At 56.8% G+C, this 56,663-nt stretch carries 57 protein-coding genes, 1 riboswitch and 1 other annotated feature; of the genes, 52 read left to right on the forward strand and 5 right to left on the reverse strand.

What is annotated here, in order from left to right; all coding sequences use genetic code 11:
• The first annotated feature begins 354 nt into the window (after positions 1-354).
• The 23 genes from BR83_RS0109330 (at position 355) to BR83_RS0109445 (ending at position 14,230) form a co-directional block, all read left to right on the forward strand.
• The gene (locus BR83_RS0109330; RefSeq protein ID WP_051618089.1) at positions 355-606 is read left to right on the forward strand and encodes a type II toxin-antitoxin system HicA family toxin; all 252 of its coding nucleotides are present in this window, start codon (positions 355-357) and stop codon (positions 604-606) included.
• A gap of 21 nt (positions 607-627) precedes the next feature.
• Positions 628-1,122, forward strand: coding sequence for a hypothetical protein (locus tag BR83_RS0109335; RefSeq protein WP_242839660.1), 495 nt, complete (start codon positions 628-630; stop codon positions 1,120-1,122).
• Positions 1,104-1,457: a hypothetical protein gene (locus BR83_RS0109340; RefSeq protein WP_027356859.1), complete on the forward strand. Its 354-nt coding sequence runs from the start codon at positions 1,104-1,106 to the stop codon at positions 1,455-1,457. Before BR83_RS0109335 ends, BR83_RS0109340 begins: the two co-directional genes overlap by 19 nt.
• A 600-nt stretch (positions 1,458-2,057) precedes the next feature.
• Positions 2,058-2,210, forward strand: a complete 153-nt coding sequence (locus BR83_RS15570) for a hypothetical protein (protein ID WP_157832994.1) — start codon at positions 2,058-2,060, stop codon at positions 2,208-2,210.
• Positions 2,211-2,394: 184 nt separating this feature from the next.
• On the forward strand, positions 2,395-2,859 hold the full coding sequence (locus tag BR83_RS0109355; protein ID WP_157832995.1) for a hypothetical protein: 465 nt from the start codon (positions 2,395-2,397) through the stop codon (positions 2,857-2,859).
• Between the two features lie 205 nt (positions 2,860-3,064).
• The gene (locus BR83_RS0109360) at positions 3,065-3,616 is read left to right on the forward strand and encodes a hypothetical protein (protein WP_157832996.1); all 552 of its coding nucleotides are present in this window, start codon (positions 3,065-3,067) and stop codon (positions 3,614-3,616) included.
• A 67-nt stretch (positions 3,617-3,683) separates the two neighbouring features.
• Positions 3,684-4,346, forward strand: a complete 663-nt coding sequence (locus tag BR83_RS0109365) for a hypothetical protein (RefSeq protein ID WP_027356862.1) — start codon at positions 3,684-3,686, stop codon at positions 4,344-4,346.
• 386 nt (positions 4,347-4,732) lie between these two features.
• Positions 4,733-5,053, forward strand: a complete 321-nt coding sequence (locus BR83_RS0109370; RefSeq protein WP_027356863.1) for a hypothetical protein — start codon at positions 4,733-4,735, stop codon at positions 5,051-5,053.
• A gap of 119 nt (positions 5,054-5,172) precedes the next feature.
• Complete coding sequence (locus BR83_RS15580; protein WP_051618091.1) at positions 5,173-5,724, forward strand: DUF6927 domain-containing protein; 552 nt, start codon at positions 5,173-5,175, stop codon at positions 5,722-5,724.
• 94 nt (positions 5,725-5,818) lie between these two features.
• The gene (locus tag BR83_RS17195) at positions 5,819-6,022 is read left to right on the forward strand and encodes a hypothetical protein (RefSeq protein WP_157832997.1); all 204 of its coding nucleotides are present in this window, start codon (positions 5,819-5,821) and stop codon (positions 6,020-6,022) included.
• Between the two features lie 56 nt (positions 6,023-6,078).
• Positions 6,079-6,333: a hypothetical protein gene (locus BR83_RS0109385; RefSeq protein ID WP_027356865.1), complete on the forward strand. Its 255-nt coding sequence runs from the start codon at positions 6,079-6,081 to the stop codon at positions 6,331-6,333.
• Complete coding sequence (locus tag BR83_RS0109390; protein WP_027356866.1) at positions 6,326-6,520, forward strand: hypothetical protein; 195 nt, start codon at positions 6,326-6,328, stop codon at positions 6,518-6,520. The genes BR83_RS0109385 and BR83_RS0109390 overlap by 8 nt, the downstream gene beginning before the upstream one ends.
• 50 nt (positions 6,521-6,570) lie before the next feature.
• Entirely contained in the window at positions 6,571-6,942 is a 372-nt protein-coding gene (locus BR83_RS0109395) for a hypothetical protein (RefSeq protein ID WP_027356867.1), read from the forward strand.
• Positions 6,939-7,868 carry an ArdC family protein gene (locus BR83_RS0109400; RefSeq protein WP_322786314.1) on the forward strand — a complete coding sequence of 310 codons (930 nt, stop codon included), beginning with the start codon at positions 6,939-6,941 and terminating at the stop codon, positions 7,866-7,868. The genes BR83_RS0109395 and BR83_RS0109400 overlap by 4 nt, the downstream gene beginning before the upstream one ends.
• Positions 7,865-8,266, forward strand: a complete 402-nt coding sequence (locus BR83_RS0109405; RefSeq protein WP_027356869.1) for a ribonuclease H family protein — start codon at positions 7,865-7,867, stop codon at positions 8,264-8,266. The genes BR83_RS0109400 and BR83_RS0109405 overlap by 4 nt, the downstream gene beginning before the upstream one ends.
• A 101-nt stretch (positions 8,267-8,367) precedes the next feature.
• Complete coding sequence (locus BR83_RS0109410) at positions 8,368-8,643, forward strand: BrnT family toxin (RefSeq protein ID WP_242839659.1); 276 nt, start codon at positions 8,368-8,370, stop codon at positions 8,641-8,643.
• 2 nt (positions 8,644-8,645) lie between these two features.
• Positions 8,646-8,939 (forward strand): CopG family antitoxin, encoded by a 294-nt coding sequence (locus tag BR83_RS0109415; RefSeq protein ID WP_027356871.1) that lies wholly within the window; start codon positions 8,646-8,648, stop codon positions 8,937-8,939.
• 123 nt (positions 8,940-9,062) lie between these two features.
• Complete coding sequence (locus BR83_RS0109420; RefSeq protein WP_027356872.1) at positions 9,063-9,245, forward strand: hypothetical protein; 183 nt, start codon at positions 9,063-9,065, stop codon at positions 9,243-9,245.
• Between the two features lie 42 nt (positions 9,246-9,287).
• A complete protein-coding gene (locus tag BR83_RS0109425; RefSeq protein WP_027356873.1) occupies positions 9,288-11,726 on the forward strand; it encodes a hypothetical protein in 2,439 nt (812 codons plus the stop codon).
• A 171-nt stretch (positions 11,727-11,897) separates the two neighbouring features.
• Positions 11,898-12,104, forward strand: a complete 207-nt coding sequence (locus tag BR83_RS0109430; RefSeq protein WP_027356874.1) for a hypothetical protein — start codon at positions 11,898-11,900, stop codon at positions 12,102-12,104.
• Between the two features lie 156 nt (positions 12,105-12,260).
• Positions 12,261-12,599 (forward strand): hypothetical protein, encoded by a 339-nt coding sequence (locus tag BR83_RS0109435; RefSeq protein ID WP_027356875.1) that lies wholly within the window; start codon positions 12,261-12,263, stop codon positions 12,597-12,599.
• 258 nt (positions 12,600-12,857) lie between these two features.
• Entirely contained in the window at positions 12,858-13,301 is a 444-nt protein-coding gene (locus BR83_RS0109440) for a hypothetical protein (protein WP_027356876.1), read from the forward strand.
• 137 nt (positions 13,302-13,438) lie between these two features.
• A complete protein-coding gene (locus BR83_RS0109445) occupies positions 13,439-14,230 on the forward strand; it encodes a hypothetical protein (RefSeq protein ID WP_027356877.1) in 792 nt (263 codons plus the stop codon).
• Between the two features lie 428 nt (positions 14,231-14,658).
• Here the strand turns inward: BR83_RS0109445 and BR83_RS0109450 are convergent, their stop codons facing one another.
• Positions 14,659-15,267, reverse strand: a complete 609-nt coding sequence (locus BR83_RS0109450) for a copper amine oxidase N-terminal domain-containing protein (RefSeq protein ID WP_027356878.1) — start codon at positions 15,265-15,267, stop codon at positions 14,659-14,661.
• 552 nt (positions 15,268-15,819) lie between these two features.
• On the opposite strand from BR83_RS0109450, the gene BR83_RS0109455 reads away from it, so the two are divergent.
• The 7 genes from BR83_RS0109455 (at position 15,820) to argH (ending at position 22,321) form a co-directional block, all read left to right on the forward strand.
• Positions 15,820-16,674, forward strand: coding sequence for a tyrosine-type recombinase/integrase (locus BR83_RS0109455; RefSeq protein ID WP_027356879.1), 855 nt, complete (start codon positions 15,820-15,822; stop codon positions 16,672-16,674).
• 118 nt (positions 16,675-16,792) lie between these two features.
• The gene (locus tag BR83_RS0109460) at positions 16,793-17,656 is read left to right on the forward strand and encodes a DNA-methyltransferase (RefSeq protein ID WP_407637333.1); all 864 of its coding nucleotides are present in this window, start codon (positions 16,793-16,795) and stop codon (positions 17,654-17,656) included.
• 3 nt (positions 17,657-17,659) lie between these two features.
• Positions 17,660-18,616, forward strand: a complete 957-nt coding sequence (locus tag BR83_RS0109465; protein ID WP_027356881.1) for an XcyI family restriction endonuclease — start codon at positions 17,660-17,662, stop codon at positions 18,614-18,616.
• 214 nt (positions 18,617-18,830) lie between these two features.
• Positions 18,831-19,127, forward strand: a complete 297-nt coding sequence (locus BR83_RS0109470; protein WP_027356882.1) for an FmdB family zinc ribbon protein — start codon at positions 18,831-18,833, stop codon at positions 19,125-19,127.
• A gap of 201 nt (positions 19,128-19,328) precedes the next feature.
• Positions 19,329-19,511 (forward strand): helix-turn-helix domain-containing protein, encoded by a 183-nt coding sequence (locus tag BR83_RS0109475; RefSeq protein WP_027356883.1) that lies wholly within the window; start codon positions 19,329-19,331, stop codon positions 19,509-19,511.
• A 46-nt stretch (positions 19,512-19,557) separates the two neighbouring features.
• Positions 19,558-20,676, forward strand: coding sequence for a tyrosine-type recombinase/integrase (locus tag BR83_RS0109480; protein ID WP_027356884.1), 1,119 nt, complete (start codon positions 19,558-19,560; stop codon positions 20,674-20,676).
• 268 nt (positions 20,677-20,944) lie between these two features.
• Positions 20,945-22,321, forward strand: a complete 1,377-nt coding sequence (gene argH / locus BR83_RS0109490; RefSeq protein ID WP_027356885.1) for an argininosuccinate lyase — start codon at positions 20,945-20,947, stop codon at positions 22,319-22,321.
• 61 nt (positions 22,322-22,382) lie between these two features.
• Here the strand turns inward: argH and BR83_RS15585 are convergent, their stop codons facing one another.
• Complete coding sequence (locus tag BR83_RS15585) at positions 22,383-23,051, reverse strand: HAD family hydrolase (RefSeq protein ID WP_051618093.1); 669 nt, start codon at positions 23,049-23,051, stop codon at positions 22,383-22,385.
• A 204-nt stretch (positions 23,052-23,255) separates the two neighbouring features.
• Positions 23,256-23,518, forward strand: a binding site (T-box leader).
• Positions 23,519-23,593: 75 nt separating this feature from the next.
• Positions 23,594-23,705, forward strand: a riboswitch (guanidine-I (ykkC/yxkD leader).
• A gap of 162 nt (positions 23,706-23,867) precedes the next feature.
• Between BR83_RS15585 and ilvE the strand changes: the two genes are divergently transcribed.
• The 20 genes from ilvE (at position 23,868) to BR83_RS17875 (ending at position 53,497) form a co-directional block, all read left to right on the forward strand.
• Positions 23,868-24,776, forward strand: a complete 909-nt coding sequence (ilvE, locus tag BR83_RS0109505) for a branched-chain-amino-acid transaminase (RefSeq protein ID WP_027356886.1) — start codon at positions 23,868-23,870, stop codon at positions 24,774-24,776.
• A 52-nt stretch (positions 24,777-24,828) separates the two neighbouring features.
• A complete protein-coding gene (ilvD, locus tag BR83_RS0109510) occupies positions 24,829-26,487 on the forward strand; it encodes a dihydroxy-acid dehydratase (protein ID WP_027356887.1) in 1,659 nt (552 codons plus the stop codon).
• A gap of 15 nt (positions 26,488-26,502) precedes the next feature.
• On the forward strand, positions 26,503-28,161 hold the full coding sequence (gene ilvB / locus BR83_RS0109515) for a biosynthetic-type acetolactate synthase large subunit (RefSeq protein ID WP_027356888.1): 1,659 nt from the start codon (positions 26,503-26,505) through the stop codon (positions 28,159-28,161).
• A gap of 17 nt (positions 28,162-28,178) precedes the next feature.
• Positions 28,179-28,697 carry an acetolactate synthase small subunit gene (gene ilvN, locus BR83_RS0109520; RefSeq protein WP_027356889.1) on the forward strand — a complete coding sequence of 173 codons (519 nt, stop codon included), beginning with the start codon at positions 28,179-28,181 and terminating at the stop codon, positions 28,695-28,697.
• A 3-nt stretch (positions 28,698-28,700) separates the two neighbouring features.
• Positions 28,701-29,696 (forward strand): ketol-acid reductoisomerase, encoded by a 996-nt coding sequence (gene ilvC / locus BR83_RS0109525; protein ID WP_027356890.1) that lies wholly within the window; start codon positions 28,701-28,703, stop codon positions 29,694-29,696.
• A gap of 81 nt (positions 29,697-29,777) precedes the next feature.
• Positions 29,778-31,442: a biosynthetic-type acetolactate synthase large subunit gene (gene ilvB / locus BR83_RS0109530; RefSeq protein ID WP_027356891.1), complete on the forward strand. Its 1,665-nt coding sequence runs from the start codon at positions 29,778-29,780 to the stop codon at positions 31,440-31,442.
• Between the two features lie 26 nt (positions 31,443-31,468).
• Positions 31,469-32,995 (forward strand): 2-isopropylmalate synthase, encoded by a 1,527-nt coding sequence (locus BR83_RS0109535; RefSeq protein WP_027356892.1) that lies wholly within the window; start codon positions 31,469-31,471, stop codon positions 32,993-32,995.
• A gap of 25 nt (positions 32,996-33,020) precedes the next feature.
• On the forward strand, positions 33,021-34,283 hold the full coding sequence (gene leuC / locus BR83_RS0109540) for a 3-isopropylmalate dehydratase large subunit (protein ID WP_027356893.1): 1,263 nt from the start codon (positions 33,021-33,023) through the stop codon (positions 34,281-34,283).
• On the forward strand, positions 34,284-34,781 hold the full coding sequence (gene leuD / locus BR83_RS0109545; RefSeq protein ID WP_027356894.1) for a 3-isopropylmalate dehydratase small subunit: 498 nt from the start codon (positions 34,284-34,286) through the stop codon (positions 34,779-34,781). It begins immediately after the preceding gene.
• On the forward strand, positions 34,778-35,863 hold the full coding sequence (gene leuB, locus BR83_RS0109550) for a 3-isopropylmalate dehydrogenase (protein ID WP_027356895.1): 1,086 nt from the start codon (positions 34,778-34,780) through the stop codon (positions 35,861-35,863). Before leuD ends, leuB begins: the two co-directional genes overlap by 4 nt.
• A 15-nt stretch (positions 35,864-35,878) precedes the next feature.
• Positions 35,879-37,447: a citramalate synthase gene (gene cimA / locus BR83_RS0109555; RefSeq protein ID WP_027356896.1), complete on the forward strand. Its 1,569-nt coding sequence runs from the start codon at positions 35,879-35,881 to the stop codon at positions 37,445-37,447.
• Positions 37,448-37,556: 109 nt separating this feature from the next.
• Positions 37,557-38,378: a diadenylate cyclase CdaA gene (gene cdaA, locus BR83_RS0109560; protein WP_027356897.1), complete on the forward strand. Its 822-nt coding sequence runs from the start codon at positions 37,557-37,559 to the stop codon at positions 38,376-38,378.
• Positions 38,379-38,399: 21 nt separating this feature from the next.
• Positions 38,400-39,347, forward strand: a complete 948-nt coding sequence (locus BR83_RS0109565; RefSeq protein WP_027356898.1) for a CdaR family protein — start codon at positions 38,400-38,402, stop codon at positions 39,345-39,347.
• Positions 39,348-39,529: 182 nt separating this feature from the next.
• A complete protein-coding gene (gene glmM, locus BR83_RS0109570) occupies positions 39,530-40,867 on the forward strand; it encodes a phosphoglucosamine mutase (protein ID WP_027356899.1) in 1,338 nt (445 codons plus the stop codon).
• 374 nt (positions 40,868-41,241) lie between these two features.
• A complete protein-coding gene (gene glmS / locus BR83_RS0109580) occupies positions 41,242-43,071 on the forward strand; it encodes a glutamine--fructose-6-phosphate transaminase (isomerizing) (protein ID WP_027356900.1) in 1,830 nt (609 codons plus the stop codon).
• Between the two features lie 495 nt (positions 43,072-43,566).
• Positions 43,567-43,833: a hypothetical protein gene (locus BR83_RS0109590; RefSeq protein WP_027356902.1), complete on the forward strand. Its 267-nt coding sequence runs from the start codon at positions 43,567-43,569 to the stop codon at positions 43,831-43,833.
• A 380-nt stretch (positions 43,834-44,213) separates the two neighbouring features.
• Positions 44,214-47,528 carry a helicase-related protein gene (locus BR83_RS0109595; RefSeq protein ID WP_027356903.1) on the forward strand — a complete coding sequence of 1,105 codons (3,315 nt, stop codon included), beginning with the start codon at positions 44,214-44,216 and terminating at the stop codon, positions 47,526-47,528.
• Positions 47,529-47,566: 38 nt separating this feature from the next.
• A complete protein-coding gene (locus BR83_RS0109600) occupies positions 47,567-50,251 on the forward strand; it encodes a DUF1156 domain-containing protein (protein WP_027356904.1) in 2,685 nt (894 codons plus the stop codon).
• Between the two features lie 36 nt (positions 50,252-50,287).
• Positions 50,288-52,978, forward strand: coding sequence for an ATP-binding protein (locus tag BR83_RS0109605; RefSeq protein ID WP_027356905.1), 2,691 nt, complete (start codon positions 50,288-50,290; stop codon positions 52,976-52,978).
• 201 nt (positions 52,979-53,179) lie between these two features.
• Positions 53,180-53,497, forward strand: coding sequence for an ATP-binding protein (locus BR83_RS17875; RefSeq protein WP_027356906.1), 318 nt, complete (start codon positions 53,180-53,182; stop codon positions 53,495-53,497).
• A gap of 143 nt (positions 53,498-53,640) precedes the next feature.
• Here BR83_RS17875 and BR83_RS0109620 read toward each other — a convergent pair whose 3' ends face one another.
• The 3 genes from BR83_RS0109620 to BR83_RS15590 all read right to left on the reverse strand — a co-directional run bounded on the left by BR83_RS0109620 (position 53,641) and on the right by BR83_RS15590 (position 55,213).
• Positions 53,641-54,426 (reverse strand): nucleotidyltransferase domain-containing protein, encoded by a 786-nt coding sequence (locus BR83_RS0109620; RefSeq protein ID WP_027356907.1) that lies wholly within the window; start codon positions 54,424-54,426, stop codon positions 53,641-53,643.
• Positions 54,427-54,524: 98 nt separating this feature from the next.
• Positions 54,525-54,938: a putative toxin-antitoxin system toxin component, PIN family gene (locus BR83_RS0109625; RefSeq protein WP_027356908.1), complete on the reverse strand. Its 414-nt coding sequence runs from the start codon at positions 54,936-54,938 to the stop codon at positions 54,525-54,527.
• Positions 54,935-55,213, reverse strand: coding sequence for a type II toxin-antitoxin system Phd/YefM family antitoxin (locus BR83_RS15590; protein ID WP_034635053.1), 279 nt, complete (start codon positions 55,211-55,213; stop codon positions 54,935-54,937). Before BR83_RS15590 ends, BR83_RS0109625 begins: the two co-directional genes overlap by 4 nt.
• A 171-nt stretch (positions 55,214-55,384) precedes the next feature.
• Between BR83_RS15590 and BR83_RS15595 the strand changes: the two genes are divergently transcribed.
• Together BR83_RS15595 and BR83_RS0109640 are read left to right on the forward strand one after the other, a co-directional pair.
• Complete coding sequence (locus tag BR83_RS15595; protein ID WP_051618095.1) at positions 55,385-55,921, forward strand: YkgJ family cysteine cluster protein; 537 nt, start codon at positions 55,385-55,387, stop codon at positions 55,919-55,921.
• A gap of 314 nt (positions 55,922-56,235) precedes the next feature.
• The coding region (locus BR83_RS0109640) for a helix-turn-helix domain-containing protein (RefSeq protein WP_034635065.1) at positions 56,236-56,663 on the forward strand (428 nt) is incomplete at its 3' end.

A 56,663-nucleotide genomic window follows, 5' to 3' on the forward strand; every position in this document is an offset into this window, starting at 1 on the left:
CCGTGTTTTTGAGGGGGTGCCTTGACCAGACAACCGGGGTTGGGGCATGAGAGTGGTTGGGGAAAGGGAAAATCTTTGCCCAGGCGGGCGTATTCTTCCGGCGGTACAGGCGTGTAAAATATCTGCTGCATGGCGGTCACTTCCAGCAAATATTCTACCTGTTCCACAGCCGGAAGAAAAGGGGTCAGTCACTGGTTGTCATATTCTGGTGAATAGACGGACTGACTGACCTGAAATACCAGCACAATTTGCGAAGCAGTTGCAGATTATTCTGGTATCGGAAATAGTTGCAGATTGTTCAATCTGCGAAAATGGGCAGGGGTTGGGCTAAATCAAAGTGAGAATTGACACTGAATGAAGCTGCCCTCCCTGACGTTTCGAGAATGGCAGGCCCTGGTGAAAGCCTTTGGCTCCAGCCTGCGGGGCCTGGGGTCTCCCGTGGTGGTGGGCAGGAACCGGGAAGGTAAAACCTTCACTATCCACTACCACCCGGGGCGAAGATTGGACCGGCGGGAAGTGTCGGTCATGCTCAAGCGGCTGGGGATAAAGCCGGAAGAGTTTCTCCGGTGGTACAGGGGGAGGAAACATGCTAGTACAAAACACTAGTGTCAGGAGGTGGGGAGGTTGGTGTTGTGCGACCCGAAGAAAACTGAACCGGGGATAATCTCTTCTAACAAGGCCCTGGCCGTGCTGGAGTTTCTGGAAAGCTGCGGAGGTGCGCCGGAACCCACCGTGGCACTGCTGTTCCCCCGCCACTACCGGAAGTCCCTGCGTGTCTTACGCGGCAGTGGCTACGCCCGGCGGTGCTGGACGCCGGGGCAGGACCCTTTCTGGTGCCCGGCCTCCACCCGCCCCCCGAAGGACAGGGAAGAGTATATTGTCCGGTGCGCCCTGGGCTGGCTGGCGGCGAGGCTGGTGGAAGCGGGCGGGAGGCTGGAAGGGAGGCAGGCGGTGCTCCCGACCGGCAGGACGTACAGGGTATGCGTCTGGCCGGGAAGGATACCGGATGGCCCGGCGCTGGTGGTGTCAATGACCGGGGAGAAGCCGGGATCCGGAGACCTGTGGGCGGAATACGAATGCCTGAAGGAGAGGGGGTTAAGGGAATGTCTGAAAAGGATTTAAGGCGGTGGTTGGTGGGGGTGCTGTGGTTCCTGGGCAGGGTGTACTGCCGTTTTGCCCTGGCGGTGGTGTACGCGGTGGCGGCGGCTGCCCTGGGCGGCATTATAGCGGCATTGGCCCGCAGGGAAGCAGTGGAGACGGCATTCCACCTGGCGTTCTGGCTGTCGTGGGCGGCGCTTTGCCTGAGAGGCCCCTGCCCGGAAAGAGGTGAACGGGAGAGTTACCTGTTCCGGTTCGCGCTCCCGTGGCTGGTAGGGACCGGCCTGGCGGCGTGGGCGGTGGTGCGCTGTGTTTTGCCTTACGCGGAGAAGATAATAAAAGCGTGGGGGCTGGCGTAACATAAAATCGAGTAAAATTGCGGTTTTTCAAGTTTTTTGTATTTGATTTTTAAGCTAAAGGGTTTTATAATCAAAGTACACTGGCCCTCCAGAAATGGAGGGAGGGGGTTTTTATTGCCCCCGGGAGGCTAAAAAGATGTCACAATTATGACCACTACCCCGGAATAACGCCCGCGCAAGCTGCAGTGGGCGTTAAAATTCCCTGTTGACGGCTTTGGTGAGCGGTGCTATAATAATTCCTGTCAGAACAATCCAATCCCTTTTACGCCCGAGTGCGGCGTATGCCCTCATCAGGGCTTCCCGTTTACCGCTTACAGCGGTCAATGCGCTGGGGTTTTCCCTGGCGAGGCTTCGGCCCGGTAGTGGCGGCTACCGTAACAATACCCGCCTGTTGCAGGTGATGACAGCCGGAACAAGCCACCTGTAACAAGTGTTCCCCGGCGGCTGTACGGGGAACGGAAGTTAACCAGGCGAGTTGAAGAGACGCCAGCAGAGGCGTCTTTTGTTTTTGTCCGGCGGCATTTCCGGCCATCAAGGCCGGTGAACATACAAGCAGGCTTTCTCCCTCAGCCTGCGCCCTTTAAATCTCCCGGAAAGGAGGTGAACGGGGCGCAGGGGAGGGAGCCTGCGCCGGAAGCGGTGGAAAAGACGCTGTTTCAGACCGCGGCCCTCGTCCTGGCTGGCTGGCACGCCCGTATGGCGCTGTGGCTGGCAGTGATCAGGAGGGCCGCAGGGAAGATTGCCGGGGCGTAAGCCCCAATGATGAAGGCAATGACGGTCCAAACACGTGAGATCTCTACGGCGCGCGGTAGAGAGTTCCGGCCTCACGTGTTTTGGGCCGTTTTTGCGTTTATATACACCGGGGCGGCGGCCCCAGATCATCTCATTCAAGGAGGTGATTTTACGGGGACGCCAGCCGGAAGGCGGCCCCGGTGTCATGGAAGCGATTCTAAACCTGGTGTGGGACTACCAGAAAGGAGTCTACGTCAGCGAGCGTCACGCCCCCCTGCGCTACCGGGCGCGGCGCTTTCTGGAAAAGCGGGTTATTCCCGCTGCCAGGAAGGTAGCTGCCACCGTAAGGACCGTGGCCGGTATATTGGCCGTGGCCGCCCTGCTCCTACTAACCGCACTGGGCAACCTGGGCCAGTGGGGGGTAAAAAGATTGGCCCGCTACCCGCACCACCGCTGCCTCAGCGCCATAGAGCGCGAGGTTTTGCGCGGGTGTGAGGGCATGGAGAAAATCTTTTTCTCCTTCCTGTTTGTTTTACCTATTACGGCGGCATATATGGCTGCCGTGGCGGGGCTGTTCCTGCTGGCGGGGTTTTTCCTGCTGGCAGGAAAGGGCGCGAGGAAAGTCCTGGCCCGGTTCGGGCTGGACTTTGATGAAGTAACCCGGCCGTAACAGACGCGCCAGTAGTTATACTGCCCGGCGACACCGGCCCTGACCGGGGCACCGCCGGGCCACGGAGTAATACCCCGCCTGACCGGGCGACACCGGCTTAGACCGGGGCACCGCCCGGCGGCGGGGTCCAGGCCGGGGGAATCAAATTGTGAGAAGGGCTATTTAATGGCCTAAAAAAAAACAAAAAAAGGGAGGAATGCCTAAAATGTTGGACGGAGTTGTGTGCAGAATGTGTGGAGATGAAGCTCACCCTAATTTTATACTCAAGAGTGGTGAAGCATATTGCATTAACTGCGCAAAAGAGGAAGGACTTGTCTGCATGATGGAGGATTGTGAAAATCGCGCCTTTTTAACAGTTGCGGAAGAAGGGCCGATGTGCCGTGATTGTTTTATTGAAATGTGCAAGACTTGCTATGTTGATGCTTTCATGGATACCATCGGGGGAGAACTGGATGAAGAAGAGAAAGAAATCGAGTTAGAGAAAGATTATCGGGTGGTCAGTATATATTTTGCCTATGCACACCACCACCTGATTGTACCATCCCGAATGCCAGACGACACAGTAGAAGAGACGGTCGATGAACTGCGTGATATGTTACGTATAGCCCCCGGCCTGACGCGCGGTAGAGTGAAGCTGGAAACATGGCAAGGGCTTGAACTGTTAGAAGAGTGGGCTACCTATTATGAAGCCAGCAGTCCGGTAAGGAAAGTGTTTGGTGTGTTGTATGAGGGGATTGAAGAGGATTATAAAGAGTAACTAAAGAAAGGTCGCCGCTGGCGAATAAACCGCCCGGCGGCCTTAAAGTTTACCAGGAGGGAGAATTATGCAAAAACTTGCAGAGGCTTTGCTCTGCGTCAACGGGATAGAGACCGCCGCCCACCGCGCTTTCGCTTCCAGGTGCCGCATCTACGACCTGGACGCCCGGATCAAGGCCCTGGAGGCGGCCATTCCCCCAAACCAGCGTACCAGCTCCCCGGAGCTGACTAAACTCCACCAGGAGCTGAACGCCGCCCGGGCCGAGTACACCGCCAGCGAAGCGAAGCTGGAGGCGCTGAAGGCCCGCCACGCCGGGGCCGTTGCGCTGGCAAACCTGCTGGCCGCCTGCGTGCAGGCCAGGAAGGACACTCGGGCGCTGGAGGCGTCAATAGAGGCGGCGCTGAACGGGCAGGCCGCGCAAGCGCAAAAGCCCGCCCAGAAAGCCCCAGCCCAGAACACCCAGGCGCAGGTTGCCGGGGACGGCACGGAAACCGGCACCTTCAAGGTGCTGGAGTGTCGTGAAAGTAAGCCGGGCGTTGTCCGGGCCTACTGCGAAGGCCCGGAGGGGAAGGTTGCCGTTTACGCCAAAAACGGCAACGCCCAGACCCTGGCCGGGGCGGTGGGGAAGCAGGTGCAGGTGAAATACCGGAAGGGCGAAAAAGGGCTGATCGCCCTTTCGGTTCAGTTAATCCAAACTAAGGGTCTGCCGGATGACCGGCGGATAAGATAGGTTTCAGGCGGTCCGGCCCGCCAAACTCCAAAATCTCTTCAAGGAGGTGATTGGGGGCGGCAGGCCGGAGGCCGCCCCGCAAGTTATGACAATAAGGTATATAAAGCAAAAATACCCTATAGGCACGGTCCTGAATGTGTGGGTCTCAGTTTCGGGCTTTCCGGTCAATCTGGGGCTGTTCACTGTAGGAAAAAAGACTTTGTATAGTAGCACGGGGCAAACCTGGGGAGATTGCAAGAAAGAAATCGAAAGACTTTACTCGGGGACGGTACAGCGGATTATTAAAGCGTCCTCAGTAAAATAGAAATACCAAAGGGGCGGCCCGGCCCGCCTTCAACCTTCCGAAAGGAGGTGCGAAGGGGACGGGCCGGGCCGTCCCCTGGCGCATGAAACCGGTGGGAAGCCTGAAAGGAGACAGAATATCTCCTATAGGCAGAAATATAGCCGACGGGGTATTCCATATTGCAGTACCGGACAGGCCGGTGAAATTTTTCAGGGAGTGGCCCACGAGAAAGCTGAAAGAGTTTTACTATCTCATGGGTCAGGTGGCGGACGAGCTGCGCTGGGACGCCGATTTGGTAGTTACCGAACAAGAGCGGATGATGCTGCTGGATTCGGCGGAAACAGCGCAGAAGATTCTTATTTACATCGCCACGGAGCTTGCAGCCCGTGGCGTGAAAGTCGGTAAGAGCGGACTGTTGCAGTAGTTTCCCAGGCGGCCCGGCCCGCCTCAAACTCACTCCACTCAGGGAGGTGAGATGGGGCGGGCCGCCGGGGGCCTGCCCTTGAGATTATGGGATGGATATACACTAATAAACCCAAAGGAATGAGCATTAGACAGTTTTTTGAGGAAAGGTTTAACTATACCGAGGACAACGGAAAGTACGGCAAAATACTCGATTGTGCCGTGGTAAACATGCACACAGCATACATTGCCTATGAGACCGGTGACACACAGGGGAAACGGGATGTAATTGCCGTCGTTTGCGTTCTGGATTATAAACCCAACGATTATTACAACTTTGGGTACAAGGACATGGACGAGACGATGGGACCCTACCTGTACGACTGCCCGGAGCGCATACTGAAACTGCTCACTCCCACCGAGCACGAGTGGGCCAAAAAGTGGCGTGAAAAGTGCTGGGAGCGCATTCGGGCGAAAAAGGTCCGTCCGAAGCTGAAAAAAGGAATGGTAATTAAGTTTGCCGATTCAATTGTATTCAGCAGCGGACGGCAGGAAGACACGTTCAGAGTGGAAGACCCCCGGCGGTTGATATTCTCCGACAGGTGGGGGAGACGGTACAAACTCCGCCGGTACATCCTGGACTGGGGGTTCCAGGTGCTTGAGGACTTTCCTCCTGAACGGGAAACGGCTTAATCGGAAAAACACCCGGCGGCCCGGCCCGCCTTCACCCAAAAATCTTTTCAAGGGGGTGAAAAAGGGCGGGCCGCCGGGGGCTTGCCCTGCGAATATGTGCTACGAAGTGAGCTACTACGCGGAAAGTTATGAAAAAATGCTGATAGAAGCACTCACGCCAGAAGAGGCCGTCCTGAAGGCGTATGGGTACACAAAATCCCCATACGTTTTGGTGTACGGCCACGGCGATTACCGCGTCATAAGGAGCCTGAACGGGCTGAAGGTAATCCGCCAGCGCGAGTGGGTGCGTGCGGGCTAATACCGGGTCTTTTCCGGCCCAAACCATTCTCAAGAAAGGAGGAATGGGGCGGGCTGGTGAGGCCCGTCCCGGAAAGAATGAAATTTGAGAGGATCAAGCCGGGGGTGCTGTTCCGCACCCCGTGGCACAAGGAACACCTGTTTTATAAAGTCCCGGACCCCCAGCCGTGGCCGGAACTCGGTCCCTGTAGCGCGTGCGGCACCATTGCCGTATGGAACGCAAGAGCAGTGGAGACCGACCGCCTGGTGCACTTTTGCCGGAATGAGGAAGTCGTCCCGGTGAAGGTGGAAGGGGGAAGGGAAAATGGCTAAAACCGAGTACCTGCAGGGCGACGACGCACAGCGGTTTCTTAAAGAGGGGTACTGCGAAGCCTGCCTGCGCCCGGCAGGGGAATGGGCCAGACCAGACCGTTTCGGGGGCTGTCTGGTTCACGGTGATTACGACAGCCGGGGCAACCTGACAGGCTTCCTTTGCCCGCATTGCGCGGGAGCGAGTTAACCGGATAACCGGGCCACCCGGCCCGCCAAAATTCCCACGGAAAGGAGGGAATGGGGCGGGCCGGATGGGTCCGCCCCAGAACTATGTCAGTTAACCGGCTAATTAGCGAGACCGCCCGGTACGCGCAAAAGGCCGGTATGGACATTACCGAAGCCGACGTGCGGAACCGGTACGAAGATTACGTCCGCAGGCACGGGGAAGAGAAAGCCCTGATTGCCCTGCGGAATACGTTAGAATCGTTCAGGGAGCAGGCCAGGAAGGAAGAAACCAGGCTGTTCTGTCTGGTCAAGGCCGAGTGCCTGCGGAAATTCGGGGTTGCCCCGGCCAACCGGCGCACCTTCAAGGCCGAACTCCGGGAGAACCCCGGCCTGTATGAGAGTGTGCCGTCGGTAAAGGAATACATGAGGCGGTTTTGCGGTTGACCAGGGCCTACCGGCCCGCAAACCATTTCCACGGAAAGGAGGGAATGGGGCGGGCCGGATGGTCCGCCCCGCAATTCATGACGATTACCGAGAAAGCGCAAGAGGTTTTAAACCGGCTCTTAGAGATGTTCAGGACAGGCAATTTACCCGCCGCCGTAGCCCGGACGGTCATCCGGGCGAAGGCCGGGTATGAGAGGCCGTCCGACAGATGGAGCCTGGGCAACCGGCTGCTGATGTACCTGGCCGGGACGGAGGACGCCAGGGGCTACAGGCAGTGGGAAGAAGTAGGCAGGCACGTCAAGAAGGGTGCCAAAGCATTCTACATCCTGGCACCCATGACTAAAAAGAAAACTGTCAGGGAGCGGGAAGTGGACCCCGATACCGGCGAAGAGCGGGAAGTGGAGCGGGAGCGGGTAGTCATCACCGGCTTCCGGTGCGTGCCGGTCTTTCGGTATGAAGACACCGAAGGTAAACCCCTGCCGGAAGCGGACTATAACCCGCCGGAGCCGCCGCCCCTGTTCGACGTGGCCAGGCGATTCGTGGGTGACGTGAAATACAAGCCCTTCGTAGGAAGGTACTACGGTTATTTCAGCCCCGCCAGGGGTGAGATAGTCCTGAGTACCCATGACGCGCACACCTTTTTCCACGAGCTGGCCCACGCCGTCCACCACCAGGTGAAACCGGGCGGGTTAAAGCCTGGTCAGCATGCGGACCAGGAGATTGTCGCTGAGACGGTAGCTTGCGCTTTATGCGAGATGTACGGGTTTTCCGGGTACATCTGGCACGGGTGGGAGTATATCAGGCACTACGCCGGGCAGGACGACCGGAAGGCCCTGAAGGCCGTGATGGGCGTCCTGGCCGACGTGGAAAAGGTGCTGGACGTTATCCTGGGCGCGGCGGAAGAAGAGGCGGTGCGGGCGGCATGAAAAGGGCCTACGTGGAGATTCACTGCGACGGTTCCCACCTGCCCCGGAACGGTGCCGCCTATGGGGGCTACGAGGCCAGGGTTGACGGCCAGCTTACCCGCCGGTGGAAGGGCCGGGTAGAGGCAGCCGATTCCCTGGAAGCGGAGTTTCAGGCGGTCATAAGGGCCTTGAGGTGGGCAGTCAAGAAGGGGTACCAGCACGTGGTGGTCTTTACCGACTGCATGGCGCTGGTCAGGATGGTCCGCGCTGGTGCCCGGCCGGGCGGGAAATATGCCCGGTTTATCCGGCGGGTGGCGGCACTGGCAAGACTGATCGGCAGCGTTTGGTTTCAGTGGGTGCCGAGAGAAAGAAACCGGCAGGCCGACATGCTCTGCCGGGCGGCAAGGAAGTACGCTTGAAATTTGGGCCGGGAGGACTTACAGCCCGGCCCTTTCACTAATCAGGGCTATTGTATTGACAATAGCAATATGCGGACTTAGAATGGAAGTGGGTGTTGTCGGTGAAAATAAGCCGGTTTGAGTGGGACAGGTGGAATGCCGGGCACATTGAAGAAAGACACGGGCTTACCCCTGAAGAGGTTGAAGGAGTCTTTTCCGGCCGCCCGGTGGTCCGCAGGGTCCGGGGTGGAAGGTTCGCCGCCTACGGACAGACGGAGGGAGGCCGTTACCTGACGGTGATTTTCCAGCTCAAGCCCGACGGTGTTATCCGCGTTGTCACTGCGAGGGACATGAACAGGTGGGAGCGCCGGTACTACCTGCAAAGGAGGCGATATTAACAATGGCAAAAACCCTTCCGGAGTTTAAAAGCGAAAAAGAAGAGGCTGAATTCTGGGATACACACAATTCCCTGGACTACATTGAAAGCGATGAACCCGTTGAAATGGAGCTTGACCCCGAACTGGCCGCAAAAATCCGCGAGCGGGCACGGACCAAACAGGTGACCCTGCGCCTGCGGGTGTCCCAGATAGAGGCGGTAAAAGAGATAGCCAGGAGGAAGGACATCCCCTACCAGACCCTGATCCGGTCGTGGATCGCGGAAGCCATACGCCGGGAGCAGGGCAGCGGGGCATAACATAAACCAAAGACCAGAGGGAGACCACTGGCCGGGTGTTTTTACCCGGCCTTATCTCTCTGCGAAGAGATGCCGGGAGTTTACAAAACCCCGGCCTTTCTTTTTTGGGAGGTGACGTAGCGGATGGGGAGAGACCTGGAAGAGATTGTCGCTGAACTCATGTCCCGCCTGTCCCACTACCGGGACGACCCGTACTGCCGTGGGGTGTGGGACGGGGCCATGATGGCGATCGCTCACTACGCCCCGGAGCTGTTTTACAGGTTGCTCCGGGTGAAAGCTGAAACAAAGGGAGAGTTAGGCCGGTAGAAAAACTTCCGGCCTTTTTAATTTTACAGGGAGGGATGTTTTATGATTTACACATTTCCGCGCACAAAAGAGTTTTTTGAGCCTGCTGAACTGGTCCTGGCGACCGGTGTAAGCAAAGAAAGGTTCGGGGAAGCGATATTAAAGGAGCTGGTAGACAACGCGCTGGACGAGGCGGAAAAAGCAAACAAAGCGCCGGTGATTGAAATCGCTGCCGAGCCTTTCCTTTCCATCAGAGACAACGGTCCCGGTGCGGACATCCAGGATCTGCTGAACAAAATCCTGGACTTCAGCGTGCGGGCAAGCAGTAAGCTGGCCTGGAAGCGGCCCACGCGGGGCTACTTAGGAAACGCCCTGAAGACCGTTTTCGGCATGGCTCACGTGCTTGCCCCGGAAAAGCCGCTTGTCCTGGAGAGCGGGGGCCAGCGGGCAACGGTCACGGTACGGCCCCTGTCCACGGGGGAGATAAGAGTAAACCCGGTGCTGGAAACGGTACCCATAAAGCCGGGGTTCTCGGTAACCGTGCCGGTACCCGTGAGCCTGAACTGCAGCACTTTTGCGGCAGCCGTCTTATTTAACCCCCACGCCACCTTTGATCTGGCAGGAGAGCGTGTCCAGAGGGTGGGAGATGTGGAGAAATACCCGGCGGACGCCCCCGTTTCGCCTCACTGGTTCGACGCTGAATCCCTGTTCAACCTGGCGGTTATGGTGGCCGGGCAGGAGGACCTGACCGTGAGGGAGTTTATCTCCCGGTACTTCGTCGGCCTTTCCGGGGCAAAAGCGGGCCAGGCGGCTAAAAGCTGTCCGGTCAAGCGCATCCGGGACCTGGTTTTTCTGGAAGAGGGCCAGGGACGAAAGGCCGCCCTGGATGCCTGCACCGGCCTCCTGCGGGCCATGAAAATACTTTCCCGCCCGGTATCCCCGGCCAAACTGGGCGGTGTGGGCAGGGAAAACATGGCGAAAAGGGCGCGGCAGCTTTTCGGGGTTGAGGCTGAGGGCCGGTACGTGAGGAAGGAAGGCTATACCTGGGACGACAGGCCGTACGTGCTGGAGGTCTACTACGCCCCGGCTGAGCGGAAGCACATCGTGACCGGCTTAAATTTCACCGGGACGTATACTCCGCTGTTCACCAGCAGCTCCCTGGGCAAATCGGACAATTGGGGGCTGCACGGCTACCTGAAAGAACTGCTGAAGTCCCGGTATGAGTCCGGTTTCTTCCTGGCCGTCCACGTCATCATGCCGGGCGTGGAATACACCAGCCGGGACAAGAAGCCCTACCTGCCGGTGGACGTCGTGCAGGCCGCTGGAGAGGCGGTAGCCAGGGCGGTCAACAGCGTCAGGAGGGCGGTCCAGGCAGGAAGCTGCGGCGGGCCGGAAGAGACGACGCTGAAGGAAGCGGTGTTTGCCGTCCTGCCAGAGGCAGTGGAAAAGGCCAGCGGGGGCGGCAGGTACCCCTACAGCGCCAGGAGCCTGTACTACCAGGTGCGGGCGCTTATCCAGCAGTATACGAGCAGGGAACTGGACTATAATTATTTCACGCCCGGCCTCCTGACAGAATACCAGGAAATGTACGGTCCCCTTGAAGGGTTGTACTATGACCCGCGGGGCATAGCGGTGGAACCACATACCGGCCAGGAAATCCCCCTGGGCACAAGGGAGGTCGCTGACTATACGGCACCGGACTACTTATATAACAAGGTGCTGTATGTCGAGAAGAAAGGCATTCTGCCGGTATTGAAGGCTGCCGGGCTGGACAAAAAATACGACCTCTGCATCTGTGCCGGTGAAGGCTACGCCAGCCGGGCCGCCAAAGACTTCCTGGCTATGGCCGAAAAGCAGGACATCGTGGTGCTGTGCCTGCACGATCTGGACATCAACGGCCTGGAAATCGCCAGGACGCTTCGGGAAGAAACCAGGACGTCCCGGAACGCGGTCACGGTGATAGACCTGGGGCTGCGGTACAAAGACGTAGTGGAGATGGGCCTGGAGAAAGACCCGGAAGGCGTGCCGTTAAAGAAAGGGTGGCACAAGCCGGTGCTTGACACCCTGCCCCATGACGAACTCGAATTTCTCACGGGGGACGGCAAACGGGGGAACCGGGTTGAGCTGAACGCTCTCACCCCGGAGCAGCTGATCGGGCTCATCGAAAGAAAGCTGGCCGAGCACGGGCTGGCCCAAAAGGTGGTCCCGCCCGAAGAAGTGGTCCTGGACGAAGCCCGGAAGCGCTTCGACGCGGTACTCAGGACTATGGCCGAAAGGCGCATCCTGGAGATACTGGAAATCTCGGCCGTCGTGGAAAAGATAGCGCGGTCCGTAAAAATGCCCGACTTCAGCGGCCTGCCGGGGGACATCGCCCGCGCGCTGGAGGACAACCCGCCGGTCTCCTGGCGCGACCTGGTAGAAGAAGAGGCGAGGGACTTTGCCAGGGCCGTGCTGGAGGGGGTTGACCTGAGCAAATTTTTAAAAATTGACCACAGGCAGTAAGCAAGCTGACTGAAGCATGTGGATTTTTTAAAAATGCGAGTTAAGCTGGAAGGCCCGTTGCTCCAATAGGGCAGTGGGCCTTTTGTGAGACGCCCGGTCAGGGGATAAAGCCCTGATCGGGCGTCTTTGCTTTTTAAGGGCCAGTCCCGGCGGGAAAGGAGGTGGCGCGCAGTGGTCGAGACGTGGGCTTACGGCGATAAGGCCGTCCTGTACTCCGAGGACAGCCGGGTGTGGCAGGCCGCCCTGGAAGCCGGTCTGAAGCCGATGGCCGAATACCGGCGGCCCGACGGGGTTCTGTTCGCGAAGCAGTTTGTGGGGGACAAAGAAACGGTGCAGAAAGTGGCTGGGGCGGTAGTGAAACAGTATGCTCCCGCGTGACGGATTAGACGAAAACGGTCAGAAACCGGACCCCGGAAGCCTTGTAAAATAAGGCTTCCAGACATGTACATTTCAAATTGTGAACCGAGCCTATAGGATAGTACCTGTAGTTAAAAACCCCCTCTCAAAAACCTTTTAGAAAAGCAGGTGGGAAAAGTGAAGCTGATCAACTGCCGCTGGTGCGGTAATAAATTTCAGCCGCGTAAGAACAGCCAGAAATACTGCGACGAGTGCCGTTCCGACCCGGAAGTGGAGAGGGCGAGGGCGCGGGAGCGGAAGCGGAAGCAATTGGAGCGGAAAAAGAAAGCCGGTAAAAAGAACGACCGACAGAAGAAGGAAAAACGGTGCCTGTACTGCGGCAGGAAACTCGACCCGTCGAGCAACCGCCAGCTCTGGTGCGAGAAATGCCGGAAAAACGGCTACCGCGACACCCACGCCCTGTATATGAGAAAGTGGCGGGCAAAGAGCCGGGCAACAGGGTACCCCACCGCGTGACGAATTAGCCGAAAACGGTCAGAAACCGACTTCTAGAAGCCTTGTAAATCAAGGCTTCCGGGCATGTACATTTCAAATTGTGAACCAAGCCTATATGATAGTACCCGTCAGATTTGTGCCATTTTATAGCAATCCGGGAAGCCAGTAAAATCAAGGCTTCCCGGATTCAGTTTTTTAGACGGCTTTCTAGAATGGCCTACAAGGGGCATTTACCGTAATATCGTGATATTACGATAAATAGCAAAGGGGTGGTTATCCGTGAAAACGCCGGTGATTAGACCGCCTGAAGGTTTTTCCCCGGCTTTACAGAAGGCCCTGGCCTGGTGCCCCTACTGCGGGGAGGAAAAACCCTTCGGCCTGGACAGCCGCTTGGGGTACGCCCGGTGCGTGGGGTGCGGCATTTCCGAGCGGGACTTCTACGTGCGGCAGTTCAACGGCCTGTGGTCCGACGACGCGCTGGACAAATTTGTCCGCGCCGTGGAAAAGAGCCGCCGGAAATACGACAGGCCGTTCCCGTGGGAGACCGGCGTTATTGCAGGGGACCCCAACAAGTCCCAGGTCCCGTTTGACCCGGTGAAACGCGCGGGGAGCAAATGTGAACGCTGCGGCAACTCTATCGAAGCCGTCAGCAACCGGCAGAGATATTGTCCCGAATGCGCAAAAATCATTCGGCGGGAGAAAAGGCGCAAAGAGAAGCAATGATAGTGCACCCGCTCGAACGTCTTGCCGCGCGGACGCGGCCCCGGCGGGATAGCCGGGTGGGGCGTACCCCGGCTCAACCCCTCCCGTGTCGGGCTGAAGGCCCGGCTTTTTTTGTTTCAGGAGGGAGGTGACGCGCCATGCGAAAAACTGCACTGTTCGCCCTGCTCCTGGCCGCCGTGCTTCTGCTCGCTGGCCGGAGTGAGGCTTCGGTTGTCGAATCCGCCTACGGCCCGACCATCTACACGTGGTCTGACGCCGTTGCAAAGGCCGGAGACATAATCCCGGACACCGCCGTGGTCCGCCTCCCGGACGGCTCCCTCACCACGGTACCGACCGGGACGTGGACCCCCGACGGGGACGCCGAAGCCTGGTCGCCCGGCCTGGCGGGGAGGCTGGACGCCCTTCTGGGTGAGCTGGTGAAAGCGGGCCTGGACCCGGAAACCCTGCGCGGGCTGGAGGTGTACGCCCTGCCCGCCTACACCCTGTCGCTGCCCGGCCATGAGCGGGACCCGGAGAGCCCGCGCGTCGCGGTGGGAGTCCACCGGGAGGGGGTGGTGGTCCTGGCCGGGCTGTGGGTAAACGCCGACCGGACGTTCCTCCACGAGCTGGGCCACCACCTGGCGGACAGGGTGCTGGGCACGGCGGGCTACTGGTGGCCGGGCGGCACGGGGGAGAAGGCCGCCCTGCGGCGGGAATACCTGGCCCTGCGCGGCTACCCGCAGGACAGGCCGCTCAACGGCATTTCCCAGGCGGCCCTGCCCTGGGGGGAGCGGGCCGGGGAGTGGTTCGCGGAGGACTTCGCTTACTGGGCCGCCTGGCGGGTGACCGGCAAACGCCCGGACGCGAACAGCTACCTGGCAGGTCCGGGGCCGCCGGACGAGAGAGTACTGGCGTGGTTCGACAGGACGTTTTTCGGCAAAATGCGGTAAAAATGGGACAGAAAAACACGACAAAATGTCGGAATTAACAGGGCACCGGTTCATAAAGTATGGGGTACCCCGGCTCACCGGTGCCGCCGGTCAGGCGTGCGCACTGTTTCCTAAAAAACCTTTTTCCAGGTAAAACTCTTCCGGCGTTTGACGCCGGTTTATTGTACTAGTATTTGACGCTAGTATTTCCTTCAAGCATACCCGGCAGTGCATAACGCGCGTTATAAATTTTAAGGCTTTCTCCGACACCTGCCGCCTAGCAACCTGGCGCGATCAGGACCATACTCGCAAACAGAAGTAATAAAAAGAGGGGGTTAAGAGGGACCCAAATTACGCAACCACCACCCGACAAAACCCGGAAGGGGTTAGGAACGGATCCTCCCCATCCGGGTTCTGTTTGGTGCCGAAATTAGTGCACAAAATTTTACTTATGGTTGCTGCTCTCCCGGTCTCAACTCCCGACCCAGGGCCTTTGCTTGGCCTTCCTTCACTAATGCACCAACCGTATCGCCGGGCTTAAACCACTTCGTGAGATCGATCTTCTCGCCAGGTTTGTTCACAAAACGCATGCCGACCTGCACGCTGGTGTACTCGTTGATGGTGATAGTGATGGTTCGTCCCACATCACCACCACCTTTTTCGACATTCATAGTCAGCTTATCTGGTTCGACTGAAATAACCTTCCCATGACGAAACATCTTATTCAGTTCTTCCTGTTCTTTCTTTGCCGCCTCCTGAGCTTTTTCTTGTGCTATTACTTCAGCTGATTTGATATAAACAGCATTCTGTTCGTCGTTCCACTTAACTTCTGCTCCAAGATTTTCTGCAATAAATCTGAGAGGTACGAATACTCTGTTATTTACTATGATAGGCGATGGGTTACAAGAAACTTCCTTCCATTCACCATTCGTTTCGTGAGTTGCAATAAACAGCCTTATCTTTTCATTGGCATAGATATTACCCAGACAAAAACTTAATGACATCAGTAAGACAAACGATGCTATAAACATTAATCGCCGTATACTCTTAAATGCCATAAAATTTCCCTCCAGTTTTTTAATGAAATCGACCATTGATTCCAAAGTTACTTCGTTTACCTATTTCCAGTTTCAAAACAAAACTAACCATTGTGGAGACTATCATAATTTTACATTAACTAGGCGGTGACCTGAGTTTGTGTGAAGAATCTCTGTTAAAGATTTTGCGGGTGCTATCGGCAACTTCACGGGAGCGTAGAATTAATATCTTTCGCATTTTTAATACCTCATTTTTTCAATAAAAACTAGCAATACATCCCTAAGTGAATCTTTTACCAAAATGCGGCAGCAGTTTTTACACTATTTATATCACAAATAGTAAAGAATCCCTTTTTAAGACTTTTTTACGACGTTAAGAATGTAAATCCTTTGTCAGTTTAAACAAACTTATCGACATAATTCGCAAAAAACGACAAAGAAATGGCTGTTAACTTTTCACAAAACGGCCCTTTTGTGAATTAATTGCCCCGAAAAGGACGCAAAAGGGAGGCTGTAGAAAGCATTTAAGGCCGGAATTTCAATTCGCAAAAGGAAAATGGAGGGAAACGTCGAATGGATATACTGACCAGTTTCAAGAACAGCCTGCTGGCCAGGGGGCTTTCCCCCGGCACGGCGGAGATATACGCCGGGCACCTGCGCCGGTTCTTCGCCTGGGTGGAAGGGACCTACGGCGAACCCGACCCGGCGGCGGTCACTCCCTTGGACGTGGCCGACTACCGGCGCTATTTGCAAAACCGGAACAGAAAACCGGCTACGGTGAACAACGCCCTGGACGCCATCGGCAACTTCTTCGCCTGGGCGAAGGAAGCCGGTATCGTCCAGGCCGACCCCACGGAGGGAGTGAAGCGGCTGCCGGAACAGAAACCGGCCCCGAAGTGGCTTTCCAGGAGGGAGCTGGGCGCCCTGGTGCGGGCGGTCCAGAAGTACGGGAGCAGGAGAGACCAGGCCCTGGTCACGCTCCTTTTGCACACCGGCCTGCGCGTATCGGAGGCGGTGTCTTTGAGGACTGCGGACGTGGTTATCCGGGAGCGTTCCGGCCACGTGGTGGTGCGGCAGGGCAAGGGCGGCAAGTACCGGGAGGTGCCCCTGAACGCTACGGCAAGGCGTACCTTGGGTGAGTACCTTGCGGGACTTTCGGGTGAGTGGCTCTTCCCCGGCAGGAGCGGCGGCCCCATGACCAGGCGGGCGGCGGAAAAGGCATTGGCGAGGTACGGGCGGCTGGCCGGGGTGGAGGTGACCCCGCATCGGTTAAGGCACACATTCTGTAAAATGCTGGTGGACGCGGGGGAATCGCTGGACAGGGTGGCGATGCTTGCGGGCCACGAAAACATGAACACCACCGCCAGGTACACAAGGCCCGGCAGGGCCGACCTGGAGGCGGCGGTGGAGAAGATTGCGTGGGAGTGAGAGGCAGGTGGATGTAGTGGAATCAAGAGAAGTGACATCTTTGTTTAATTCTTTCTACGACGAAGAACCCGAAAGAGAGCATATAATTTTGACCGGGCCACCATCCTTGCTTTCCCAACTGAAAGAAAGGACATCCTACATAGTAAATGGGGATGCTTTGACGGCGTTGAAACAATTACCCGAAGAAAGCGTCCAGACGTGCGTTACTTCGCCTCCATACTGGGGGCTTCGCGATTACGGCGTTCCTGGCCAGATCGGTACGGAAATGGACATTACCGATTACCTGAATAAACTTGTAGAGGTGTTCAGGGAGGTAAAGAGGGTTCTTAAACCTGACGGTACCTTTTGGTTGAATATAGGCGATGGATATACAAGTGGAGGGAGGACGTACCGCGCCCCCGACAAAAAGACAGACAACGGTCATGTTGTACGGGGACTGCCCTTTCGTCCTCCTACTCCTGCCGGTTTAAAACCCAAAGACCTTTTGGGGCTGCCGTGGCGGCTGGCTTTCCTTCTCCAGGAAGATGGCTGGTATTTGAGGGCGGACATTATCTGGTATAAACCTAATGTGCTCCCGGAAAGCGTTAAAGACAGGCCGACCATAGCCCATGAATATTTATTCCTGCTTAGTAAAAACGAAAAATATTACTACGATTACCAATCAATACTTGAACCGGCCGCGTCCGGCAGGGGCAAACGGAACAAGCGGTCAGTGTGGACTGTAAATACCGAGCCTTACCCGGAAGCACATTTTGCAACTTTCCCCCCGGCCCTCATTACGCCCTGCGTGCTGGCGGGGTCAAGACCGGGAGACATTGTGCTCGATCCTTTTCTGGGTTCAGGTACAACGGGGTTAGTAGCTCTTCAAAATAAAAGAAACTTTATCGGTATAGAACTTAACCCTGAATACTGCGCGATGGCCGAAAAGAGGTTATCTCCTTATGCAACAATCCGAAAAGCCGAAGAAGAAACGGGGGCCTGATTTGTGGAAGCCTTGATTCCCACAAAACAACTGTGGATAATTGGCCGTTTAAAGTCTGAACGTGGAAAAATCCTGCGCGACGCGCTAAAGGAAGCGGTGGAAAAGGTTGGCGTCCAAACAATTGACCGGGAACTTCACGATCTGGTCAGCAGCAGTGCCCTTACCAAATTGGGGGCGTTCGGCCTGCGCGGAGAGATCCTTTTCGCCGTACCCTGCCTGATCAAAGAAAAACCGTCCGTTTCCGGTTATTACCGTCTCGTCCTGGGATTTTCGCAAAAAGAATACGGAAGGAAAGGATTGGGAAAGTGGGTTGAAATCGAGAAAAGGAAAAATGTTTCTGTTTCGGAAGATGAGATACAGGAACTTTGTGCAACTCTAATAAGGGCCGGTGAACAGTTGTTGAACGGGGTCAGTAACAGGGATAATATCACCGAAGATTTTTTCCACGAGCTTACTTTGCTGACCCTGGGGGCACAACTGGACGGGAGCTACCGGGGGATTATCGGAAGAAACGCCGTAGCCGTTATCCGTGATTTGATCATGGACATTATTAAACCGAGGCAGCCCGGTGATTTTCAGGAAAAGGAAAATGAGATCGAGTTTAACAACGCGGCAGGCCGCAGGGTGAAAATACGGTTCGGATCCGACCCGGACATACTTATTAGCGAATATTCCGGAAACCAGTACCGGCACCTGCTGGCCGTGGAGGTTAAGGGTGGCGGAGACCCATCCAATATTCACAACAGACTGGGAGAGGCAGAAAAAAGCCATTTAAAGCTTTCCGCAAGCGGCGTTTTGCGCTGGACTATCGTAGGTGTCCCTGTTGACGAACAGACAGCCCGGCAGCGTTCTCCGAGCACGAACAGGTTTTACGCAATAAGCAACCTGGTTACACATGAGAGCCAGGAGTATGAAAGTTTTCGACGAGAGCTGATCTCAATCCTGGGCCTTCCTGAATAATTTTATTGTTAATTAAAGCGCAACACGTCCTCCCAAAAGGCACGGTTTCACCCCCGTGCCTCTCGCTTTTTTCAGGGAGGTGACGTGACCGTGCGCGTAAGGCTGACCGCCAGGCGACACTTTTTCAGACCTGCCGGCACCGGCAGTTTGCCCCGCCGCCCGCACTCCGGTATAATACTAGTGTGATATACTAGTGCAGGGGTGGCACTGGAACATGCGGGACAGGAAAGTGATGCTGTACCTGGAAGAGTGGGAATACCGGCGGCTGAAGGAGCTGGCCGGGCAGGAAGGCAAAAGCATGAACGCCTTCGTGGCCGGGCTGGTCCGGAATTTCGACATGCCGAGGCGGAAGATAGCTGAGTGCAGTGAATATAGGTGCCGGGAATGCGGTAGGGCCATCTGGGCGGACATGTGGCAGACCGCCGCTTCTCCGGCCAGGTGCCCCTGGTGCGGCGGGGAGCTTGCCGACTGCGGGCGGTGGGGCACGGTGGTCCTGGGAAGGGTGGAGTAAGTCCCCGAGCGGGACGACGCGGGCGGGGCTCCGGCTTTCCGGCCTTCCATAAGATATGGGACAAATAGGACGAAAAAACAGGCGAAGACCGCCGGACCAACGGCCGTCCGGCAACCAGATACTATCAAAGGGCAATAATTGCCCTTTGGTCCCGGGCTGTAGACGCCCGGCTTTTTTGTTTTGTGGGAGGTGATTCGGCCCATGAAATTTTACACCGCGCCCGAAGTAGCGAAGATGCTGCGGGTGAGAAAGGCTTACGTCTATGAACTGGTGGCGCAGGGCAGGCTTAAGGCGCTGAAGCTCTCGAAGCGGCGCCTGCGGATCTCCGAAGAGGCCCTGCGGGAGTTTCTGGAGAAGGAAGAGGGCCGGGCAGCGGCGAATTAACCCATCGCCGCCCCCGGCCCTCCCGTTTTTATGGGAGGGTTCGGAAATGGCACAGATACGTAAGAGAGGCAGAGGCTTCACGATTTCAGTATACCTCGGCGAAGGGCCTGACGGCAAGAAGCGGTTTTACCACGAGACCTTCTACGGCACCAAGGCCCAGGCCAGGGTGCGGGCCGCCGAGCTGGAGGCCGAACTGAAGAAGGACCGCCTCTTCGGGCCGAAGCCCAAGGGGGAGAGTTTGGGGGAATACCTGGACCGCTGGCTGGAAAGGGTCAAGGACACGGTCTCCGAGAGGACCTGGGAGACCTATGAGTGGCACGTCAGGCGGCTGAAAGGAGCCATCGGGGGACTGCCGCTTGCGGGCCTCACCGCAGGCCAGCTCCAGGACGCCCTGACAGCCCTGGAAGGTACACCCCTGACCAGGAAGAAAATTATCGGGACGTTGAAAACAGCTTTGCGTCGGGCCGTGGCCTGGGGGGAACTGAAGGACGACCCCACAAAGGGGCTCCTCCTGCCCAGGGTGCCCAGGAAGAAGTACACGGTGCTGACCAGGGAGGGGTGGGTAAAACTCCTGGAGGCGGCAAAAAGCTCCCGGCACTATCCGCTGATAAGGCTGCTGGCCGTTACGGGGATGCGTTTGGGGGAGGCCCTGGGGTTAAAGTGGGCGGACGTGGACTTCGCCAGGGGCACGGTGACGGTGCGGCGGAGCGTGGACACCAGGAAGCGGTGTCTTAAGCCGGAAGGGGATGAAGCTAAAACGCCTGCCAGCGAACGCACTATAAGGTTGGACCGGGAGACCCTGGAGGCGCTGGCTGTTCTGAAGAAGAAGCAGGCCAGGGGCAGGGTGGCGTTCATGCGGCAGGAGGACGCCCTGGTGTTCGGGGACGGGGTTACGCCCGTGGCGGAATACTCCGTAGGGGCGGCCCTCCGGCGGGTGCTGAAAAAAGCCGGGCTGCCCAGGATGAGGCTGCACGACCTGCGGCACACCGTGGCCTCCCTGCTCCTGGACGCCGGGGTGCCCGTGACCACCGTGGCCGACCTCCTTGGGCACTCCACTCCGGCCACCACGACGTCCTTCTACGCCCACGCCGTAAGGGGCGGAAGGAGCGCAGTGGACTTCCTCCGTTCAGACAAAAATTCAGACAAACCGGAAAAGCCCAGGTAAACCAAGGGTTTGCGGGAGTTTAAATCGTTCGATTCCTGCCAGGCGCACCAGGATTAAACCCGCCAGCCCGGTTAAGTATATGGGTGGGCGGGTTTTTTATTTCAGGAAACGGGAAGGGGTGCACCCGCTTTATCCTTTTTGCCGCCGCCGGAGTGCCCGTCCGGCCTGTTCCGGCTTGCATGGTACCCGGATGGGGTGCTAAAATCAACAGGATTGCTGCAACCGGGAGGTGCAGCCGGGAGTAATCTTACCGTAAGGAGTGTTTGCAGTGACCAAGCTGTGGGGAGGACGCTTCCAAAAGGATACGGACCACCTGGTGGACGACTTTCATTCTTCCATTTCCTTTGATCAGCGGTTGTACCGCTATGACATACTGGGCAGCATGGCCCACGCCCGTATGCTGGCCCGGCAGGGGATTATAGCTCCGGAAGAAGCGGAGGCAATTATCAGGGGGCTGGAAGAAATCCTGGCTGATATTGAAGAAGGCCGCGTGCAGTTTTCGGTGGCTGCCGAGGACATTCACATGAATATAGAGCAGCTGCTTACCCGGCGCATTGGCCCGGTGGGTAAAAAGCTCCACACCGCCCGCAGCCGCAATGACCAGGTAGCCCTGGACGTGCGCATGTACCTCAGGGACGAGATTGGGGCCATAATTGATCTGCTAAGACAGCTCGTGGAAACCCTGCTGGATCTGGCCGAAAAACACCTGGAAACGGTAATGCCCGGCTACACTCACCTGCAGCGGGCCCAGCCCATTACCCTGGCCCATCATTTAATGGCGTATGTACAGATGTTCGAGCGGGACATGGGCAGGCTGCGTGACTGCCGGCGGCGTACGGACGTCCTGCCCCTGGGTGCGGGAGCCCTGGCCGGGACCACTTTCCCCATAGACCCGTCCCGCGTGGCCGCGGAACTGGGCTTTGCCGCCGTGGCTGAAAACAGCCTGGACGCCGTCAGCGACCGGGACTTTGTGGTGGAGTTTGCCGCCGCCGCGGCCCTGATTATGGTCCATCTGAGCCGCTTTTGTGAGGAAATTGTCCTCTGGTCTTCGGCGGAGTTTGCCTTTGTGGAGCTGGATGATGCTTACAGCACCGGCAGCAGCATGATGCCCCAGAAAAAGAACCCCGATGTGGCCGAACTGATCCGGGGCAAGTCGGGTCGGGTTTTTGGCGACTTGATGGCCCTATTGACCATGCTCAAGGGGCTGCCCCTGGCCTACAACAAGGACATGCAGGAAGATAAGGAAGCCCTTTTTGATGTGGTGGACACGGTCAAGAAGTGCTTGCGGGTGTTTACGCCCATGGTGGCCAGCTTGAAGGTGCGCCCGGAAAATATGGCCCGGGCGGCGCGGGGAGGCTTCACCAACGCCACCGACCTGGCGGACTACCTGGTGAAAAAAGGCGTACCCTTCCGGGAAGCCCATGAACAGGTGGGCAGGCTGGTTTATTACTGCCTGTCCGAAGGCAAGTCCCTGGAAGAACTATCCCTGGAGGAATTCAAGCAGTTCGCTCCCGTTGTCGAAGAAGATGTTTACCGGGCAATTGACATCGGGCAGTGCGTGGCCGCCCGGCGGGTGCTGGGGGGGCCGGCGCCGGAGTCGGTTCGGCAGGCCATCTCCCGGGCCAGGGAAAGGCTGGGCCGCTGATGGCCTGCCTGGGTATCAGTAACGGGGGATGGCCGCCGGTCCGGATAATATATGAACCCGTTTAAATTACGCCCGGTAATAAATTAAACAGTTCACCAAGGTCCCGCACTACACACAAGTGCGGGACTTTAGCTTTTATGAGCGCGGCTTCCTGCAGATCTCCCGTCAGGAGAACGGCCAGGGAGGCTTCCTGGAACATGTCGATGTCGCCGGGGCTATCACCCACGGCGGCTACATTTGTCTGCCGCAGGCCATAATTTTCCAGTAGCTGGCGCAGGTGGTCCCGTTTGAGCTTGCCCGGCTCATCGGCCGACACTCTCACAATGGGCTCGCCCGTTAAAACACCATCCCTGGCGGCCAGCCCGTTGGCGGCATAATAATCAAATCCCAGTTCTTCTGCCAGGCGTGCGGCCAGCAGGTCAAGCCCCGAGGAAATGAGGGCCACTTTCACCTGTTGCTTTTTTAAAGCTTTAATGAGCTCCCGGGCCAGCGGGCGCAGGGGAATTTCTGCAATCACCCTTTCCAGGCGCTCCCGGGGAATGCCCCGCCACAGGGCGGCATCCCGCCGGCAGAACTCCGCATAATTAATTTTTCCCGCCCAGAATTCCGCCTGGTAAAAAATGGCCCGGTTATCCCACAGGCCCAGGCGCCGGTGTACATATTCCCAGGAACTGCGCACAGTTGTCAGGGTTCCATCCATGTCAAAGGCAACAAGTTTAATTGGGGGCAACTCAAAACCACCTGCCCGGTATATTTCAAACCAGCAGGTATATGATACTACATTATCCTGCCCGGTGCCAGCCGGAAACTGCCCGGCGAAATTTCGCGGGAAATATGATATAATGACAGATATAACAAAAAACTAAAGAATTAATTAAGAAAAACCGCTTGACACCTCAATCCGCAAACTGTATACTGGAATACAAGTTTACAGGTAATGACTATGAAGGGGAGCAAGTAACCTGTCTTGCGGGCTGCAGAGAGCCGGGGTAGCTGCGAACCGGTGCCGGAGCAGGTGAAAGGATCGCCCCGGAGTCGCCAGCTGAAAGGCGTCCCGCCGTGTTGACGCCGATTAAGCCGGGCCGGGTTGGTCACCCGTTACCAAAGCCGTGTCCTGGTGGGACACATAAGAGGTCTTTGCCGTGAGGCAAGGGCAAGCAGGGTGGTACCGCGCGAGGATTTCCTCTCGTCCCTGGCAGTTTTTATCGGGCTGCAGGGAAGGGAGGTTTTTTTATATCTCCCGTAAAAACAAAAACATAGGGGTTATACGGAGGGAAGTGTACCTAGGGTTCCGCCCCGCCAGCGGGCGGGGGACTGGTCCGAGCGGTACAGGCTGCCGCGGGCTGGCGGCAGTTACACCGTGGGTATAAAAGACCCGAGCGGAGAGGTTCCACTCTATGGAATTTTCGTTCGGGGTCTTCTTTTTTACTGGTATATGCGGGAGCCGGGTTTGCTTCCTCTTGTGTATTACCCTCCCCGTTCGGGAGATGGCTGTTAAAAATGGACGAAAAAATGAAATTACCAGAATAAAAGGGGTGTTGCTTAAATGGGGCTGATTATTTATCTTAACGGCGAGTTTGTGCCGGAGGAGCAGGCGGTGGTTTCTGTTTTTGACCACGGTCTCCTGTATGGAGACGGCGTTTTTGAAGGTATCCGGGCCTATCACAACCGGGTTTTCAAGCTGAAGGAGCATATAGTGCGCCTTTACGAATCGGCCCGTAGCATAGGCCTCGAGATTCCCATGACCATGGCGGAAATGGAAGAAGTGGTGCTGGAAACCTGCCGCCGCAACGGGTTGCGGGATGCCTACATTCGCCTGGTGGTTACCCGGGGTCCGGGAGACCTGGGGCTGGATCCCCGCAAGTGTTCCCGGCCGACCATTTTCTGTATTGCCGCGTCCATCCAGCTTTATCCGGACGAGCTTTATGAAAAGGGGCTGGAGCTGGTTACCGTGGCCACGCGCCGGAACCTGCCCGAGGCCTGCAATCCGCGGGTCAAATCTTTAAACTACCTGAACAACATTTATGCCAAGATGGAAGCCAACCTGGTGGGCGCGCCCGAAGCCGTTATGCTCAACCAGGAGGGTTATGTGGCCGAAGCCACCGGGGATAACATATTCATCGTTAAAAACGGCATGCTCATTACCCCGCCACCCCATGTGGGTATTCTGGAGGGAATTACCCGCAACACGGTGATGGAAATTGCCCGGCAGAAGGGTATTCAGGTGGAGGAAAAGCTGTTTACCAGGCATGATATATATACCGCCGACGAGTGTTTCCTCACCGGCACGGCGGCGGAGGTCATCCCGGCGGTTAAGCTGGACGGGCGGATAATTGGCGATGGCCGCCCCGGGAAAATAACCCGGGAGCTGATCCGCGCTTACCGGGAGCTGACCAAAGTTGACGGGCCGGTGATTTTCCGGGAAGACGGGAGCGGCATGAGCTGCGCCTGCTGATTTCCGGCAGAGGAATGAACTTCTTCTAAACTTGAGCAAGGAGGACCTGACCGTGCGCAGTGATGCTATAAAGAAAGGTCTGGAAAAGGCCCCGCACCGTTCCCTTTTAAAGGCCCTGGGCCTGGTGGACCAGGAACTGGAACGGCCGATGATCGGGGTGGTGAATTCCTTTAATGAGATTGTGCCGGGGCACATTCATCTCAATGAGATCACCGCCGCGGTCAAGGCCGGTGTGCGCATGGCCGGAGGTACGCCGGTGGAATTTCCCTGTATTGCGGTCTGTGACGGTATTGCCATGAACCACAGCGGCATGAAGTATTCCCTGGCCAGCCGCGAATTAATAGCCGATTCCATAGAGGTCATGGTTCAGGCCCACCAGTTTGACGGCCTGGTGCTGGTCACGGCCTGCGATAAAGTTGTGCCGGGTATGCTCATGGCTGCTGCCCGCCTGGACATTCCGGCCATTGTGATCAGCGGGGGACCCATGCTGGCCGGCCGCTACCAGGGGCGGGATTTATCCCTGAGCAACATGTTCGAGGCCGTGGGGGCCGTGCGGGCGGGACGGATTACGGAAGAGGAACTGGCCGCACTGGAAGAAGCTGCCTGCCCGGGTTGCGGTTCCTGTGCCGGTATGTTCACCGCCAACTCCATGAATTGCCTTACCGAGGCCATCGGTATGGCCCTGCCCGGCAACGGCACCATTCCCGCCGTTTCGGCAGCCCGCCGGAGGCTGGCCAAGCTGACGGGTATGCGCATTGTGGAAATGGTGAAGGAAGATATACGCCCCTCGGCCATTCTCACACCAAAGGCCTTTGAAAACGCCCTGGCGGTGGATATGGCCCTGGGCTGCTCCACCAACACGGTGCTGCACCTGCCGGCCATTGCCCGGGAAGCCGGGGTGGAAATAGACCTGGAGAAAATTAATGAGATCAGTGCCCGCACACCCAATTTATGTAAACTCAGCCCCATGGGACCATATTTCATCCAGGATCTCCATGAGGCCGGTGGTATCCCGGCGGTAATGGCCCAGCTGGCCAGAAAGGACCTGCTCCACCTGGATCTGCCGACGGTTTCCGGGCAGACCGTGGGCGAGCTGATCCGGGACCGCCGGGTGACCAGGGCGGAGGTAATCCGGGATGTGGAAGATCCTTATAGCCCCACCGGTGGGATAGCCATCCTGCGGGGTAACCTGGCTCCCGGCGGGGCGGTGGTCAAGAAGGCCGGGGTGGCCCCGGAAATGATGGTCCACCGCGGGCCGGCCCGGGTATTTGATTCCGAGGAGGAAGCCGTGGAGGCCATCCTGGGCGGCAGAATCAACAAAGGAGATGTCATTGTCATCCGTTATGAAGGTCCCCGGGGAGGCCCGGGTATGCGGGAAATGCTCACCCCCACGGCGGCGGTGGCCGGGATGGGGCTGGATAAGGATGTGGCCCTGTTGACCGATGGACGTTTTTCCGGTGCCACCAGGGGTGCTTCCATTGGCCATATTTCGCCTGAAGCGGCGGAAGGCGGCCCCCTGGCCGTGGTCAGGGATGGAGATATGATCCGGATTGATATACCCAATTATCGCCTGGACGTGGATCTGAGCCCTGAAGAAATAAAAGACCGGCTGGCCCGGTGGACTCCCCCTGCCCCCCGGGCGACCAGGGGTTACCTGGCCCGCTATGCCCGGCAGGTGAGTTCGGCCAGCAGGGGAGCAGTTTTTGAATAGGTGGAGGTGAGGGGCATGAAAAAATCCGGGGCACAAATTCTGGTGGACTGTTTGCGGGAACAGGGCGTTGATACCATCTTCGGTTATCCCGGGGGTGCGGTGCTGCCCATTTACGACGCCCTTTACGATGCGGATATACGGCATATTTTGACCAGGCACGAGCAGGGTGCCGCCCATGCTGCGGACGGCTATGCCCGGGCTTCGGGCCGGCCGGGGGTGTGCCTGGCCACCTCCGGCCCCGGGGCCACCAACCTGGTTACAGGCATTGCCAATGCCTACATGGATTCCGTGCCCCTGGTAGCCTTTACCGGGCAGGTGGTTACCTCCCAGCTGGGTAAGGATTCCTTCCAGGAAGCAGATATAACGGGCATCACCCTGCCCATTACCAAGCACAATTACCTGGTGAAAGATGTGCGTGACCTGGCCCGGGTTATCCGGGAAGCCTTTCATATTGCCACCACCGGCCGGCCCGGACCGGTACTGGTTGATATACCTAAAGATGTCTCCAGTGCTGTAATTGAGTACGAGGATCCCGGCCCGGTAAACCTGCCCGGCTACCGTCCCGTACTGGAACCATCCGCGGAGCAGCTCAACCGGGCAGCCGAGGCCATAGCCCGGGCCGAGCGGCCGGTTATTTACGCCGGGGGCGGTGTGGTTTACTCCGGTGCCCACCGGGAATTACGCCGTTTTGCCGAGCTGATCCTGGCCCCGGTGGCCACCACCCTGATGGGGCTGGGCGGTTTCCCCGGGGATCATCCCCTGGCCCTGGGGATGCTGGGTATGCACGGCAGCAAGTACGCCAACTATGCCGTCTGTGAATGCGACCTTCTGATTGCTGTAGGCGTGCGCTTTGACGACCGGGTTACCGGCAAGCTGGAGAGTTTTGCTTCCCAGGCCAGGATCATGCATATTGACATTGATCCGGCGGAAATAGGGAAGAATGTAAGGGTAGACATTCCCCTGGTGGGTGATGTCAAGCGGGTCCTTTCCGCCCTTATCGAGCGCCTAAAAGCCAAGCTGCCGGGGGCGTGGCAGGAAAAGATCCAGACCTGGAAAAAGGAATACCCCATTACCTATGAGGAAAACGGCCGCCTCAAACCCCAGCAGGTTATCCGGGAGATTTACCGGGTGACCAAAGGCCAGGCCAGAATTACTACCGAGGTGGGCCAGCACCAGATGTGGGCGGCCCATTATTACACTTATACCCGTCCCCGGACCTTTATTTCTTCCGGCGGGCTGGGTACCATGGGCTTCGGGTTGCCTGCGGCCATCGGCGTGCAGGTGGCCTGCCCCGGCGAGACCGTTTTTGATATTGCCGGCGACGGCAGCATCCAGATGAACATTCAGGAGCTGGCCACGGCGGTGAACTACGACCTGCCGGTAAAAGTGGCCATCCTGGACAACGGTTACCTGGGTATGGTCCGCCAGTGGCAGGAGCTCTTTTACAACCGGCGTTATTCCTACAGCGAGCTGGTCAACCCGGATTTCGTCAAGCTGGCCGAGGCCTACGGCGCGGAGGGTATCCGGGTGGAGAAACCCGCCGACGTAAGGCCGGCCCTGGAGCAGGCCCTGGCCACATCCAAGCCCGTGCTCATCGATTTCATCATCGAGAGGGAAGAAAATGTCCTGCCCTTCGTTCCTCCGGGTGAATCCCTGGACCGCATGTTAGGTTAGACCGGGGAGGTGGTATGATGCGACACACCCTGGCGGTGCTGGTAGAAAATAATCCCGGGGTCCTGGCCCGGGTGGCCGGCCTGTTCAGCCGGCGGGGATACAATATCGACAGCCTGGCGGTGGGCCGTACCGATAACCCGGCCATCTCCCGCATGACCATAGTGGTGGAGGGGGACGACCGGGTGCTGGAGCAGGTAACCAAGCAACTGCACAAGCTAATCGATGTTATCAAGATCAGCGACATAACCGCCGACGAATACGTGGACCGGGAACTGGTGCTCATCAAGGTAAATGCCGAGCCGGAAAAGAGAGGAGAAATAATGCAAATTGCTGATATTTTCCGGGCCCGGATTGTGGATCTGGGGCGGCGCACCATGATCCTGGAGTGCACCGGCAATGAGGGCAAGATCAAGGCCTTTGAAGAATCCCTCAAGCCCTACGGGATTAAAGAACTGGTGCGTACCGGCAAAATTGCCATGCTGCGGGGTTCCCGCTATACCAATATCAATTCCAACGGTTCAAAGGAGGATGACTGAACGATGGTCAAGGTTTATTACGATAACGATGCCGATCTCAGCGTGCTGCAGGGGAAAACCATTGCCGTTCTCGGTTACGGGAGCCAGGGGCACGCCCAGGCACAGAACCTGCGGGACAGCGGTTTGAACGTGATTATCGGCCTGCCCGAAACCAGCCGGAGCCGGGAGAAGGCCAGGGCCGATGGTTTTGAGGTTTATACCCCCGGTGAAGCAGCTGCCCGGGCGGATATTATCCAGGTGCTGGTACCCGATGAGGTGCAGCCCCGCCTGTACCGGGAAGACATCGCCCCCCACATGACCGCGGGCAAAACCCTCATGTTCTCCCATGGCTTTAACATTCACTACGGGCAGATTGTGCCACCGGAGGAAGTAGACGTCATTATGGTGGCTCCCAAGGGGCCGGGACACATCGTACGCCGCATGTATACGGAAGGCAAGGGTGTACCCTGCCTGGTGGCGGTACACCAGAACGCCAGCGGCCGCGCCCGGGAAATGGCTCTGGCCTATGCCAAGGGGATCGGCGGGACCAGGGCCGGCGTTTTTGAGACCACGTTCCGGGAAGAGACGGAAACTGACCTCTTCGGGGAGCAGGCGGTGCTGTGCGGTGGAGTCAGCGAGCTGATCAAGGCCGGCTTCGATACCCTGGTGGAGGCCGGGTACGCTCCGGAAATGGCCTATTTTGAATGCCTGCACGAGCTGAAGCTGATTGTGGACCTGATTTACGAGGGCGGCCTGAGCTGGATGCGCTATTCCGTCAGCAATACCGCCGAGTACGGTGATTATATGGTGGGCAAGCGCATAATTAATGAAGAAACCCGCCGGGAAATGAAACGGGTGCTGCAGGAAATCCAGAGCGGCCAGTTTGCCAAGCAGTGGATTCTGGAAAACCAGGCCAACCGGCCCATGTTCAGCGCCATGCGCCGCCGGGAAGCCGAGCACCCCATTGAAAAGGTGGGAGCTGAGCTGCGCAAGATGATACCGTGGCTGCAGAAACGCTGATAGCCGGGTAGAGGGGTGGGGCCCGCCGGTGGGCCTCACCCGGTAACTCCCGGACAACGGCTGAAAAAGGGGGGAGTTGCCTTGAAGATTACCGCTGCCCAGGCCCTCGTCCGCTGCCTGGAGCTGGAAAAGGTGGATATAGTGTTCGGCTACCCCGGAGGGGCCATGCTTCCCGTGTATGACGCCCTCTATCATTCCTCCATCAAGCACGTGCTGGTTCGCCACGAGCAGGGCGCCGTGCATGCTGCAGACGGTTATGCGCGGGCTACGGGGAAGGTAGGGGTGTGCATGGCCACCTCCGGGCCGGGAGCCACCAACCTGGTGACCGGGATAGCCAATGCTTATATGGATTCGGTTCCCCTGGTGGTTTTTACCGGCCAGGTACCCACCAGCCAGGTGGGCACCGATGCCTTTCAGGAAGTGGATATAACAGGTATCACCATTCCCATAACCAAGCATAATTATCTGGTTAAAGATCCGGCCGCCCTGCCCCAGATCATCAAGAACGCCTTTCACATTGCTTCCACCGGCCGGCCGGGGCCGGTACTCATTGACCTCCCCAAAGACGTGGCCGGGGAAATGATCGATTTTTATTATCCTGAAACGGTGAGGCTCCGGGGGTATAAACCCACCTACCGGGGGCATCACAACAAGATTATCGAAGCGGCGGAATTAATCAACAGGTCGCAGCGCCCGGTGATATATGCCGGTGGCGGTATTATTAATTCGGGGGCCAGCGAGGAGCTTCTGGAGCTGGCGGAATTAATTTCTGCCCCGGTTACCAACACCTTTATGGGGCTGTCCAGCTTCCCCGGAGATCATCCCCTGTTTTTGGGTATGCTCGGCCTCCACGGGACCCGCTATGCCAACCTGGCCGTGACGGAGTGCGATTTGCTCATTGCCCTGGGAGCCAGGTTTGACGACCGGGTGACGGGCAAGCTGGCCAAGTTCGCCCCCCATGCGGCGGTAATCCATGTGGACATCGACCCGGCCGAAATCGGGAAGAACGTTCCGGTGCATGTACCCATTGTGGGGGACGTGAAGCTGGTGCTGCGCGCCCTTCTGCCCCTGCTCAAGAAAACCGACCGTTCTCCCTGGCTGGATCGCATCCGGGAACTGCGGGAACTTTTCCCCTTGCGCTACAGCCGTGAGGATGGCTTGAAGCCCCAGTACATCATTGAAGAACTGTACCGCCATACCGGGGGCCTGGCTACCATTGCCACCGATGTGGGCCAGCACCAGATGTGGGTGGCCCAGTATTACCGCTTTAAACGGCCGCGCGGTCTGATATCATCGGGGGGGCTGGGTACCATGGGCTTCGGCCTGCCCGCGGCAGTTGGCGCCCAGCTGGGGCTTCCCGGCCAGCAGGTCATTCTGGTTACCGGCGACGGCAGTTTCCAGATGACCATGCAGGAGCTGGCTACGGTAAGGGAACAGGACCTGCCCATAAAAATATTTATGCTCAACAACCAGTCTCTGGGCATGGTGCGCCAGTTGCAGGAATATTACTGTGAAGGGCGTTACATGGCCGTGGATTTCAAATTCCACCCCGATTTCATCACCCTGGCCGGGGCTTATGATATTAAAGGCTACACCATACAGACGGAAGAAGAAGCGCGGCAGGTCATCCCCGAGGTTCTGGCGGAGCCCGGCCCGGTGCTGGTCAACTGTCTGGTGAGTCCACAGGAAAAAGTTCTACCCATGGTTCCCAGCGGGTGTGGAATTGACGAAACCTTTGAAAGTTGATTCCACTTTGTTTAAGGAGGTCTTTTATGGCCCGGCGAGTGTATATTTTCGATACAACTTTAAGGGATGGAGAGCAATCTCCCGGGGTTAGCCTCAACGTGATGGAGAAACTGCAGATCGCCAGGCAGCTGGCCCGGCTGGGCGTGGATGTGATTGAAGCCGGCTTTCCCATCACTTCCCCCGGGGATTACGAGGCGGTGAAAACCATAGCCCGGGAAGTACGGGGCGTGACCGTGGCGGCCCTGGCCCGGGCCAGTTTCCAGGATATCGACCAGGCCTGGGAGGCCGTTAGGGAGGCGGAGCAGCCCCGGATCCACACCTTTATTGCCACCTCGCCCATTCACATGCGCCACAAGCTGCGCATGACGGAGGAGCAGGTGCTCGAAGCCGCCGTGGCAGCGGTGAAGCGGGCCAGGAGTTATGTTTCCGACGTGGAGTTTTCTGCCGAGGATGCCTCCCGTTCTGATTTGGATTTCCTGTGCCGGGTGCTGGAGGCAGCCATTGCCGCCGGGGCTACGGTGGTGAATATTCCGGATACGGTGGGTTATGCCACACCCGAAGAATTCGCCCGTTTCATAAGCGAAATCCGCCAGCGGGTGCGGGGCATAGAAAAAGTGGTGCTGAGCGTGCACTGCCATGACGACCTGGGGCTGGCGGTGGCCAATTCCCTGGCGGCGGTGATGGCGGGGGCCAGCCAGGTGGAAGGAGCCATCAACGGCATTGGCGAGCGGGCGGGAAACGCCGCCCTGGAAGAGGTGGTGATGGCCCTTTACACCCGGCGGGATCAGTTCGGCTGCGAGACCGGCATCCGTACGGAAGAAATTTACCGCACCAGCCGCCTGGTCTCCAGCCTCACCGGCATGCCCGTGCAGCCCAACAAGGCGGTGGTGGGGAAGAACGCCTTTGCCCACGAATCGGGCATTCACCAGGACGGGGTGCTGAAAGAGCGTACCACTTACGAGATTATGAACCCGCAGATGGTGGGCATCAGCCAGAGCAACCTGGTTCTGGGCAAGCACTCGGGGCGGCATGCCTTCCGCCAGAGGCTCCAGGAGCTGGGCTACGAGCTGGGAGAGGAAGAGCTCAACAAGGCCTTCCAGCAGTTTAAGATCCTGGCCGATAAAAAGAAGGAAATTACCGATGCGGACCTGGAGGCCATTGTGGAGGAGGAACTGCGTCCGGTACCGGTTACCTACACCCTGGAATACCTGCATATTTCCACGGGTACGACCGTAGTACCCACGGCCACCGTCGGGTTGAAAAAGGGCGACGAGCTTTTTGAGGAAGCGGCCTGCGGTAACGGGCCTGTGGACGCCATCTGCCGGGCGGTCGACAAGGTTACCGGTATACCCTGCGTGCTCAAGAGCTGGGGGATTAATGCCGTCACCTCCGGTAAGGATGCCATTGGCGAGGTTACCCTGAAAATAACCGAAAACGGTGGCAAGACTTACCTGGGCCGGGGTATCAGCACGGACATCCTGGAAGCCAGCGCCAAAGCCTACGTGAACGCAGTCAACAGGCTTCTCTGGGAGACGGGGAGGTTAAAAGAATAAAACTTTAACGAGGTGAACCTGGCATATGCCCATGACCATCACGGAAAAAATCCTGGCCGCCCACGCCGGCCTTGACCGGGTGGAGCCCGGGCAGCTGATCAATGTCCGGGTGGACCTGGCCCTGGGTAACGATATAACCGCTCCGGTGGCCATCAGGGAGTTCCAGCGCATCGGGGTGGAAAAAGTTTTTGACCGGGAGCGGGTGGTCCTGGTACCCGACCACTTCGTGCCCAACAAGGATATTAAATCGGCCGAACAGGCCAAAATCCTCAGGGACTTTGCCCGCCAGCAGCAACTGACCCACTACTATGAGGTCGGGCGCATGGGGATCGAGCACTGCCTTCTGCCGGAAGAAGGGCTGGTGGGCCCGGGAGACGTGGTGATCGGGGCCGATTCCCACACCTGTACCTACGGTGCCCTGGGGGCCTTTGCCACCGGGGTGGGCAGCACCGACCTGGCGGCGGCCATGGCCCTGGGCGAGCTGTGGCTTAAAGTTCCCGAATCAATTAAGTTTATTTATTATGGTGAACTCCAGCCCTGGGTGGGAGGTAAGGATTTAATCCTTTACACCATCGGCCAGATCGGTGTGGACGGTGCCCTCTACAGGGCCATGGAGTTCACCGGACCGGCTATCGAGGCCCTATCCATGGATGGGCGGCTGACCATGGCCAACATGGCCGTGGAGGCCGGGGCCAAAAACGGCATCGTACCACCCGATGAAATCACCCTCAATTACGTCAGGGGGCGGGCCAAACGGCCCTACCGGGTTTATCAAAGCGACCCTGACGCCCGGTACGCCGCGGTCTATGAATTTGATGTCAGCAAACTGGAACCCCAGGTAGCCTTCCCCCATCTGCCCTCCAATGTCCGGCCGGTGAGCGAGGCGGGGCACGTGGAGATCCAGCAGGTGGTTATCGGTTCATGCACCAACGGCCGCCTGGAAGACCTGCGCCTGGCCGCCCGGGTGCTGCAGGGCAAGAAGGTACATCCCGACGTGCGGCTGATTATTATACCGGGGACCCAGGAAATTTACCGCACCGCTTTAAAGGAAGGCCTGATGGAAATATTTATTGAGGCCGGGGCGGCGGTGAGCACTCCCACCTGCGGCCCCTGCCTGGGCGGTCACATGGGTATCCTGGCTGCCGGGGAGCGCTGCCTGGCCACCACCAACCGCAATTTTGTCGGCCGGATGGGCCACCCGGAGAGCGAAGTGTATCTCTGTAATCCCGCGGTTGCCGCCGCCTCGGCCATTCTGGGGCGGATAGCCGCTCCCCAGGAGGTGCTGTAGATGAACCAGTTGCGCGGAAAAGCGTGGAAGTTTGGTGACGATATCGATACCGACGCCATTATCCCGGCCCGCTACCTGAACACCTCCGACCCGCAGGAACTGGCGGCTCACTGCATGGAGGACGCCGATCCTTCTTTTGCCGGGAAGGTGCAGCCGGGGGACATCATTGTGGCCGGGAAAAACTTTGGTTGCGGCAGTTCCCGGGAACACGCCCCCATTGCCATTAAAGCCGCCGGTGTTTCCTGTGTGATCGCCGCTTCCTTTGCCCGTATCTTTTACCGCAACGCCTTCAACATCGGCCTGCCCATCTTTGAGTCCCCGGAAGCGGCGGCAAAAATCCGGGAGGGTGACGAGGTAATGGTGGACGTGGAATCGGGAACCATTACCAACCTGACCCGCCGGGAGCAATACCGGGCCACACCGGTACCACCGTTCATGCAGGAAATTATTGCTGCCGGGGGTCTGATCAACTACGTTGCCCGGAGGTTGAAGGGATGAGATACAGGATTGCAGTTTTACCGGGGGACGGCATCGGCCCGGAAGTGACGGGGCAGGCTACCCGGGTCCTGGCCGCCGCCGGAAGACGTTTTGGATTTGAACTTTGCTTTCAGGAGGCCCTGATCGGGGGGATAGCTTATGACGCCACGGGCAGCCCCCTGCCCCGGGCCACCCTGGACCTGTGCCGTTCCAGCGATGCGGTTCTTCTGGGAGCGGTGGGGGGGCCCAGGTGGGACACCCTGCCGGTGCACCTGCGCCCCGAGGCGGGGGCCCTGCTCCCCCTGCGCAAGGAACTGAACGTGTACGCCAACCTGCGGCCGGCCGTGGTTTTCCCGGCCCTGGCCCATGCTTCCACACTGAAGCCGGAAGTGGTGGCGGGGCTGGACATCGTGGTGGTGCGGGAGCTTACCGGGGGCCTGTACTTCGGTGAGAAAAGGCGTGAAGAAATTCCCGGCGGCCAGCGGGTGGTGGAAACCCTGGTTTATACCACCGGGGAAATCCAGCGTGTGGCCAGGCGGGCTTTTGAACTGGCCCGGAGGAGAAGGAAAAAGCTTACTTCGGTGGATAAGGCCAACGTGCTGGAAAGCTCCCGCCTGTGGCGGGAAGTGGTGTCCGAGTTGGCCCGTGAGTACCCCGACGTGGAACTCAATCACATGCTGGTGGACAACTGCGCCATGCAGCTGGTGCGGAACCCCAGGCAGTTTGATGTGCTGCTTACAGAAAACCTCTTTGGCGACATTTTAAGCGACGAAGCCGCCCAGCTCACCGGTTCCCTGGGTATGCTGCCTTCGGCCAGCCTGGGCGACGGTGTGGCCCTGTATGAGCCGGTACACGGTTCTGCCCCGGACATTGCCGGCAAGCAGCTGGCCAATCCCATTGCCGCCATCCTCTCCGGCGCCCTGATGCTGCGCCATTCCTTCGGGCAGGAAGAGGCGGCCCTGGCCATTGAGCGGGCGGTGGCCGCGGTGCTGGATCAGGGTTACCGTACGGCCGATATCATGGAACCGGGTAAATGCCGGGTAACCACTGTGGAAATGGGCCGGCTGATTGCCGGGATGGTGGAAAGGGGCGAGCCTGTCTAAGGGGGAGAGAAAACCATGGCGGTAGTGGAAATTTACGATACCACCCTGCGGGACGGCTCCCAGGGGGAAGGCGTTTCCTTTTCCGCGGAGGATAAGGTTAAGATTGCCCTCAGGCTTGATAAAATGGGCTTTCACTTTGTGGAAGGCGGCTGGCCCGGCTCCAACCCCAAGGATATGGCTTTTTTCCAGCGTATCAAAAACTACCGTCTGTCCTGCGCCCGCATTGCCGCCTTTGGCTCCACCCGCAAGCCCGGCGTTCCGGTGCAGGAAGACGCAAACATCCGGTGTCTTCTGGCAGCCGGTGTTTCCACGGCCACAATATTTGGGAAAAGCTGGGACCTGCATGTGACCAGGGCGCTGGGAACCACCCTGGAAGAAAACCTGGCCATGATTGAAGATACGGTGGGTTACCTGAAGAGCCGCGGGCTGATGGTTATCTACGATGCGGAACACTTTTTCGACGGCTTTAAGGCCAACGCCGAATATGCCCTGGCCACCCTGAAAGCGGCCGTGCGCGGGGGGGCCGACCGGGTGGTCCTGTGTGACACCAATGGGGGAAGCCTTCCAGAGGAAATTGCGGCGATCGTAAGAAGGGTCCGGGATGAACTTCCCACCGCCCTGGGCATCCACTGCCACAATGACTGTGAGCTGGCCGTGGCCAATTCCCTGGCGGCGGTGCAGGCCGGTGTCACCCACGTACAGGGAACCATCAACGGTTACGGGGAGCGCTGCGGCAACGCCAACCTCTGTTCCATCATACCCAACCTTACCTTTAAATACGGGTATGAAACCATTCCCCGGTCTTCCCTGGCCCAGCTCACCGAATTATCCCGCTATGTGAGCGAGCTGGCCAACCTGCACCCCAACACCCACCAGCCTTACGTGGGGGCCAGCGCCTTTGCCCATAAGGGCGGGGTTCATGTCAGCGCCATCCTGAAGGACCCCCGGACCTACGAGCACATCGATCCGGCGCTGGTGGGTAACCGGCGGCGCGTGCTGGTCTCCGAGTTGAGCGGGCTGTCCAACCTTTTATACAAATTGAAGGAACTCAACTTCAACCTGGACGCCAGCCAGGAGGATACCCGCCGCTTCCTGGAGGAAATTAAAGAGCTGGAAAATCAGGGGTACGTGTTTGAAGGCGCCGAGGGATCCTTCGAGCTGCTCCTCCGCCGGGCGTACCATAACTACCGGCCTCCCTTCAAACTGGAGAGCCTGCGGGTTATCATTGAACTAAAAGAAAACAGCCCGGTATATTCCGAGGCCATCATTAAAATGACCGTGGGTGATGAGGTGGTCCATACGGCCGCGGAGGGTAACGGCCCGGTAAACGCCCTGGACAATGCCCTGCGTAAAGCGCTGGAAATTTTCTACCCCGATATCCGGCGCATGCAGCTAACTGACTACAAGGTGCGGGTGCTGGATGAAAAGGACGGCACGGGAGCGGTGGTGCGGGTGCTCATTGAAACCGGGGACGGCGAGCGTTCCTGGGGCACCGTGGGGGTGTCTACCAACATCATAGAGGCAAGCTGGCAGGCCCTGGCGGACAGCATTGCCTACGGGTTGCTCAAGAATAATGAAAAGTAACGCGAGCGCTCTCTATCTTCGGGGGCGCTCCTTTATTTACAGTTATAAAAAGGTTATAATTTGTTCATGGATTTGATTACATACACGGGGAGAGCGGGGGGAGCAGAAATTGCTGGAGCAGCTTAAGTCCCTGAACCTGGATTTGTTCAACCTGACCAGTATCATTGATATTCTCATAGTGGCCCTTGTTTTGTACCGGTTAATACTGCTGATCAAAGGTACCCGGGCGGTACAGCTGCTCAAAGGCCTGGCCGTTCTGCTGGTGGCTACGGCCCTGAGCAGCTGGCTGCATTTATACACCATTCACTGGCTGCTGCAGCAGGCCATGACGGCCCTGGTGGTCGCCCTGCCCATAGTTTTTCAACCCGAACTGCGCCGGGCCCTGGAAAAGCTGGGGGAGGGCCGGTTTTTAACCAGTTCCCTCATCTACCAGGGTGAAGCGGACCGCTCCCGGACCATCAGCCAGGTGGTGCGGGCGGCCAGCCTCCTGTCCCGCCAGCGCATCGGGGCCCTCATTGTTCTGGAGCGGGCCACCGGCCTGGAAGAATACATCGACACGGGCATTAAAATTGATGGCCTGGTAACGGCGGAGCTGCTGCTCAATATTTTTGAACCCAATACACCCCTGCACGACGGGGCGGTAATTATCCGGGGCGACCGGGTAGCCTCGGCGGCCTGCCTGCTGCCCCTGACGGAAAGCCCCGATGTGGCTACCGGGCTGGGTACCCGCCACCGGGCGGGAATTGGCATAACGGAAGTCTCCGATGCCCTGGCCGTAATTGTTTCCGAAGAAACGGGGATTATTTCCCTGGCCGTGGAGGGTGTGCTGGCCAGAAACCTGGACGAGCGTGCTCTGGCCGACCGGCTGGCCGGGGCGCTCCAGCCGCAGAAGGAGCGCTCCCTGGCCTTCCTGTGGTTCCGCAAACAGTAGGATTCCCGGAGGTGTTCCCTGTTGCCCCGCTTGAACTGGCGCAATTTCTCCCTGCAAATTCTCTCCCTGCTCATGGCCCTGATCCTGTGGGTTTACGTAACCAATGAACAGAACCCCGTCGAAGAACGGACCTTTAATGTCCCCCTGCAGGGGCGGGGGATACCCGAGGGCTTCCAGGTTACCGGCCTGCCGTCAACGGTGAGCGTTCAGGTCCAGGGCAGCCGGAGCCAGCTGGTTACCCTGACGCCGGGTGACTTCCAGGCGGCGGTGGATCTTTCCGGAATTGCCCGGGGGGAAAACGAGCCGGCGGTAACTGTGAATGCCCCGCCCGGCATCCGGGTGCTCAGGGTCCTGCCGCCGCGGGTGCGGGTGCACGCGGACAGGATAGTGGAAAAGGAGGTCCCGGTGGAGGTAACCTTCAAGGGCCAGCCTGCCGCCGGTTACAGCGTCCAGGCCGCCACGGTGGACCCGCCGCTGGTGCACCTGAAGGGGCCGGAGCGGCTGGTCAAAACCATTGGCCGGGTGACAGCAAGTGTTAATGTGCAGGGTGCCAGCGGGGCGGTGGAAAGGTCGGTTACCCTGACCGGCCTGCCCGGGGAGGTCAGCGCCTTTCCTCCCGTGGTAAAGGTGGTTGTTCCCATCCTGGCCCTGCCGGCCAGAGAAGTGCCGGTGGAGCCCCGGGTAAGGGGAACCCCGGCGGAGGGCTACCGGGTGGAGGAGGTTCTGGTGGAGCCCGGTTCAGTCCAGGTTCTGGCGCCGGCTCCGGTACTGGAAGGTGTGCAGAGGGTCAGCACCGCTCCCCTGGATATCAATGGGGCCAGCCAGGACGTGGTGCGCAGGGTCAGCCTGGTCGCTCCCGGCAGCGGTATAATCCTGCGCCCCCGGGAAGTCCAGGTTACGGTACGCCTGTCCCCCCTCCCGGAAAACCCGCCGGTAAGCACGGAACCGGAGGAGCAAAAACAGGACTGAAAAGCACGGGCAAACCTGGATATTTTTTACCGGGGCCGGTTGCGGGCCGGAAATCGCCCCGGATCATATTATGTTTTATGAGCCCGGGATATCTGGTAAAAAATTGACCTGCCCGGTGGCTGCAGGTATAATAAACTGTGTTTGGACGTGATCTCTGTCGAGCATGAAAGGAGATTCTGACCATGGGAGCAATATTCGGTACCGACGGTGTCCGGGGAGTGGCCAACCGTGAACTTACCCCGGAACTGGCCCTGAAACTGGGCCGGGCGGGGGCATATGTTCTTTCCCGGGGCCTGCCGGGGGCGAGCCTGGTGGTGGGCTGGGATACCCGCATTTCCTCCGATATGCTGGAGGCCGCCCTCACGGCCGGGATATGCTCGGCCGGGGTTAATGTTCTCAAGGTGGGGGTAATGCCCACGGCGGCCATCGCCTATCTCACCAGGGCACTGGGTGCCGCCGGGGGAGCGGTCATATCTGCTTCCCACAATCCCATGGATGACAACGGGATCAAGTTTTTCGGGGCCAGCGGTTACAAGCTGTCCGATGCAATGGAAGAGGAAATCGAACAGCTGCTTTCCAATACCGCCTGCATTCCCGCTCCCGTGGGAGCAGGGGTGGGTCGTATCTTCCCGGTTGCTGATGCGGCGGACCGTTATATAGCCTTTTTGAAGGATACCGTATCGTGCGACTTTTCCGGTTTGAAAGTGGTGGTGGACTGCGCCAACGGGGCCGCCTCCCGGATAGCCCCCCGGGTGCTGGCCGAACTGGGTGCGGAAGTTATCCCCATCTTCAATACCCCCGATGGAGCGAATATTAATGCCGGCTGCGGTTCCACCCATCCGGCTGCCCTGCAGGAGGCGGTGCTGGAGCACGGCGCTCACCTGGGCCTGGCCCATGACGGGGATGCGGACCGGGTAATTGCCGTGGACGGCCGGGGCAACCTGGTGGACGGTGACCAGATTATGGTTATCCTGGCCCGGTCCCTCCAGAAGAAGGGCCGGCTGGCCAGGGATACCGTGGTGGTTACGGTAATGAGCAACCTGGGGCTGGACCTGGCCCTGGAAAAGAGCGGTATCCGGGTGCTGAAAACCCGGGTGGGGGACCGTTACGTCCTGGAGGAGATGCTGCGCTCGGGGGCCACCTTTGGCGGTGAGCAAAGCGGTCACATCATCATGCTGGATTACAACACTACCGGTGATGGTATTTTGACCGCCCTGCAGCTTTTGCAGGTCGTCCGGGAGACGGGAGCGACCCTGCAGGAACTGGCGGCCCAGATGGAAAAACTTCCCCAGTTGCTGGAGAATGTCCGGGTTACCGATAAGGAAAAGGTGATGGGCAGCCCGGAACTGGCCCGGGCCATCCGGGAGCAGGAAGAGCGCTTGGGCGGACAGGGGCGCATCCTGGTGCGCCCTTCGGGCACCGAACCCCTGGTGCGGGTGATGGTGGAGGGCCGGGATATGGACCTCCTGCGGTCCATTGCCGGCGAACTGGTGGAAGTAATCCACAGGGTTTCTTCTTAAGGCATTAAGGTTTTCTTGAAAGGGGGGATGCCGGGACTTCACGAAAAACTGAAAATGAAAGCGCCAGAACCCGGAAATTGCCGGTCAGCCAGTTAGTTTAGATGTTTCCGGGTTGACGAGGTGGGAGTTTATCGAAGTTTTCGGCGGATGCTCCCCGGTTGGCCACGACCGTGAACGACACTACAAAACCGGCCGGCAACGGCCGGGACAAAGGGTGTCCGGTGGCATGAGGGTAGAAGGCCATTTTACCAGATCACTCCGTTCCAGAAGGGGCGGAGGTACCAGGGACTTTTCCTGGTTTTCTGCCGGGGGCCTTTCTGCACCCCGGCATTTCTAATTACTGGATCAATACCTTGCTGCTGGAGGTTTTTCATATGTGTGGCATCGTTGGCTATACCGGCCCCCGGCGGGCCGTACCCATACTTCTCGGCGGGCTGGCCAGGCTGGAATACCGCGGTTACGATTCGGCCGGCATTGCCGTTCTGGAAAACGGGGTTATTGAAGTATACAGGCGGGCGGGCAAGCTGGCCGGCCTGGCGGAAATGCTGCGGGATCATAACGGGCAGGCACATACCGGTATCGGGCACACCCGCTGGGCCACCCACGGCCGCCCTTCGGATACCAATGCCCACCCCCACATTGATTGTTCCGGACGTTTTGCCGTGGTGCACAACGGGATTATCGAGAACTACCTGGAGTTGAAGGAATGGCTGGCTTCCCGGGGCCACCGGTTTGCTTCCGAAACGGATACGGAGGTGCTGCCCCACCTGGTGGAACACTTTTACCAGGGGGACCTGGTAGAGGCGGTACGCCGGGTGGTGGAACGCATCCGGGGTTCCTACGCCATGGTGGTGCTGGCCGCCGGCGAGCCGGATAAGCTGGTGGCCGTGCGCCAGGACAGCCCCCTGGTGGTGGGCCTCGGGCAGGGCGAAAATTTCCTGGCATCCGATATTCCGGCCCTGCTGGCCCATACCCGGCGCACATACATCCTGGACGATGGCGAGATGGCCGTTCTGACACCGGAAGAGGTAAGGGTTTTCAACCGGCATGGTGAACCCGTGGAAAAACGGGTCTTTGAAGTGAAGTGGGAAGTGGCCCAGGCCGAAAAGAATGGCTTTGCCCACTTTATGCTGAAGGAGATCCACGAGCAGCCCCGGGCCCTGCGGGATACCTTGAAGGGACGCCTGGCCGGTGACGATTCGGCGGTGGTGCTCAAGGAGCTGGAGCTTGATGATGAAAGGTTAAAGACCCTGCACAAAATATTTATCACCGCCTGCGGCACCGCCTACCACGCCGGCCTGGTGGGCAAATATGTCATCGAACAGCTGGCCCGCGTACCGGTGGAGGTGGATATCGCTTCCGAATTCCGCTACCGCCAGCCCCTTGTTGATGAAAACTCGCTGGTGATAGTGATCAGCCAGTCCGGTGAAACGGCAGATACCCTGGCGGCTTTAAGGGAAGCGAAGCGCCTGGGCGCCCCGGTGCTGGCCGTGACCAACGTGGTGGACAGCTCCATTGCCCGGGAAGCCGACCACGTGCTCTATACCTGGGCCGGCCCCGAGATCGCCGTGGCCTCCACCAAAGCCTATACCACCCAGCTGGTGGCCATGTACCTGATAGCCCTGCACCTGGCCGCGGTACGGGGAACCATGACCGTCGAGGAGAGGCAGGCAATCATCCGGGAGTTGAAACAGCTGGACGGCCGGGCGGAGCTGATCCTGAACAACGGCCACGTGATCAAGGACCTTGCCCGAATGTACGGCGGGGCGGAGGATGTCTTCTTCATCGGCCGGGGCCTGGACCACGCCGTGGCCCTGGAAGGTTCCCTCAAGCTGAAGGAGATTTCGTATATACACGCCGAGGCCTACGCCGCCGGGGAATTGAAGCACGGCACCCTGGCCCTGATTGAAAAGGGCGTGCCGGTGGTCGCCCTGGCCACGCAAAAGAACCTCTTTGAAAAAACGCTGAGCAATATAAAAGAGGTTAAGGCCCGTGACGCCACGGTAATCGCCCTGGCCATGGAGGGGCAGAAGGAACTGGAAAAGGTGGCCGACCACGTGCTCTACATCCCGCCCACCAACCCCGTCCTGGCCCCTGTGCTGGCCGTGATCCCCCTGCAGCTCCTGGCCTACCAGATGGCCGTGGTCAGGGGCTGCGACGTGGACCAGCCCCGCAACCTGGCCAAGAGCGTAACGGTGGAGTAGGGAGTAATAGAATATGAGCTAAAGGTATTTCCATTGAATCTTTCTTTCCAATTTCTTTCCAAAGGGATATATTAAAGGGATAAGGGCAAAGCCTTGAAAAGGTAAGGCTTACGCACTTATCCCTTTGTCCTTTTACCCTGACCTGTTTCATCTTTTTGAAGGAAAACATGGTATTTATGAGAAAATTATTAAAAACTTTTTTCTCCCGGGCAACACTATGTAGATTTTATTTTTGGAGGCTCCTTCCAGTGGACATTCTTCCTGACGTCCTTAAACCGGGTCTTAAAGTGGTTTTCTGCGGGACGGCGGCTGGTAACCGTTCGGCCAAAATTAAAGCCTATTACGCCGGGCGGGATAACCAATTCTGGGCGGTGCTCCACCGGATTGGCCTGACCCCTCGCCAGTTTCAAAGCACTGCATGCCCAGGGAGTCAGTATCAGGAAAATAACCCTGACGCAAAATATTTTTATTAATTATATTTTGGGGTGACAAAATATGACTAGAGTATTTGATGAAATATGGAATAGAATTATTTCATGTGCAGGTGAAAGTTTTTATACAAAAACAGGAATAAAATTTAAATATTACCTAAATAATGATAAAAGTATTATAACTGATAGAACAAATTATAAACTATATAAGAATGATTTTGAAAAAGCTTTTAAATTAATGCCTATTGATAATCCAGGTAAAATCAATAATATTGTGAGAGGACCTGCTTACATTTGGGCAATTTTAAATGATAAAAGAATTAGTATGTAAAAGATTTCGTTATTAAATTTAACCTTTGATCCTTACACTTGTTTTCATGTTATGTGTTTATCAATTATCTGGATAACACCATGAACAATAATTCGCTGGATTGTAATAAGTCTTTAAAATGACATGGGCGAAGAAGGGGTGGAACCTCGCCCTGTTTTTTTACCCATTGTTTGTACATCTTGAGCTGCAGCAGTTGCCGTTTTAGCAGGACTTTTGTCAGGGTTCGTTGAATTGGCTATAAACCCATTATCTATCCAGGTTTTCTTGCATATGGTTTAAAAATAAAATGTATCCAAGGCAATTCAAGTATCTGATCAAAAATTTAACTAACTAATCAGGAATAGGGAAAGTCTATACATTGCCGAGGAGTGAAGGCAGGAATGAATCTGGAAATTGGGGACATAGTATGCGGCCCGATTTTCCCCGAACCGGTTAAAGTGGTGGCTGTCAGGTTTATTGGCCCGATGATCAAGTTAGAGGCGGTCGGTGTTAATTCAAAGAAATACTACGATTCCATTCTAAGTCCTGATGAACTGGCCGCCATTACCAAGTCATCGGAACATCGCCTTGAGTTTACAGGCGATGCCGAGGATGTATTCCTCTTCCTGGAGGGCAACAGGATCCGCAATGCCTTTCAGTTTGACCCGCTTTATGGTGTGAGCGTCTCGCAGGTTGACCCCCTGCCGCACCAGATTGAAGCCGTCTACCACTACATACTGAAAAACCCCAACATACGTTTCCTGCTGGCCGATGACCCCGGCGCCGGAAAGACCATTATGGCCGGATTGCTCTTAAAAGAACTGAAATACAGGGGTCTGGTTAACAGGGTGCTCATTATAGTTCCCGGGCACCTTAAGGAACAGTGGCTCAGGGAAATGAAAGAGCGCTTCCAGGAGAATTTTATAATTGTCGACCGCGGCGTTATGAACGCCAGCTGGGGCCAGAACGTTTGGACCGAGCGCCATCAAATCATAACTTCCCTGGATTTTGCCAAACAGGATGACGTTATGTTTGCCCTGAGGGACTCTTCATGGGATCTGGTCATTGTGGACGAGGCCCATAAGATGTCTGCCTATAAATACGGGGAAAAGATAAGCAAAACCGCCCGCTATCAGTTCGGGGAGCTGATTTCCCAGGTCACCAAATACCTTCTCTTTCTTACCGCCACTCCCCATCGTGGCGATCCCGAGAATTTCCGGCTGTTTTTAGACCTCCTCCAGCCGGGCTTTTTTGCCAGTACAGAAATGCTGGCTGCCTCCATCCAAAATAAGGATAACCCGCTTTTCCTGCGGCGGCTTAAGGAAGATCTTAAAGGGTTTGATAATACCCCTCTTTTCCCGCCCCGCAAGGTAGAGACAGTGAAGTACCGGTTGAGCGATGCCGAAAAGATGCTCTACAACGCCGTCACCGATTACGTAGAGCAAAACTTCAACAAGGCCCTCCAGAAAGAGAAGCGCAATGTCGCCTTTGCCCTGACCATCCTGCAGCGGCGGCTGGCTTCAAGCGTCAGGGCGGTACGCAAGTCATTGGAGCGCCGCTACCTTCGCCTGGAGGAGCTGTATAAAAAGGGGCAGATTCTCCAGGAATATGGTTATACAGAAGATTATCTGGAAGACCTGGAAGAAAACCAGCGCTGGCAGAAAGAAGAAGAGCTTCTAGAAAAGCTGACTTCAGCAGAAACGCTGGAAGAACTGAAGCTTGAAATTGATAAATTAACGGAACTTGTTCATTTAGCCAGGGAGGTTGAAAAGCAGGAAATCGAGACCAAATTGAACCGCCTCAGGGAAGTCATCGAGGACGAAAGAATTAAAGAAACCGGGGCAAAAATCCTTATCTTCACCGAATCCAGGGATACCCTGGAGTACCTGGCAGAGAAAATCAACAAAAAATGGGGATATACCGTTACCACTATTCACGGCGGGATGGGCATGGACGCCCGCATCCGGGCAGAGCATGAATTCAAAAACAGGGCCCAGGTCATGGTGGCAACGGAGGCGGCAGGTGAAGGCATCAACCTGCAGTTCTGCTGGCTGATGGTAAATTACGACATACCCTGGAACCCCAACCGCCTGGAACAGCGGATGGGGCGCATCCACCGCTACGGCCAGCGGCACGAGGTGCATATTTACAACCTGGTGGCGGTTGATACCCTGGAAGGAAAGATCTTGGAAAAGCTCTTTGAAAAGCTGAACCGCATGAAAGAGGAGCTGGGTTCCGACCGTGTTTTTGACGTCATCGGTGACGTCCTCCCTGGCACCAGCCTGAAAGACCTTATTCTGGACGCCATTGCCAGGCGGCGGACGATGGATGATATTCTGGCCGAAATGGAGCGGGTTCCCGATGTGGAGGCCATCCGGAGGGTCAGGGAGGCGACGATGGAAGCCCTGGCCACGCGCCACATCGACCTTTCCCGCATCGTTGGTGAGCAGCGGGTTGCGCGGGAAAACCGGCTGGTGCCCGAGTATATTGAAAGTTTTTTCCTGCGGGCCGCCCGGAAACTCGAGATCAAGATAGAGAAAAGGCAGGACGGTCTCTGGCGGGTGACATCAGTACCCTTTGAAGTGCGCAACCAGCCCTATGAATTTAAGGTTAAATACGGCGAGGTGCAGCGTGAATATCTGAAGGTAGCCTTTGAGAAAGAAAAAGCTTTTAATTTGCAGGCCGATTTTGTTACCATGGGGCACCCGTTAATGGAGGCCGTTCTGGAAACTATATTCAAACGCTACCGGCAGGAGGCTTCCCGCGGGGCGATATTTACCGATCCCGACGGGAAAAAGGATGGGCTTTTATGGTTCATGACCGGCGAGATAAAGGACGGGAGGGGAGATGTTGCCGGCCGCAAGCTGTTCTGCATTTACCAGGATGCCGGCGGCCGCCTGTGTGCCGTTAACCCCTCCTTACTCTGGGATTTGAAACCGGGTAAAAATTCTTCTCCAGGTACAGAAACGCCTGTTTTAACGGTTTCCAGGGAAGAGGTTATGGCCTTTGCCTTAGAGCAGCAGGTCCTGCCGTACAGGGAGGAACTGCTGGAGCAGAGGAGGAAGGATGCCGCCCTCAAAGAAAAATACGGCCTGAAGTCTATTGAAACCTTAATCCTCGAATCGGAGGGCAAGCTGGCCGATTACGAAACCCGGAAAATCAAAGGAGAAAATATTCCGGAGGTAACCATTATCCAGGAACAACGGAAGCGGGAAGACCTGGAGCGCAAAAAGGAACGCCTGCTGGAGGATATTCGTGTTCAGACCAGCCTCTATCCTTCTGAGCCGGAGCTTCTCGCCGTGGTCCGGGTGGTGCCGGGGAATACCCTGCCTGATGAGATGACCGCCGATGCGGCTATAGAGCAGGTAGGGATGGACCTGGCCATGCAGTATGAGCGGGAACAGGGCCGGCAGCCGGAAGATGTATCCGCCCAGGCCATGGGTTATGATATCCGCTCCGTCGACAGGGAGGGCAATTATCGCTACATCGAGGTTAAAGCCCGGGCAAAGACCGGCGCCATCGCCCTGACCCCCAACGAGTGGGTGATGGCCAACCGCCTGGGCGCGGAATACTGGCTCTACGTGGTGGAGCAGGCGGCAGGAGAACCGCAGCTCTACCTGATCCAGAACCCTGCTGCCTGTCTGCGGCCCGAAGAGCAGGTAGAAATCGTGCGCTATGTGGTAAAGAACTGGCGGCCTGCGGCCAAAAAGGCTTGAATGGGCTGCTCTAAACGCCAAAAAGGAGTGTGCAGGTGTTGGGTAATAAAAAAGCCTTTATAGAAACAACCTTCCCCGTTAAACAGGTTAGCGAGCAGTCGGCCAGGGAGAAAAACATCCGTCACGGCCACATTTCCACGTTACACATCTGGTGGGCCAGGCGGCCGCTGGCGGCTTCGCGGGCCATCATCTACGCCGCCCTGGTCCCGGAGCCGGAAGACGAGGTCGGGCGGATCGCGCGGGCAGATTTTATTGCTGATCTTGCCAAATGGGAAAACTCCTTAAATCCACATTACATCGAACGGGCGCAGAAAGAGATCCTGGCGGCCAACGGCGGCAGGCCGCCCCGGGTCCTGGACCCTTTCGCCGGCGGGGGGGCCATCCCCCTGGAGGCCCTGCGTCTGGGGTGCGAGACTTACGCCAGTGACCTCAACCCGGTGGCCGTGTTGATCGAAAAAGCCACCCTGGAATTCCCCCAGAAGTTCGGCCGTCCGGAGAAGCGGAAAGTGCAAACGCCGGTGGGCGAAATAGAGCAGAAAGTCAATCCCCTCTTGGAGGATGTCCGTCGCTGGGGCGAATGGGTGCTGGAGGAAGCAAGGAAAGAAATCGGCCACTTTTACCCGGCCGACCCCGACGGGAGCATACCGGTTGGCTATATCTGGGCGCGCACGGTGAAGTGCCAGAACCCCGCCTGCGGAGCCGAGATTCCCCTCATGCGCCAGACCTGGCTGGCCAAAAAGGAAAAGAAAAAAGTGGCCCTGCGCATCGTGCCGCGGGGTAAAAATGTTGAGTTTGCCATTGCCTTAGATGACGAAATAGATTTTGACCCGGAGGAAGGGACAATAGCCCGGGCCAAAGCCGTCTGCCCCTGCTGCGGCAGCGGATTGACTGACAAAGAGGTGCGGAAGCAGTTTCAGGAAGGTGTAGCCGGCCAGCGCCTGGTAGCGGTAGTCCTGCACCACCCGGACCGGCAGGGCAAGACCTATCGCCTGGTCACGGAAAAGGACATGGCGGTTTTCCGGGAAGCCGAGAAGTACCTGGAGCAGAAGCGGGAGGAACTTTGGGACAAGTGGGGCTTCGAGCCGGTGCCGGATGAACCCCTAAAACGAGTTCCGGTTTCTTTTGGCGTTATTAACGTTTGGGTCTATGGAATGAATACCTGGGGCGACCTCTTCAACCCCCGCCAGAAGCTGGCGCTGCTCACCTTTGCGGATAAAGTGCGGCAGGCCCACGCGCTGATGCTGGCGGAGGGGTACGAGGAGGAGTACGCCAGGGTAGTGGTGACGTATTTGGCAATTATCTTTGACAGGTTAGCGGATAAGAATGCTAACTTAGTCATTTACAATGTTGTTGGGGAAAAAATTGAACATGTTTTTGGAAGGCAGGCATTGCCTATGGTGTGGGACTATGTAGAGGTCAATCCTTTTACTGATGTTGGGTGGCCGAATATGCAGGAATGGGTGGTTAGAATAATTGAGCATTGTTCCCAAATTATACCTAATCCCGCCACCGTCGCCCAGACCTCCACTACGTCTCTACCGTATCCCGACAACTACTTCGACGCCGTGGTCACCGACCCGCCGTACTACGACAACGTGCCCTATTCCTATCTTTCGGACTTCTTCTATGTGTGGCTCAAGCGCACGGTGGGTGATTCATACCCTGAGCTTTTTGCCACCCCGCTGACCCCCAAGTCCGAAGAAATCGTCGCCTACACCCATGAGGAAGGTGGATTTGAAGGAGGTAAGAGGTTTTTTGAGGAAATGATTGCCAAAGCCTTCCGTGAAATTGCTCGTGTTTTGAAACCAGAAGGCATTGCCGTCATTGTTTTTGCCCACAAAACTACCGACGCCTGGGAGACAATTATTAACGCCCTTTTGCATTCCGGCTTGTACCTCACCGCTTCCTGGCCCATAAATACCGAGATGAAGGCTCGCCTGCGGGCAAAAGAATCTGCGGCCCTGGCATCGTCCATCTATATGGTCTGCCGCAAGCGGGCGAAAAAGGAAACTGCCTATTTCAACGAGATCAAGCCCCAGGTGGAGGAAAGAATCCGGGAAAAGCTGGAACAGTTCTGGAACGACGGCATAGGCGGCAGCGATTTCTTCATTTCCGCCATCGGACCGGCGCTGGAAGTCTTCGGCCGCTATGAGCGGGTGGAGTCCTATGCCGGGGAAGAGGTGAAGGCTGCCGATCTCCTGGAGTTTGTCCGCAAAACCGTGAGCGAGTACGCCCTGACCAAAATCTTAAAAGACAGCCATCTGGGCGGCATTGATGCGGAAACCCGGTTTTATCTCCTATGGCGCTGGACCTACAACGGGGCTAAAATTATTTTTGACGAGGCCAGAAAACTGGCCAGCGCAGTGGGCATCGAGCTCACACAGTACTGGAACAGCGGCTTTATTAAAAAGGATAAGGAGTTTATCAGCGTGCTGGGGCCGAAAGAACGGGGCGCCAGGTTCCTGGAAAAAGGAAAGTTTGATAATATGGTCGACATCCTCCATGCCTGTCTCCTGTTATGGGAGAAAAACCAGCGGTCAAAAATTACCGAGCTCCTTACCACAACGGGATACCTCCATAATAACGCCTTCTGGCAGGTAGCCCAGGCCCTCTCCGAGGTGCTGCCGCCCGGGGATAAGGAAAAACAGATGCTCCAGGGCTTCTTGTACGGGCGGGAGGGTTACCAGAAGGTGGCCAACGGCGGCCAGCAAACACTTTTTTAGCAGCAACTTGTAGCGCATTTTTAAGGAGGCGGTTTTATGACTCTTCCGGCCTGGTGGCAGGTAGTGACACCCCATAAAGATATTAAAGCGAAGTCCTTCAGCGAGGCGGTCTTTGCTGCCGATCTGGGTGACGTGTTGAGCGGTGAGGCGCCCGAGGAATACCGGGATCCGCGGCTTTTCTTTGCCAAGACCTACCTTACCACGGGCTTGCAAAACCTGGCGCGAAACGTTCTTTCCCGCCTCGGTACGGGAAAAGGCGACCCCGTCATCCAGCTGCAGACCCCATTTGGCGGCGGCAAGACCCATGCCCTTTTAACCCTGTATCACCTGGTAAGGTCTTATAACCAGGTCAACCACCTGGAGCAGCTCCAGGGATTGCTGGCAGAATGGCGTAACTTTTCCGGCGCCAGGGTGGCGGCCTTTGCCGGGACGACAGCCGATCCCGTTAAGGGCAGGACGCCCTGGGGAGAAATTGCCCACCAGCTCGGCTGTTATGAAATTGTCAGGGAACACGATGCCCGGAGAGTAGCGCCGGGGAAAGAGCGGATCAAAGAGATCCTGGCGCGGAGTGGTCCAACTTTAATCCTCATGGACGAATTATTGCAGTACATTGTCAAGGCCAACCAGGTGGAAAAGATCGAGAAGATAACCCAGGGCCAGACTTTGGCTTTCCTGCAGGAGCTGTCGGAGGCAGTGGCCGCCTCCGAGAAGTCGGTTTTGGTACTCACGCTGCCCGCGAGCATCCTGGAGCAGTATGACGAAGAGGCGGAAAAAGCTCTGGTCCAGCTGCAGAAGGTATCGGGCCGGGTGGAAAGCATTTACGTGCCGGTAGAAGGAGTAGAGATATACGAAGTTATCCGCAAGCGATTATTTGAAGACCTGGGTGACCCCAGGACACACCGCCAGGTAGCGGAAGCCTATTTTCGCCTCTATCAGGGCCTGGGCAGCGACGTGCCTGCCGAGGTGCGTGATGTGGCCTACCGGGAGAAGATCGAGCGGGCCTATCCTTTTCACCCGGAATTTATCGACGTCTTATACGAGCGCTGGGGCTCTTTTCCCACTTTCCAGCGCACCCGGGGAGTGCTGCGGCTCCTGGCCCAGGTCATTGGAGAATTGTATGAGCGTAAGGTCTCGGCGTCGTTGATCCACTCTTCCCTGGTCGAACTGGGGTATGCCCCAGTTCGCCGTGAATTCATTAAACATATCGGCAATGAGTATGACAGCATTATTTCTTATGATATCGCCGGCAAAGCCCGGCGGATAGACCAGGAAATGGGCAGCGAATACGAAAAGTACGGCATTGCGAAAGGGATTGCCACGTCGGTCTTTCTCTATTCCTTCAGCGGCGGGGAGCGCCGGGGCGTCAACCTTCCCTGGCTCAGGGTGGCCCTCCTGCGGGAAGGCATTCCCCCTACTATTGTCGGCGACGCCGTCAGCAAGCTGGAAGATTCCCTGTGGTTTTTCCATACCGAAAAGCGCTTTTACAGCTTTAAAAACCAGCCGAATCTCAACCGCATCATTGTCGATAAAGAAGAGGCCATCGCCCCTGAACAGGTCCGTGAAAGCCTGTTTGATCATTTGAACCGCATGGCCAGGGGAGCTCCTATTGACATCTACCTGTGGCCTGACAGTCCGGGGGATATACCTGACAACCGGATGCTTAAACTTATACTTTTGGAGCCTGGTCAGAAATACGGGGATAAAGAAACCTCGCAGCTGGTTCGGGAGATTTTTGATAATGCCGGCTCTACTTTTCGCATTTACCGCAACACGCTGTTCGTCGTGGCCCTGGATGCAAGTTCCTATGCCGGCTTAGAAAAACAGTTCAGGCGCTTCCTGGCCCTGCAGGACATTTCTGGTGATGCGGAGCTCTCTTTGTCGTCCGGCGCCAGGCAGGAATTGAAGAACAAACTGGATGATGCCAGAAAAAGCCTTCCTCATACTATTATGACCGCCTACCGACACGTAGCCTGGCGCAGTAACGGGGACGTTACCTGGCGGGATATGGGTATCCCTGCTTCAGGGCAGAGCACTTCCTTAAGCCAGCGTGTCTGGCAGTATCTAAAAGACGAGGAACGCATTTTATCATCCCTGACCCCTAAACTTGTGCTGGACCGGGCCTTTGGTGAAGAGGAAACAGAAAAAACAGTTCAGGAAGTTTATGATGTTTTCTTAAAAACGCCCGGATTGCCCTGCCTGGAGAGCGAAAAAGTCCTGCTCGAAGCGGTCAGACAGGGTGTAAGAACTGGACTGCTGGGGGTCCGCGTGGGTTCTGCCCTCTATTTTAATGAAACGCCTCCGGATTTATCCCTGGATGCCGTCGTTGTCCGGCCGGAGAACGCCGAGGAGGAGAAGAAGAAGGCTTATTCCTTTATATATACTAAGCCTCCTAAAAGCAGTAGCAATATAGGAGAAAATGGAGGAAGTGCTTCGGTTGGAAAAGACGAACGGGATATAACCGTTCAGCCAGGGGAGGATATAACTACCCTAACACCGTCATCTAAGGTTAGGCGGGTTAGCATCAAAGCTACTATTCCCTGGGATAAGCTCTCGCAGATTGTCACCGGTGTTATCCGGCCCTTGAAAGCATGCGGTTCTGATCCTGAGATTACTCTCGAAATTAAGGCTGAGACAGAAAACGGCTTTGACCGTAATACTCTAGATAGCAAGGTAAAAGAAACATTACAGCAACTGGGATCAAATATTATTGAATGGAAGGAAAGTTAAAAACACCTTTTAAAAATGATGGATGGGTTCAAGGGTTTGTGCGCCTTTTCCTTCAAGCGCCGGGGGATGATTACCGGTTGTTTTTTTGTTGCTATGTTGTTAATTGTATTCGTAAATGGAATCCGGTTATTTTATATAGTATAATCTTGATTAGACTAATCATGTTATGATTAAGTTGTATTTGCTCAATGAGGTGATGCTGTGACTTTTGTAAACCGGAAAGCTGAACTAAACTGGCTGGAGGAAGCCTATAGAAGCGGTCGTGCCGGGCTGCTGGTGTTATACGGCCGCCGGCAGGTGGGGAAGACGGAACTGCTCAGGTTTTTTTGCCGGGAGAAGAGACACGTCTTTTTTGTGCCCCTCTGGCACCCGACCGGGAGCAGCTGGCCGCTTTTTCGCAGCGGCTGTGGGAGCAGGCCTACGGACAGGCAGAAACGGTTTTTCCCTTTCCTTCCTGGGGAGGCTGCCTTCCGTTTTATGGCGGGCTGGCCCGGCAGGAGCGGCTTATTGTGGTGCTGATGAATTTCCCTACCTTATGGAGGCCAATCCGGCCATTCCTTCCTTTTGCAGAAAGTCTGGGACCCCTGGTGGGACGGGCGGAACGTTGGACCTGCTGGCCATCAGTGAGGATGAAGCGGCCATTATGGTGGCGCCGCAAGGCTCTATCTCGCCGGTCGCTGCTGCTTCACGGTCCTTTCCAGGGCGTCTTCCACCTGCAGGGCATAGTCGGCCAGCAGGTGGAGGTTATGGTGCAGGTATTCCCACGCCTGGAAGTTTACACGGTCGTGGCACAGTATATTGATGGCTTCTGTGATAAAGGAAGCCGCCCGCCGGGTAATGATGCCGGCCCGGTACAGTACCAGGGGCAGCTGTTGCCGTTCTTCCGGCACGGGTAGCCCCAGCCTGACCACCGCCCGGTGGGCCAGGTTCAGGCAGGTGCGCAGAATGCCCTCATAGGAGGCAATAACCTGGCCCCGGGCGGTGCGGACGATCCAGGTTGCCTTTAGCCGCCAGGCGGCAATGGTGGCCTCTTCCGGCGTGGGGCGGCCGCGTCGGAAAGCCAGCTTTTCCAGTTCCACCTTAAAAGAGGGATCCGGGGTGTGGACCGGCAGGGCGCCGGCCAGCATCCAGGGGAGGGAAGAAAGGGTGTGGGGTGCGTTCAGCACCACCACTTCCACCGGGGTGAAGAGCCATTCCGCCCAGGGTTCGGGGTCATAACCGGGAAAAAGCGCCTCCGTCAGGGAGTATTCCAGTGCCGCTGCCAGGTCCAGGGCGTCGTCTGTGTTCGGGCACAGGGAGGGGTAAAGGCCGATGCCCACATCCACATCACTCAAAGGTGTGGCCGTGCCCCCGGCATAAGACCCCATCAAATAGGCTACGGCCACCTGTGGCCGGTCCTGGACATGGTGTTTAATTTCACTGATAATTTTTTCGCTCTCGAGAAGCATTTTTATTCCTCCCCGGGTGCAGGTAAACAGTGCAGGCAAATGGGAGCACACCCTTCTCGAGCCACAGAACCGGGAAAAGCCCGAAGTCCGGTTTTTAGTCAGGTAATTTTCCAGGCCAGGCATGCTTCGGTAGCCTTCAGGATGGGGATGCCAGAAAAGATTTTCAAATCCAGCAGGTGTTCGTCGCCGGAAACGATGGCCCCGGCGCCTGCCTCCAGTGCACACTCGAGAACCCTGTTGTCGGCGGGGTCTTCCGTGATGACATTTAGCTGCTGCCGGGGGATAATTAGACGTTCCGGTTGGCACAACCAGGATATTATCCGGGGCAAATCAGGATGAGCGGCGACCACTTTAAGCTTCGGGCGGGCTATAACCAGGATCAATTCTTCGATCAAAGCCGGGCTGATAAAAAGCTTTAGTTTTCCCCCTATACATGCTTTTAGCAACCGGTGCGGGGGACCAGTCCAACCGATGGCTGATACCAGTATATTTGTGTCCATAACGACTTTCATCTGGAACGAACCTCGCGAATGGCTTCGGTGACTGCTTCATAGGAAATACCGGCTTCGGCGACTGCTTGCTGGATCTTCTCCAGGGCTTCGATTAACCGGTCTTCCTTTGCCTTTTCGGCCAGGGCTTTCAATCGCACGTACTCATCATAATCTAAAAGAATGGCCTTTTCCTTCGAGCGCCGGGTGATGACTACCGGTTGTTTATTTTCGTTTACCCGGCTGATCAAATCCCCCAGAATTCGCCTGGCATTTTCCACATTAATGATGTTTTCCATAAGGTTCACCTCTATGTTTAGCTTACAGTATAAAACCAATATTGTCAATCCAATAGCTCAAGAGCCAGTTGCTGCACGGCTTAAGCCTTTTCTTTGCCCCAAAACCTGCCGGTTGTTTTTTATACGCTTTGATAACGTTTTCTAAAAGGCATTCTTTGAGGTGAGCCAATTATGGTTATTGAAATTGCGCCGGAAAAGCTTAAATTAATAGCCGCGCAGAAAGAAGATGAAAACTGGGAATTCCGTTCCTTTTTAAAAACCAGGATTGCGGGTGAAGAAGTGGATTCCCTGGTACACAAGTTATATAAAGATATTTCTTCGCAGATTGACTGCAAACAGTGCGCCAACTGTTGCCGGGAATGCAGTCCAGTTCTGCACGATAAAGATATCACGAGGTTATCTCAAGGGACGGGTATTCCGGTTTCCGAATTTATAGAGAAATACTTGAAAGAAGTTGAAAACGACTATGTGTTCAACCAGAAACCCTGCCCGTTTCTAAAGGACAATCTGTGTACGCAATATTCATACCGTCCCGGTGATTGCAGGAGTTATCCTCACTTGCACAAAAAGGGTTTTGTTTTCCGGTTAATTAGTGTAATTGATAATTATGCCGTCTGTCCGATTGTATTTCATGTTTACGAGGAACTGAAAAAAGAGTTGGGCTGGAAGAAAAAGACCAGACCCGGAAGAATGCCGACGTATGGTTAACGCCAGCACCCTGTCAGCCCTAAAATTGTAAAGTCTGACAATCCTTGTCACGGGCGTGAAACACAAAGCAGGCCTCTGATCAGGAAAGAGATCTACGGGAAAAATTGACTGTTCAACGGTAGGACGGTAAAATAAGCAAAACGGAAGAAAGCGGCATTTACAATCTTTCCCTGTGTCTGAATAGCAATAATTAACATTGCCCGGCGAATTCATTGTAGATCGTAAAATAGAATTGACCCCCGATCGTCAAATAAAACTGACCCACCTCATGATAAAATCTCCCTCGAGAGGGGGAGGCAAAAGAGGTGGTAAGCATGTACAAATGGCAACGCATCAAAGCACTGCATACCCAGGGGGTCAGCATCAGGAAAATAGCCCGGACACTGGGTATATCCAGGAATACCGTTAAGAAGTATCTTAAAGACGCCAACCCGCCACAATTTAAAGCCAGGAAGTATGAAAAACAACTGGACCGGTACAGGGAAGAAATCCAGGCCATGCTTAATAAGGGTTATATTGGCACAAGAATACACAAAGAACTGGTTCAAAAAGGCTACAACGGCTCATTGTCCAGTGTACACCGCTATCTGCGAGAACTTAAAGAAAATGATAAGACCGCTAAATTAGCCACCACCCGGGTAGAAACCGGCCCGGGTGAGCAGATGCAGTACGACTGGAAAGAGTGGCTGCTGCCGGTTGATGGAAAACTGATAAAGATATATATCCACGAAGTAGTCTTATC

The sequence above is a fragment of the Desulfofundulus thermocisternus DSM 10259 genome, from assembly GCF_000686645.1.
GTDB lineage: Bacteria > Bacillota > Desulfotomaculia > Desulfotomaculales > Desulfovirgulaceae > Desulfofundulus > Desulfofundulus australicus.

Excerpts from the sequence above, each read along its gene's own strand:
- BR83_RS0109330 (WP_051618089.1), top strand. The coding sequence starts at position 355 with ATGAAGCTGCCCTCCCTGACGTTTCGAGAATGGCAGGCCCTGGTGAAA.
- BR83_RS0109340 (WP_027356859.1), top strand. The coding sequence starts at position 1,104 with ATGTCTGAAAAGGATTTAAGGCGGTGGTTGGTGGGGGTGCTGTGGTTC.
- BR83_RS0109355 (WP_157832995.1), top strand. The coding sequence starts at position 2,395 with ATGGAAGCGATTCTAAACCTGGTGTGGGACTACCAGAAAGGAGTCTAC.
- BR83_RS0109360 (WP_157832996.1), top strand. The coding sequence starts at position 3,065 with ATGTTGGACGGAGTTGTGTGCAGAATGTGTGGAGATGAAGCTCACCCT.
- BR83_RS0109365 (WP_027356862.1), top strand. The coding sequence starts at position 3,684 with ATGCAAAAACTTGCAGAGGCTTTGCTCTGCGTCAACGGGATAGAGACC.
- BR83_RS0109370 (WP_027356863.1), top strand. The coding sequence starts at position 4,733 with ATGAAACCGGTGGGAAGCCTGAAAGGAGACAGAATATCTCCTATAGGC.
- BR83_RS15580 (WP_051618091.1), top strand. The coding sequence starts at position 5,173 with ATGAGCATTAGACAGTTTTTTGAGGAAAGGTTTAACTATACCGAGGAC.
- BR83_RS17195 (WP_157832997.1), top strand. The coding sequence starts at position 5,819 with ATGTGCTACGAAGTGAGCTACTACGCGGAAAGTTATGAAAAAATGCTG.
- BR83_RS0109390 (WP_027356866.1), top strand. The coding sequence starts at position 6,326 with ATGGCTAAAACCGAGTACCTGCAGGGCGACGACGCACAGCGGTTTCTT.
- BR83_RS0109395 (WP_027356867.1), top strand. The coding sequence starts at position 6,571 with ATGGGGCGGGCCGGATGGGTCCGCCCCAGAACTATGTCAGTTAACCGG.
- BR83_RS0109405 (WP_027356869.1), top strand. The coding sequence starts at position 7,865 with ATGAAAAGGGCCTACGTGGAGATTCACTGCGACGGTTCCCACCTGCCC.
- BR83_RS0109415 (WP_027356871.1), top strand. The coding sequence starts at position 8,646 with ATGGCAAAAACCCTTCCGGAGTTTAAAAGCGAAAAAGAAGAGGCTGAA.
- BR83_RS0109420 (WP_027356872.1), top strand. The coding sequence starts at position 9,063 with ATGGGGAGAGACCTGGAAGAGATTGTCGCTGAACTCATGTCCCGCCTG.
- BR83_RS0109425 (WP_027356873.1), top strand. The coding sequence starts at position 9,288 with ATGATTTACACATTTCCGCGCACAAAAGAGTTTTTTGAGCCTGCTGAA.
- BR83_RS0109445 (WP_027356877.1), top strand. The coding sequence starts at position 13,439 with ATGCGAAAAACTGCACTGTTCGCCCTGCTCCTGGCCGCCGTGCTTCTG.
- BR83_RS0109450 (WP_027356878.1), bottom strand. The coding sequence starts at position 15,267 with ATGGCATTTAAGAGTATACGGCGATTAATGTTTATAGCATCGTTTGTC.
- BR83_RS0109455 (WP_027356879.1), top strand. The coding sequence starts at position 15,820 with ATGGATATACTGACCAGTTTCAAGAACAGCCTGCTGGCCAGGGGGCTT.
- BR83_RS0109470 (WP_027356882.1), top strand. The coding sequence starts at position 18,831 with ATGCGGGACAGGAAAGTGATGCTGTACCTGGAAGAGTGGGAATACCGG.
- BR83_RS0109475 (WP_027356883.1), top strand. The coding sequence starts at position 19,329 with ATGAAATTTTACACCGCGCCCGAAGTAGCGAAGATGCTGCGGGTGAGA.
- BR83_RS0109480 (WP_027356884.1), top strand. The coding sequence starts at position 19,558 with ATGGCACAGATACGTAAGAGAGGCAGAGGCTTCACGATTTCAGTATAC.
- ilvE (WP_027356886.1), top strand. The coding sequence starts at position 23,868 with ATGGGGCTGATTATTTATCTTAACGGCGAGTTTGTGCCGGAGGAGCAG.
- ilvB (WP_027356888.1), top strand. The coding sequence starts at position 26,503 with ATGAAAAAATCCGGGGCACAAATTCTGGTGGACTGTTTGCGGGAACAG.
- ilvN (WP_027356889.1), top strand. The coding sequence starts at position 28,179 with ATGCGACACACCCTGGCGGTGCTGGTAGAAAATAATCCCGGGGTCCTG.
- ilvC (WP_027356890.1), top strand. The coding sequence starts at position 28,701 with ATGGTCAAGGTTTATTACGATAACGATGCCGATCTCAGCGTGCTGCAG.
- BR83_RS0109535 (WP_027356892.1), top strand. The coding sequence starts at position 31,469 with ATGGCCCGGCGAGTGTATATTTTCGATACAACTTTAAGGGATGGAGAG.
- leuC (WP_027356893.1), top strand. The coding sequence starts at position 33,021 with ATGCCCATGACCATCACGGAAAAAATCCTGGCCGCCCACGCCGGCCTT.
- leuD (WP_027356894.1), top strand. The coding sequence starts at position 34,284 with ATGAACCAGTTGCGCGGAAAAGCGTGGAAGTTTGGTGACGATATCGAT.
- leuB (WP_027356895.1), top strand. The coding sequence starts at position 34,778 with ATGAGATACAGGATTGCAGTTTTACCGGGGGACGGCATCGGCCCGGAA.
- cimA (WP_027356896.1), top strand. The coding sequence starts at position 35,879 with ATGGCGGTAGTGGAAATTTACGATACCACCCTGCGGGACGGCTCCCAG.
- glmM (WP_027356899.1), top strand. The coding sequence starts at position 39,530 with ATGGGAGCAATATTCGGTACCGACGGTGTCCGGGGAGTGGCCAACCGT.
- glmS (WP_027356900.1), top strand. The coding sequence starts at position 41,242 with ATGTGTGGCATCGTTGGCTATACCGGCCCCCGGCGGGCCGTACCCATA.
- BR83_RS0109590 (WP_027356902.1), top strand. The coding sequence starts at position 43,567 with ATGACTAGAGTATTTGATGAAATATGGAATAGAATTATTTCATGTGCA.
- BR83_RS0109595 (WP_027356903.1), top strand. The coding sequence starts at position 44,214 with ATGAATCTGGAAATTGGGGACATAGTATGCGGCCCGATTTTCCCCGAA.
- BR83_RS0109605 (WP_027356905.1), top strand. The coding sequence starts at position 50,288 with ATGACTCTTCCGGCCTGGTGGCAGGTAGTGACACCCCATAAAGATATT.
- BR83_RS0109620 (WP_027356907.1), bottom strand. The coding sequence starts at position 54,426 with ATGCTTCTCGAGAGCGAAAAAATTATCAGTGAAATTAAACACCATGTC.
- BR83_RS0109625 (WP_027356908.1), bottom strand. The coding sequence starts at position 54,938 with ATGAAAGTCGTTATGGACACAAATATACTGGTATCAGCCATCGGTTGG.
- BR83_RS15590 (WP_034635053.1), bottom strand. The coding sequence starts at position 55,213 with ATGGAAAACATCATTAATGTGGAAAATGCCAGGCGAATTCTGGGGGAT.
- BR83_RS15595 (WP_051618095.1), top strand. The coding sequence starts at position 55,385 with ATGGTTATTGAAATTGCGCCGGAAAAGCTTAAATTAATAGCCGCGCAG.